Here is a 54648-nt window from a genome sequence, read left to right as displayed (position 1 = left end):
TGGCCACCTCCGCCCGATGGAGCGCCACCTGCGAATCGTGAGTGCCTGTGGCAGACCGGACCGTCTCCGTTTCGTCGGCAGTCAGCCCAGGTGCGAATTCCTCAGCGCAGAGGTCATGCGCGAGAACCTCGCATCCGAGGTCGCGCAGGTGTTGCACAACGGTATGGAACACGGCGTGGTTAAAGCTGCCAGGCCGTGGGTGCGCGAGGTAGACCCCTATGCGCGGCATTCATCCCCCAAAGGACATCGGTGTCGTCAGCCGAGCGGGGGCCTGCAGACGGCCCCGCTCTGCTGATCATCATGGCCGGTGAGGACTGCTCATGGAGCCGGTTAACAAGATCCGGGTGAGACCACCAGCCGCCCGTGATCCGCCGTCTCACGGTCTGCGGCCGAGACGCACTGGTGGCCCACCCGGAGTGGCGACCCGTCCACGATCGAGCGCATCGAGCAGAGAGTGCGGCGGCACATCGTTCCCCATCTCGGAGCCCAGCCACTCAACGGCATCGGCACGGAAACGCTTCGCCACTGGAAGAAGCGGTTGGAGAAGGACCTCGGTCCGACCACGATCCGTCTCGTCTGGGCGACGCTGTCCAGCATCCTCCAGGCCGCCGTTGAGGACCGCCGCCTCGGGCGCAATCCATGTCGGTCCAGCATGATCGGCCCGCCGGCTGCCACACCCGGAAGGGTTGAAGCATGGACGCCGGAGCGCGTGTTGGCGGTACGGGCGGCGATGCCGGACCGCTACCGGCTCCTCGTCGAGATCGGCGCCGGCCTGGGGCTCCGGCAAGGCGAGGCACTCGGACTCTCCCCGGATGACATCGACTTCGCCAAAGGAGTCGTCCACGTCCGGCGCCAGGTCAAAATGGTGCGGGCGAAGCTGTGCTTCGCGCTTCCCAAAGGGCGAAAGGTCCGAGAGGTAGCGCTGCCGGCGAGCGTGGCCCGCGCCATCCGGCGACACATGGAGGTCTTCGCGCCCGTGCCCGTCACATTGCCCTGGGACGACCCGGGCCCTCCGGAGGCGTCAGTGGAAGCCAAACATCGGCGGCCGAGGACGTACAGCCTCTTGGTGACGGGACGCGAGCGGAAGGCGGTCAACCGAAACTCCTTCAACTCCTACGTGTGGAAGCCCGCTTTGGCCAAGGCCGACGTGATCGCACCGCTGGGGGAGAGTGAGAGAGACAGGGCCCGTGTGTGGGAACCGTCCCGGGAGCACGGATTCCACACCCTGCGTCACTTCTACGCCTCCGAGGAACTGGAGGCCGGGGAATCGGTCGTCTCGCCGGCGCGCCGGCTGGGCCACTCCGACCCGGGGTTCACGTTGCGGAAGTACTCCCACTTCCTGCCTCGAGCCGGTGCGAGGGGCAGCGCCACCATCGACGCGGTCTTCGGGGAGCCCTGACCGGACGTCAGCCCGCCGGGCCGCGGCCCGTAGAGGAACCCGCCGGGAGCCGGGCCCCGAAGCCCCAGAGAAGCCCCAGAGAAGTCCCAGAGGTGCCGTCGCGCCCCGTCCATACCCGCATTCGTGCAGTTCAGACAGGGTGTGACGGACCTCGTCCCTCAGCTGTCCCGGGAACCGGCAGGGTGTCCCAGCGGTCGATCGGCCAAGCGATGACCACCGCCCGTCCCACGACACTGTCCACTGGCACCATCCCACGGCCGGGATTGTGCTGGTGGTAGCGGGAGTCCGCAGAGTACTGCCGGTGGTCCCCCCCGATCACGCAGATGTGCCCGCTGGGCACGGCCCGGGAGCGGGTGGAGCGCACCCGGGAGCGGAACGCGGAGCTGAAGCGGCGACTGGTGGCTGAGGAGGAGACGCTGTCCCGGCTTGTGATCACCTGGGAGACGGGCGAGGAGATCCTGGGTGACGCGGCGCCAGGCGGTGTGCGCGACGGTGGGGATGCGACCGTGTGTGGCGAAACAGGTGGCCAGATCGGTCAGGAATCGAGAAGCGCCGGTCGCCGAGCCGCAACTAGCGTGATGGCCATGGCATCCATCGAATCCATCACCCTCGACGTGGCCGATCCCACGGCCGCCAACCGCTTCTACACCGCCGCCTTCGGTTTGGACACGCAGATACGCCTGCGGGCCTCGGAGGCACCCACCACCGGCTTCCGTGGGTTCACCCTGGCGCTCACGGTGTCCCAGCCGGCGACCGTCAACAGCCTCATCGACGCCGCCCTCGACGCCGGCGCCACACCGCTCAAGCCGGCCGCGAAGTCGCTCTGGGGCTACGGCGGTGTCGTACAAGCCCCGGACGGGACGATCTGGAAGGTCGCGACCTCGGCGAAGAAGGACACCGGCCCGGCCACCAGGCAGATCGACGAGATCGTGCTCCTCCTGGGGGTCGCGGACGTGGCCGCGAGCAAGCGGTTCTACGTCGACCAAGGCCTCGCAGTGGCGAAGAGCTTCGGCCGCATGTACGTCGAGTTCGCTGCTGGGGCGAGTCCCGTCAAGCTGGCGCTGTACAGGCACCGTGCCCTTGCCAAGGACGTCGGCGTCGCTCCCGACGGCACCGGATCGCACCGGCTCATGATCGGCGGCGATTCCGGGCCTTTCACCGACCCGGACGGGTTCGCATGGGAGGCCACATCACTGGCACCCACACCCTGATGTGCCACTGTTGCCCGCCCTCCTCGGTCGCCGATCACGAAACAGCCGCCGGGCTCGGGGCGGTGCCGAGTGCCGGGTGCCGAGCTGATGCGCCTGCCGCGGCCGACCACCATTCTCAGAGGGCCGATTGAACCGCGTGGCTGCCTCCGTACTCTCTCTTCTCAAGCACAGCAGACGATGGCCTGGGTGGGAGCGGGGAACCTTGGCCTCAAGGACAGCACCGGGCCGGCGCATCGGCAGACGTTACTACTCCCTGGACGCCGGCTACCACGTCGTGCTCGAAGGGATCCTGTACGCCGCGCACTACGGACCCATGCTCGAGCAGCTGCACCGCGACCACCGCGGTCACACTCACCACTACTACCTGGACGTCCCTTTCGGCGAGACACTGCGCCGCCACGCCACCAAGCCCCCGGCGAACGAGTACGGCGAGGCCGAGATGCGCGCTTGGTACCGGCCGCTGGATCTCCTGCCCGACGGCATCGAGACCGTGATCCCCGCCGACAGCACCCTCACGGAAACGGTCGACCAGCTCCTGCGCGAGACCGGCCTTGCCGGGCTCCCCGCGCTCGACCGCTGAGAGCACGCACCCGCGGCGCGACTGGCCGGGGGAGGGGAGAGCCTGCAGAACCGGCCCTGAAACCGGGAGCTGGCCCTCACCCGGTGTGGCCGTTCGACGGGCTGGCCAGGGGCATCGCCCGGCGGCTCGGCATGCCGCCGGCCGGGCCACGAACGAGTGATTTAAGCGGACACCGGGATGCACCACGCGCCCAGGTCGTTTCTTTGTGCAGCGGAGCGGTGTACTTCGTGATCACACCACCTGCCGAAACGACCTGATTCCTCCCCGCACCGCTCACACCAGCCACGTTGCCCACATTGCCCACATTACCTACATCGCCCACATCCCCCCTCCCACTCACCAGGAGTCAGCAGTGGCCAGCCCCACCATTGACCACCGCACCACCAGCTACAGCCTCGGTCACGCGCTGTGCATGGCGCATGCCTCCGACCTCGCCTACAAGGACGAAGAAACCATCGAAGCCGCCGCCCACGACTGGGGCTTCGACCGGGTACGCCACCACCACACCACCTTCCGTCCCCCTTTCCCGCTGGAGGACACCCAGGCGTACACGATCGCCAGCGAGAACATGATCATCACCGCCTTCCGAGGCACCGAACCGGCACAGCTGCGTGACTGGCTGTCCGACGCCGCCACGCCCCCCTACCCTGGCCCCGGTGGCACGGGCTTCATCCACTACGGCTTCGGCGAGGCGCTGGACGCCGTCTGGCCGCAGGTCCACACCGCCATCGACGAATTCCGCGACAACCACCAGACTGTGTGGTTCACCGGCCACAGCCTCGGCGGCGCCCTGGCCATGCTCGCCGGAGCCCGACTGCACTTCGAAGAGCCGCGCCAGACAGCCGACGGCGTCTACACCTTCGGCCAGCCCCGCACCTGCGACCGGCTCCTGGCCGAAGAGTTCAACACGGCCTTCACCAATCGCATGTACCGCTTCGTCAACAACAACGACATCGTGCCCCAGCTCCCGCCGGAGCCTGGCTTCCACCACGTCTCCGCGCTGCGCTACATCGACTCCAGGAACAAGGTTCACGAGAGCATGCCGGCGATCAGCAGCCTGTTCGACCGCGCCAAAGGCCTCACCGCAGACCTGCTCGCACCGGCTTCCGACGGCGTACGCGATCACTTCATGAAGGCGTACATCAAAGCGCTGGAGAAGAACCAGAGCTGACGGAGAAGAACCAGAGCTGACGGGGGAGGGGGAGGTCGCCAGAACTGCCGGACTGAGGGCTGGACTCCTAAGGAAATGATCTTCGAGGTGGTTGGATTGCTCCGGGCCTGGTGATCTGGGGGTGCGGGGCGGCGCGGCCGAAGCCGAGGGAATTCAACGACGAGTTGTGGGCTGTGATCGTGCTGGCGCCGCCTGGCCGAATGGACCGAGGCCGGGGTGTGGCCGTGGTTCCACGAGGCCCTGCTCGCCAAGCTGCGCGGCGCGCACGCCCTGGACTTCTCCGTACGGCGGCCGACGGCTCCCAAGACTTCCTCCAAGGCGCCATGGCCTACCTCGGCGAGGCCATGATGCACATCGGCGGCGGCCGGTGGGGCTGGAGCCTGTCCGGCCACCCCATCGTCTGCCCAGACCCCCCTCTGCGCCTGGAGCCGCTGGACCCCCTCAAACTGATCACTGCCGCGCAAGACACGGCACCTCCACCCAGTTCGAGGAGACCGCGCAGCACCTGCGTAGGGCCGTCGACTCCTACCAGGAGCAGCATGCGGGACGGAAGCCGGTCAAGGAGCTCACCCCGGGCGCCTGGACCCCTCCATCCGCACAGGCCGCTCCGGCGTCCCCATCTACTACCTGCGGACCATTGTCCAGGACGACGACGCAACGGACCTGCCCCAGCGCCTTGCCCGCCTGAAGGATCCGGCACCAGACGGCTCGGTCATCTGCCGGGCCGGATAGCGGATCACGCTGGATTTCCAGCGGCCGGGCGAGTGCTCCAGGAGTGATGCCCCACATCATCTCGATCACGGCTGGAGACAGGTCAGCCAGGCACGTCCATGCGCTGCGTGCCGACGACGGACAGCAGTCGCAGTGCCTCTACCGACGGTGAGCTGGGGGCGGCGGTGTAAATGACGACTTGCTGGTCCCGGTCGGCGATGTCCAGGACGTCGCAGTTGACGCTGACGGGGCCGACGAGGGGGTGCTCGAAGGTCTTGCAGAGGGTGGGCCGGGCGGTCACGTCGTGGGCGGCCCAGAGCCGGGCGAACTCCTCGCTGCCGGCGAGGAGTTCCTCGACCAGGCTGGTCACCTCCGGGTCGTTGGGGTAGCGAGCTGCGGCGGCGCGCAGGTGCAGGGCCGAGGTCCGGGCGAACTCGTCCGCGTCCGAGACGCCGTACAGCCGTCGGCCGTGCCGGTACGGGCCGAGGAAGGCGCGTCGCATGAGGTTCCGGTCCCGACGCGACAGGGCGGAGAAGTCTTCCATCAGGGCGGCAGCCAGGTCGTTCCAGGCAATGACCTCGTACGTCGCCGACAACACGATCGCCGCGGCCTCCGGCAGCCGCTGCAGCAGGTCGACGATGCTTGGCCGTACCTCCCGCGAAGGCCCGGGAGGGGGACCGGGCGGGGTGCCGGCGAGGTGGTGGAGGTGGTCGCGCTCGGCGTCCGACAGGCGTAGCGCTCGGGCGAGTTGGGCCAGCACCTCGCGGGAGGGGTGCGGGGCGCGGGCCTGCTCCAGTCGCGTGTAGTACTCGGTCGAGATGAACGCCAACTGTGCCACCTCCTCGCGACGCAGTCCCGGGGTGCGGCGGCGTGGCCCGGCGGGCAACCCCACGTCGGCGGGGGTGATGCGCTCGCGCCTGCTGCGCAGGAAGCCGGCCAGTTCTTGTCGATCCACCTCCCCAGTGTGCGGGTCGCCGAGGTTCCTAGCCAGGTACTGCCGGTGCCTGGATGAGCGGGGCGGCCGGACACAGGCTCATCGGCATGAACAACACACCCATCACGTCCACCACGACCTCGGGCCTGCTCGCCGGCAAGGTCGCCTTTATCACTGGTGCCGGTCGCGGCATCGGCGCGGCATCAGCGCGGCTGTTCGCCCGGGAGGGCGCCCGGGTTCTCCTCGCGGCCCGCTCGGAGGCCCAGCTCAAAGCGGTGACCGAGGAGATCCGGACGGCCGGTGGCACCGCGGACTATGTCCTGTGCGACCTGGCCGACCCGGCAAGCGTCCGGGCCGCCGTCGACCGGTCCGTGGAGCTGTACGGCCGGCTCGACGTGGCCTTCAACAACGGCGCGACGGGCCAGCCGCCCGGCCCGATGGATCAGCTGTCGGAGGCCGATTTCGACCATGTCTGCGCCGTCAACTTCAAAGGCCCGTGGCTGGCCATGACCGCCGAGATCGCCGCCATCCGCGCCACCGCGAAGCGCGGGGCCATCGTCAACACCTCCAGCGTCGGCAGCCTGATGGGCAACCCCGCGCTTCCCGCATACGGCGCGGCGAAGCGGGCAGTCAACAGTCTCACCGCGTCGGCAGCCGTCACGTACGGCCCGGAGGGCATCCGCGTCAACGCCATCGCGCCCGGCACGACGCTCACCGAGATGCTGCACGAGTGGGATGAGAAGTCCCCCGGCACCATTGAGCAGCTCAACGCCCAGACCCCGCTGGGCCGTTCCGCCGATCCGGACGAGATCGCCCAGGCCGCCGCCTGGCTCCTCAGTGACCGCTCCTCCTACGTCACCGGCACGGTCCTTCGGGTCGACGGCGGCATGCGAGCCTGAGTCGAATAGGGCGTCCGTGCAGGGTGCCTCCCACGGGGGGGAGGGCCAGTTTCCTACGGACGCCCGAGAGCCATCTCACCTGGCTCCATCTGCGCGGGGCGGTGATCTGGCGCACGAATGGGTGGTTTGGGGCTGATGGGGCCCATGAGCAGGCGATGCCGCGCTACTTGTACCAGCGTCCCCGGCATCGTCCGCTCGTCGGGGCCGTGCCTACGCCAGGAGAAGCATGACCATTACCGGCCGTCCCGCCCCCGACTTCCTGCTGCGCCGCAACCTCGGCGAATGGCGCATCGCCCTGGTGACTTGGCGGCTGCTGGTGCTGCAGACCGCGCATCCCGTCGTCGCCGCCGGCACCGCCCGCTACTCCACCTACCGGGCCCACCCCTGGCGCCGTATCGAGCACACCATGGAGAGCGGCACGCGCCTGTTCTTCTCGGACCCCGACAGCCTGCGCCGCGAGATCGCCCGCCTGGAACGCACCCACCGCCGAATCCAGGGCACCGACGAGACGGGCAGGCCGTTCTCGGCGGAAGACCCGGAGGTGCGTGCCTGGGTACTGGTGACGCTGTACGAGTCGGTGACGGCGATGCGCGAGCTTTCCGGCGACCCGTTCACTCCCGCCGAACTCGACCAGCTCTACAGCGAGTTCCGCGCCGTGTGCGCCGAATTCAAACTGCCCGACGGCGTACTGCCCCCGACCGCCGCGGACGTGCCCGCCTATGTTGAACGCACCGTCCGCGAAACGCTGGAGTACGGGGAGGAGGCGCGTTACCTGCTCTTCGCGATGCTGCGCGAGGCTCCCCAGCCTCGGCGGTTGCGGCGCCTGGGGCCCGCCTGGCCGCTGCTGCGTGCGCTGGTCGCCCGCGCGGTGTCCGCACTGACCGTTGCCGACCTGCCGCCTGCGTTCCGCGAGCGCTTCGGTCTGCGCCGTTCCCGAAGTGCCGCCGTGCTGTCCTGGACCCTGCACCACGGCATGCGCCAGGTGATGACCCGGCTGCCGGACCGGCGGCGCTACCGCACCACGTCCAGCCCGACTGAACCGTCCGCGCCACTCGCCGCAGGCAGCACCGCCGCGCCAACCAGCTTCGTGCCCCGGCCCCGCCGCCCGCGCCGGGCCGACTCGCGCCCGGCACGGCTGGACGCGTTCTTCCGGCAGGTCCTCGACCAGACCGGTGACGGCCGTATCGACGCCGCGGACCTGCAGGCCATGGCGCACAACGTCTGCTGGCCGCTGGAACTCACTCCCGAGGGGGAAGCCGAGGTGTACGACGCCTTCGACACCTGGTGGCAGCACATCCGCACCACCATGGACACCGACGGCGACGGACGGGTGGCACGTGCAGAGTTCGTGACGGCGATGCTCGCGGGGGCGGACCGCGATCCGGCCTACCTCGACAAGGGGCTGTGCGTCGCCGTACGCGCCCTCTTCCACGCCGCGGACACCGACGGCAACGGCCACTTGTGCGCCGACGAGTACCGCACCGTCTTCGGCGGCTCGCGCGTCCACCCGGCCGAACTCAACCACGGTTTCCGCCAGTTGGACGTCGACGACGACGGGCGGATCACCGAGGAGGAGTTCGTCCGCGCCTTCATCGACTTCTTTACGGCTCGCACCGACACAGCCGCAGGCAGCCACCTGCTCGGGCGGCCGTGACACAGATGGACGGCGGTCTCAGGCGGATCGCCTGGCCCGGCGGCGGGATCAGCGGGCCGGCCGCAGGAGGTGTGGCAGCCAAGCGATCGGCCTACCGGCATCGACGGGGTCGCGGTGTGCCAGCGGGACAGGGGTGTTTCCGCGGGCACGAGGTCGGACGCACCCTCCACGCCCCTACGGGCTTCCGGGCCGTGACCACCAGGTAGGACGAGGGCGTACGCCTTTCACGGCACAGATCGGGGGACGTGGCCACCGCCACCCCGGTCACGGCCGCCGCCACGGCCGGGGCCGGGCCCGATGCCGGTGTCGCGGGCCGTGGACGTACGGGGCGCCCGCCCCGCCTCGCACGCGCTGCTCGGTGATCGCCGGTTGCCCGGTTGCCCGGTTACCCGGTCGCCCGGTCGCCCGGTCGGCCGCACGAATTGTTGTGCCGGGGTCGATCGGGGTACCTGGCCATTGGCCGCGAGCCAGGCAAACCCGCGCCCCCAAATTCACCAACCCGCCCCCGCCGCCCAACCCGCACCCCCCAACCCCCAACCCGGAATCCGAGGGAGCCGCTGTGAAGTTCGGTGTCTCGACTTTCATCACCGACCAGGGCATCGCGCCCGCCACGCTCGGGCGCGCCATCGAGGAGCGAGGGCTCGACTCCTTGCTCATCGCCGAGCACACCCATATCCCGGTGGACCGCCGCACGCCCTACCCAGGCGGCGGAGAGCTGCCGGAGATCTACTACCGCACCCTCGACCCGTTCGTCGCGCTCAGCGCGGCCGCTGCGGTGACCGAACGGATCCTGCTGGGCACCGGCATCGCGCTGGTGGCCCAGCGGGACCCGATCATCACGGCCAAGGAGGTGGCCTCCTTGGACCTTGTCTCCGGCGGGCGGGCCGTCTTCGGGATCGGTATCGGCTGGAACAGGGAGGAGATGGAGAACCACGGCACCAACCCGCGCACCCGAGGCCGTCTTGTGGACGAGCGGCTGCGGGCCATGCGCGAGCTGTGGACGCAGGACAAGGCCGAGTTCCACGGGGAATTCGTCGATTTCGACCCCGTCTACTCCTGGCCGAAGCCGGTCCAGCGCCCTCACCCGCCCCTCTACGTGGGCGGCGGCGAGGGGGCCTTCCACCGGGTGGCCGCCCTCGGTGACGCCTGGCTGGCCAACAGCCTGTCGCCCGGGGAGCTGGGGCCGCAGATCGACCGGATGCGGAGCATCGCCGGCCGGGACGTGCCGGTGACCGTCTACGGGGTGGAGAAGAAGCCCGAGATCATCGAGCAGTACACACACCTCGACGTGGAACGGCTGCTGTTCTACCTGCCGACGATGCCGGAGGCCGAGACGCTGTCGTACCTCGACGAGCTCGCCGGCGTCGCGGCACGCTTCCGGTGAGCCGTCGGGTGGCGCAGTGCCTCGGATGACGAGCGGACAGGCCCGGGAGTACTTCACCCGGGCCCGGGTCGCCCGTCTCGCGACCATTGACGCCTCCGGCCGCCCGCACCTGGTCCCCGCGGTCTTCGCCCTCTCCGGTGACACTGTTGCCTTCGCCGTGGACCACAAGCCGAAGCGGTCGGCCCAGCTCAAGCGGCTGGACAACATCCGAGCCCACCCCGAGGTCTGCCTCCTTGTCGACGGCTACGACGAGGACTGGGACCGCCTGTGGTGGGCACGCGCGGACGGCACGGCCGCCGTACTGGCACCGGCCGAGGCGTCGGCGGCGTCCGCGCGGTACGTAAGCCTGCTGATGCGAAAGTACCGGCAGTACACAGACCGCCCGCCGCAAGGGCCCGTGGTCGAAATCTCGGTGGTTCGCTGGTCCGGATGGCACGCCACCTGACCTGCAACTCTCATCCGATCGACACCCGGCCTGCCCGTGGACATGGGCATCCCGAAAGCGATGCTGGTGGTGGCCATTGCCTCGCCGGGCAATGGCCACCACCAGCATCATGAATTCGAACACATATTCGCATAGGGCTCGGTCGTCCGTGGCGCGGAGCGGGCTCACGATTGACGCAGCCAACCGGCGGCGCGGCGACGTCACGCTGATATTGCGGGTGCGGGTCCTTGACCAGGACGTCGACGGCGTGAGCTGGTGGCTCGGGCTGTCGCCGTCGACGGATCAGGTGCGGTCGAGGGAGGAGGTCAGGAACGCGGTCCGCCGGGCTGATCGCCTCGGGCCGCGTTCTTCTCCTTGATGCGCACCGCTTCCTTGCGGACCTCGGCCTGGGTGACGCGTTCCTGCTGGAGCCACTCGGGGTTGTCGTTCTTCAGCGCGTCGATCTGCTCCGTGGTGAGGGCTTCGGTGATGCCACCACGCGCGAGGCCGGAGATGGAGATGCCCAGCTTCGCCGCGACCACCGGCCGGGGATGCGGGCCATTGCGGCGCAGTTCCTGCAGCCACTGGGGCGGATCGGCCTGCAGCGCGTTCAATTCGGTGCGCGAGACAACACCCTCCTGGAACTCGGCGGGGGTGGCCTCGAGGTACACACCCAGCTTCTTCGCCGCGGTCGCGGGCTTCATTGTCTGGGTGGTCTGGTGCGACGTCATGCGTCAAGGGTATCGAGCGTGTGCGCTACCTCCGACCACGACCGGTAGCCTGGTGAAGTGACACGCTCGGAAGTATCCCCTTCGTTCCGGCTCGCGTACGTCCCGGGAGTGACGCCCACGAAGTGGGTGCGGATCTGGAACGAGCGGCTGCCCGACGTCCCGCTGGCTCTCGTCCAGGTGTCCGCCACCGAAGCATTCGACGTGCTGCGGAGCGGCGGCGCCGACGCGGGTTTCGTTCGGCTGCCCGTCGACCGTACGGACCTCAGCGCGATTCCCCTCTACACCGAGACCACCGTGGTCGTGATCCCGAAGGACCACGTCGCGGCGGCGGTCGATGAGGTGTCCGCAGAGGATCTTGCCGACGACATCGTCCTGCATCCCCTCGACGACACCCTCGTCTGGGAACACAGGCCGGGACGGCCCGCGCTCGAGCGCCCCGCCACGACGGCGGACGCCATCGAACTCGTGGCGGCGGGAGTGGGACTCCTCGTCGTCCCGCAGTCGCTCGCCCGTCTGCATCACCGCAAGGACCTCACGTACCGGCCGGTCTCGGATGCGCCCGCGTCGCGCGTCGCGCTGTCGTGGCCGCAGGACGCGACCACCGATCTGGTGGAGGACTTCATCGGGATCGTCCGCGGGCGGACCGTCAACAGTTCACGAGGGCGACGCCCGGACCCGACCCCGGCACAGCCGAAGGGCAAGCGCCCCGAGACAGGCGGCGCACGGCGGAAGCCCGCAGCCGGCAAGTCGACCGGCAAGAGCCCTAAGAGTCCACGGAGCGGTTCCGGCGGCTCCCAGGGCGGCAAGCGCGGCAAGCCTCGTCGTCGGTCGTAGCCCCGGCGGCGCGCAGCCGTGTGCTCCTGGTGGCGCCCACAGAACCAGACGGCGCGAGGCTCCGCGTCGGCTGGCCGGGTCACGAACGCGGTCGCCGTCGCCGGGGTGTGTTCCCACAACGGGTACTTGGGGTGTTGTGCAGGGCCCTTCGAACTTGGCGCGCCAGCCCAGCCGTTCGTCATGTTCGGGCTTCAAGACGTGAGGGGTCTCGGGGCCCCAGGGCAGCACGCCCCTCTCGGACCTCGATCGCTTCATTCGGCTTCCACCTCCCCAGGCAGCGCTGCGTCACCCGCGCGTTCGGCGGAGCTCCTGTAGGCGAACCAGGGCATGAAGAACTGGGTGATCGGGCCGACCGTGAGTGCGTACAGCACGGTGCCGACACCCACGGTCCCACCCAGCAGCCAGCCCACGGCGAGCACGGTGATCTCGATCAAGGTGCGAACCAGCCGGATGGAACGCCCGGTTGCGGCGGACGTGCCGGTCATCAGCCCGTCTCGGGGGCCGGGCCCGAAGCGCGCGCCGACGTAGACGGCGACAGACAATCCGTTGAGGACGGCACCACCGATGAGGAGGCCGACCCGGGCGGGAAGTCCGAGGTGCTGGGGGATGAGCCAGAGACCGAGGTCGGATGAGAAGGCCAGGACGACGATGTTGGCGACGGTGCCGAACTTCGGATTCTGCTTCAGGGGGATCCACAACAGCAGCACGAAAGCACCCACGGCGGCGGTGATCGTGCCGAAGCTCAGGAACGTGTGGTTCTCCAGGCCCTCGTTCAGGACGCTCCAGGGGGTGACGCCCAGTGAGGCCCGGATCATGACCGAGAGACTGAATCCGTACAGGGCGAGGCCGATGAACAGTTGGGGCAGGCGTCGCAGCGGACGCTCACCGAGGGAGACGTAGGTGAGCGGGGGCGGGGCCTGGCTCCTGAGGGAGGCCGTGAGCCGATTCTCTGTGCTCTCTGTGATCTCTGTGATGTCCTGCGGCACGTTTGGTTGCCTCCTGGTGTACGCATGCGCCTTCAAGGCCAATAAGGCAACTCTGTAGAGTGATTGGCCCAGATAACACGGCCAATCCCGGGAGAATGGTATGGCTGAGACGAATCCGTTCCAGCCCGTGGCCAGGGTGGGGCGCGCCGACCGGACCCTGGGAAGCAGGCAGCTTGCCGCGATGCTCCCCGACCCGGCAGGAGCGAGACCCGCCTACCGCCACCTGGCCCAGGCGATCAGCACGCTGATCCTGGACGGTCGCATCGCCTTGCACGTCAAACTCCCCGCCGAACGGGAACTGGCCGCCGCCCTCAACACCAGCAGGACCACCATCACCGCCGTGTACGACCTGCTGCGCGAGAGCGGCTACGCGCACAGCCGTCAGGGCTCCGGTACCTGGACGACCTTGCCCGAGGGCCGTACTCCCAACGGCATCACACGGCTCCTCGGGCCCCAGGACACCGCGATCGACCTGGCCAGAGCCGCACCCGGACTGCCGGAGCAAACGCTCATCGACGCCCTTGCCCAAGTCACCCCTCAACTGGCCGAGCACGCCCACACTCCCGGCTACCACCCCTACGGCCTGCCGGAACTGCGCGCCGCCATCGCCGAGCGCTTCACCGAGCGGGGCCTGACCACCATGCCCGAACAGATCCTGGTGACCTCCGGCGCTCAGCACGCCCTCACGCTCGTCATAGGGCTGTTGTGCCGCCCCGGCGACCGGGTCATGGTCGAGAATCCGTCCTACCCGAACGCTCTGGACGCCATGCGCCGCGCTCGGCTGCGTACCGTCTCGGTCCCTGTTACGGCCGCCGGATCCGGTACCGGTACCAATTGCGGTACCGATAGCGGTGCCGGCACCGATGCCGGCTGGGATGTCGAGATCATCGAATCGACCTTGCGCCAGGTGGTGCCCCAACTGGCCTATCTGATCCCCGACTTCCACACTCACTGGGGCGGGCTGCGCATTGGCTGGCTGCGCGCGCCCACGCGGCTCGTCACCGAACTCGCCGGTCAGCGAGTCGCCAACGACATGGGCGGCTCGGTCCTGGACCAACTCCTGGCCCTCGCCCTGCTGGGCCGGGCTGGGGAACTACTGCCGCCCCGCCTGGAGCAAATGCGCCGGCAGCGCGCCGCTCTGGCCGCGGCCCTGGCCGAGCACATCCCGCAGTGGACCTGGCAACTGCCACCCGGCGGTCTGTCGCTGTGGGTTGACCTGGGCGAGCCCGTCGCCTCGGCACTGGCCGAGCGAGCATTGGACCACGGGGTACGGATCGAGAGCGGCGCCTACTTCGCCACCGACCCGGGGATTTTCGAGCAACGGCTCCGCATCCCCTACACAACATCTCCCGAAACCCTGCGCGAGGCCGTCCACCGCATGGCCGCCGCCCTCACCGATGGCCTCTCGCTCTCGTCCACTGCCCGGCGACCGCACTGGGTCGCCTGAGAGGGTTCCGTCCCGCCCCGTTCACTTCACCTTTCCTCGACTCACTTCACCTTTCCTCGACGAGAGACGGAACGGAGCTACTCGGCAGGGTTCCGGTCGGGCGAACGCCGTGACTCTGGCGATTCCGCATCGAGGCCGCGGGACATGCCGTCCCCGATGAGCAGCGAAAAGACGAGGACGACGATGGAGCCGGCGAGGGTTACGCCGGACCATCCCGCTCGCTGAACCCTCGCGGAGCTGCACGCTGGAGCGGCGGGCGTGTTGTCGGCCAAGGCATCGTCCCCTGAAGGCATCAGGACTGATCCGCAGACCACTTCCTCAGTGCCGTGGGGATCATAGGAGTCCGTGTCCCGGATCGTTGCCGATACGGGTAGGAAAGCGAGGGCGATCGCTGCCAGCGCCGCGAGCAGGGCCATGGTCGCCCCGGCCTTCACGACAGTGGGCAGCGTGCCCACGGTTCCGTTCGCTGCAGACGTCTCGTCGCTCGCGCTGGCCACTGTTGTCCCCCGTGTGTCTGTGTCGTCGACGGCGTAACGGTAGCGGGGCGCTGCCGGACAGTCGCGCAGGGGGGCGCGGTAGGTGCGTGCTCCTCACCTGGCCTTCGGAGAGACTCCCGACATGGACGGCTGTTGGCTGTCCCATCTCAGCCGCACTGCCCCCCGTCGCCATCGAGCTGGGCCAAATCGCTCGCCGGCTCGGCTCTGGTGTGGCCACGGCCGTCGTCGTCAAGAGGCGTGTCTCGGTCATGGGATGGGGGCGATTGCGTCAGCATCGCCACTGCGGCTATGCGGAGTGACGAGGCTTACACCTCCGGCGCTGCGACAGGATTCGCTCGCTCTACCCGAACCGTGCCTCCCGAACCTCTTCACCCGGTGGGCACATGCCCAAGCTCTCACGGACATGGCAATCAGCAACGGCCATCAACAACGACCCCCAAGTCGGGTGCCGTTGACGCGCCCATGACCGATCCACGTACATTGACACGTGAGATGAGCGCGAGCCTTGAGCGGATTCCGTGGTAGACACGATGAGGCCACGCCGTGGCACACCAAAACAACAACGGGGGAGAGACGTCCGATATGAACGCCGCTGGGATAACGACGAGCAATACGCCGATCTACGAAGCTCTGGTTGCAGAGCACGGCGATGTGCTCGCTGAACTCCGAGAGGCCGCAGCCCAATTGACGGCATCCGCACCCCACGCGCCGAGCTGGAGTCACCGGCAGGGACACGGATCTGCGGCCCAACGGCAACACGTGACGTCCGAGTACGCCTCTACCGCCGCAACCGGTGTCGCCGAGAACTACCTACATGACCGAGTAACGGTGCCATCCCCCATTTCTGCAGGAGACGCAGGGGACGCAGGAGCCCAGGTCTCTCGTACGTCGTCCCACGCGACGTCCGCGTTCGGGTAGGGCGTAAGGCGTAAGGGCAGGGCGCAAGGGTACGGCGTCCGAACGAATGGCCGGTGCGATCGCGGCCGGGCCTCACGAGCCTGCCGCGGGCCCCGCCCAGGCGCCACGCGGGGGCGGCCAGCTGCGCGTTCAAGCAGGGTGTGGGGGGCGTGGCGCACCCACGTGGGAGCATCTACGCGGCCGTAATGCTGGTGATGCGCGGCACTCGGGTGCCTGCCTTGCGCGGCACCAAAGAGCCCCCGATGTTCGGCGTACAACGCGCCGCGGCCGCGGTGTGTTCTGATGTGAGTGCCAGGTCAACAAGTGTCCAGAGGGCCGGTACCGGCTCATCGGTACACAACAGGGCATCAGCCGGCTCGAACACCGCATCCCCGCCTCCGGGCAGACAGTCGGAGAAGTCCGCCCGTAAGCGTGACTGCGACGCGAAAGCCTCCCGCTTCTCCTCCCGTTGCCACACACTCACTTCCACGGCCTCGGTCTGGCCAAGTGTGTCCTTGGTCGATGCACATGATCAGACCGAGGCCGGCCAGACGTCCGGCGAATATCAGGTGAGCAGCGACCCAGCTCGAGGACCGTCTCGGGTCGGGCTCTGGACGGGCTCGGGCCGGGCGAACCTAGCGGAAATCGTCCGCGTGCTCCTCCGCCCACGAGCGGAACGTGCGTGCCGGCGCACCAGTGATCTCTTCCACCGTGGAGGTGATCAGGTTCGATTCGGATCGCTTTTCAGCGCTGGCCAACAAGGCTTCGACGAGAGCGGGTGGCCTGCCGTCAGCGAGCATCTGCTGTCGTGCGACCTCTACGGGGACCTTCTCGAAGCGCGTGGGGCGGCCGATCGCTTCCCCGATCGTGCGCACCTGCTCGCCCCTGCTGAGTACCTGCGGGCCGGTCAGGACGTGCTTCGCGCCTGCATGCCCGTCGTCGGTCAGCGCATGTACCGCCACGGCCGCGATATCGCGCTCGTGGATCACCGCCGTGGCGGCGATGTCAGGTCCGCGAACGATGTGCGTGGCGCGGATCTGCTCGGCCCACCCTCGCGCGTTGGAGGCAATGGTGTTCGACCGCAGAATGGTCCACTCCAGACCGGATTTTTCGATCAGGCGCTCCATGTCGGCGTGGAGCTGGTTGATCGGGTCGGTCTGCCGCTCGGCGTCCTCGTTCACACCCGATGATGAGAGATAGACGAGGCGACGGGCATGTCTCGCAATCGCCTCCAGCACGGCGGGCGCGCCCTCGGCCGTAAGGAAAGGCCAGATCAGGAACACTGTGTCGCTCCCCGCCAGCGCCCCCTCCAGGGTGTCCTGCTCGGACAGATCTCCGCCCACGACCTTGACTTCCTCCGGTAGCCCGGCCGATTCGGGATCACGCGCCAATCCGCGCACAGCCGCGCCTTCGGCCAGGAGCCGAACTACAACTTGCCGTCCGACATTGCCGGTCGCGCCGGTCACAAGAATCTCGCTCATGATCAGGTCAGCCTTGGCCGTACGCGAAATATTCCGTCCTGCCGGGACCACACGGCTCGAGCCGCGGGCGCCAGCACATCCGGCAATGCCCAGGTGAGCGGCCCCTTCTGGCACGACGGCGATCCGGACATCCGCGTGGTGCCGGCCGCCGCCTGTTCGACAGTCTGCCCGTCGAGGTCCTGTGGCCCCGGCCGGTCGATACGGTGAGGAAAGCACTCTCCCGAGCAGTGCTTCCCGTGCTCTTCCAGTCATGCCGTCCCTCTGCGCTACCTCGTGTAGGTGTGCGGGCCGCTTTCACGAAAGGCGCAGCACATGTCCGAGATCAGTACGGCCGAGGTGGTCTCGCGTCCGATCGCCCGTGTGGTCGGTGGGCGGGGCGAGGTCCGCGACGATGACTGGGGCGAGGTATCCGCCGTCATCCGGCTGGACGCCGCGCAGTTCGGACCGGACGCGCTGGCCGGACTGGACGGCTTCTCGCACCTGGAGATCGTTTATCACTTCGACCGGGTGCCGACAGAGAAGATCGAGACCGGGGCGCGTCATCCGCGCGGCAACACCGACTGGCCGCTGGTGGGCATTTTCGCCCAGCGCGGCAAGAACCGCCCCAACCGGATCGGCGTCTCCCGCTGCCGCCTGCTGCGCACGGACGGACTCGATGTGCACGTGCAGGGCCTCGACGCGGTCGACGGCAGTCCCGTACTCGATATCAAGCCGTACATGGCCGAGTTCGGCCCCCTCGGCGCCACCAGTCAGCCCGACTGGGCCATCGAGATCATGCGCCGGTACTACTGAAGGAGTGTGGCGTCGTTCCTGTCGCGAGGAACGGGATCAGAACCCCTTACCGTCCTGACGCCATCCGCTCGGCAATCCGCCCTCGCTGTCATCATGGTGGACGTGAGTTCCTCCGACGCGATACCCAACACTGGCCAGGTACATGAACGTTGGAGTGCCCGCGAGGCGCCCTACGGAGACTTCATCGTGTTCTCCGACGGCTCGCTGTCAGTGATGGAGCTCATGCGGTTCTCCCCGCACGACCGACGGGATGACCCCCGGGCCGAGGACTGGCAGTGGTGGGAGCTCCTACGGGCCACCGCGTGGACCCCCAGCGACTGGATGGACATCGACTGTACACACGCCTCGTACACCTACCTCGGAAGCCGTGCCCTGAGCGGCGAGGCACTGGACCACGGGAGTATCGGCTGGGTCGCACTGACCCGGGACGACGACGAAGGCACCTTGGAGTGGCTGGCAGTCTCCTGCTCCTCCAACCCGTTCACCGAGGTCACCTTGGACGCGACCTCGGTGACTGCCACCAGCACCGCAGGCCGTATCTGGACCTTCCCCCGAGATGCCCCGCAACAGGTGAAGATCACCGAGGATCCCACCTACCCCTGGCTCCGCGGCTGACGCACGGATCGCCGCCAACGGTGCCCGCCTGGCGGACGCTCCAGAAAATCGGCAGCTGAGCCAGTTGCACCAGCCCTCCCGTGGTTGTCCTCACCTACCGGCGGAGCCACTAAGTTCACCCGGTGAATGGGGAGTTGGTCTGGTTGGTACTGAGTAACGCAGCAACGCCCACGACATACATTCCATATGAGCTGGAGGAGGCCGGTGGGCGGAGCGTCCGAATTCCCCGTCGGCTTCGGTCAGAAGGTGCAGCGTGTGAGGCGCACGTGCAGGAAAACGGCGCATGGCTGCTCCGGGAGGGCGACTTGCCTCGGTAATGGGCGATGGATCGTTCGAAGCCAGCGCTGGTGGTTGGCGCCGTCCAGTCATGGGCGAGGCCCACCCCGGTCACGCGCCAGGTACGGGCGCGCCATGTGCTTCTACGCCGAGAAACCCTACAAGCCGCACTACGCCTGCGTGACATGCCACATTGCGTTCAACGGGACAGGCCTTAGCCGGGCACGCAAGCGACAGCTGACTTTCCGACTCGCCTTCAAGAGCGGCCGGGCAACGGGCACTGCTTGTTGGAGGTGAGGGCGGATCCGCGGCTCGTCTGGAGGAAGTCCGTGGCGAAGTCCGTGCCGACGCATCGAGCCGGTCCGGCCTCTCTCACCCGGCGGGGCCAACGGCCGGCGGCAGAGGAGGCAGTTCGTGCGGTTTGCCTGACCGGCGATGGCGCTGGCGCTGGTGACGGCGTGGTGACGGCGACAACGATGGCGACGGCGTCAAGCCGGGCCCAGGGCCTTCGCCAGGATCACTTCCGTGCGTTTGCCGTCAGGCAGCAGATTCCCCATCTCTTCGGCGGCTGTGAAGCCGTGACGCTCGTACAGCGCGATCGCCGCAGTGTTGTCCGGCATCACCGACAGCCGCAAGGTCCTGGTTCGTTGCTGCAGAGCCCACCGCTCGACCTCCCCGATCAAGCGGTCTCCCACGCCCCGGCCTCGGGACGCGGGGCTGACCCACATGGAGATCAGCTCGACAGTGCCCGATTCCTGAGCCGGGACGCCGCTGACCATCCCGGCCGGCCGGCCATCGAGAACTGCGACGACATTGTACGAACCGGGAATCCCCAGGCGGCCCCGCCAGCGTTCCTCGCGATCGCCCTCGCCCTGCCATTCCGCCGGCGTCGATCCGAACGCTTGGGGAGCCCCGGCGAGCGCGGCCAGCCGCAGTTCACGCCACACGCGCCAGTCGTCCTGGCCCAGAACCCGTAGCTCGATCACCGCTCGGACTCCGCCTTGCGAAGGGCACGACCGCAGGCCGACGAGAAGCAGGTGCTCACCTCAGGGCTCCTCACGCAGGACCAGGTCGAGCAGCCCAGGGAAGCGGGCGTCGAACTCCTCGCGCCTGAGCCGGTTGAGGCGTTTGGGGCCCTGGTCGCGCTGCTCAACCAGGCCTGCGGCGCGCAGCACCGTGAAGTGGTGGCTGAGTGCCGCTTTGCCGACGGGCGCGTCGAAGCTGCCGCAGCCGCGCGACCAATCGGCGGATCCCGCCAAATCGCGTACGAGCTGCAGCCGTACGGGGTCGGCCAGCGCGGCCAGCGCGGTCTGGAGGGGAACGTCCTCGGGGTGGGTGTGCACAGGGGCGGCCCGGTGGCTGCTGCGGTCTGGCATGCGTCTCGTACCCCCTTGCCGAGTGTTCGATGCACATCGTACACTCCGGGTGTTCGCTTTTCGTTGAACACTAGTGGAGAGGTGCGTACTGCCATGCGTGCGATCGAGTTCCAGGAGTACGGCGGTCCGGAGGTCCTCAAGGTCGTTCAGGCTGACACTCCTGAGCCGGGCCCCGGGCAGGTGAGTATCGATGTCGCATACGCCGGCGTGAATTTCGCCGACCTCAAGGCGCGTGCCGAGGGCTACCGCGTCCCGTCACTCCCGTTCCGGCCGGGGCTGGAGGTTTCCGGCCGAATTCGTGCTGTCGGTACGGGTGTTGAGGGACTACGGCCAGGACAGGAGGTGACCGCGCTCACGGGGGGCGGCGCCTACGCGGAGGTCGCCATCGCCGACGCAGTGACCGTCTTCGCGCTCCCACAGGGCGTAAATCTGCGCGTCGCGGCAACGGTGCCCACGGTGCTGCCGACCGCACACGCCCTGCTGCACGAGGTGGGCCGTCTCCGGGCGGGCGAGACGGTGCTGGTGCAGGGGGCGGCGGGCGCGATCGGCACGGTCGCGGGCCAGTTGGCGAAGGCGGCCGGCGCGGGTGCCGTGTACGGCGTGGTCTCCGATGCCGCGAAGGCCGGACACGCGCTCAAGTACGGCTACGACAAGGTGTTCGTCAGTTCCGGCTCGGGCTCCGGTTCCGGTGCCGACTCGGGCTCGGACTCCGGTTCCGGCTCGGAATCCGGCTTCGCCGAGGACGTGCGCCGTGCCACGGGCGGACGAGGCGTCGACCTCGCCCTGGACCCGGTCGGTGGCGACACCTTCCGGCAGAGCATGGAAACCCTCGCCGTCTTCGGCCGCCTTGTCTCCTTCGGAAACGCAAGTTCCGCGGCACCCTGGCAGGTAGGTCAGCCCGAGCTGTACCCCATGGGCCGTTCCGTCTCCGGATTTTCTGTCCTCTCCCTGGCCCAGACGGCACCGGACGCACTGAGAGACCTCGCCGGACGAGCCTTCCGCGCGGTCGCCGAAGGAACGGTGGAACTCCCCGTCACGGCCGAGTTCCTCCTCGATGATGCAGCCGAAGCGCACCGCCTGATGGGCAGTCGCGCCAGCACCGGCAAGCTGCTTCTGCGCGTCGGAGCGTAGGGCCTGTCCGGGCCGCAGTCGGAGGTGAGGCCGGCGAGAGTATACGCCAACCCCGGAAGCGAGGCGTCGACAGTGTCCGCGTGACTGCATCATCAACGTGACTGCATCACCAACGTGGCTGACTGCATCACCAACACATCGAGGTCTTCGTGTCCTATGCCCGGAGTGCCGAGGGCAAGCCGGCCGTAGCCGCGTATGCGGGTGGTGGAGGTGATGGCTGTGGGGTCGAGGGAGACAGTTCACGGCAGGCGTGGGCCACGCGTGCCGTGCCCTCGTGGGGCCCACCCCACCACCAGAGCAGCGCATCCACGTCGGCGTCTTCCTCGCTGTGGGTGCTTCCCGTGCGGCGCCTGGCCTTCAGCGGGTGCCGAAGTCGTTCCGGGCCAGTGCGTGGACGGTGCAGCGGCGGCCGAGGACGATGTCCTCGCGGAGAGGGGTGAATCCGAGGCGGCGGGCGACGGCAGTTGAGGCCGTGTTGCCGTGGTGGATCATGGCGGTGATCTGCTTGAGCCCCAGGGGACCGAAGCCCCAGGTGAGAACGGCTTGGGCGGCTTCCGTGGCATAGCCCCGTCCCCAGTGCGCACGGGCGAAGGTCCAGCCGATCTCGGTCTCGCCGAACTGCTCCCACCAGTTCAGGCCGCAGCGTCCCACCACCTCTCCGGTGCTGATCAGCTCGACGGCGCACAGACCGTGGCCGCGCTGGGCCCACTGCTGCTGGATGTCGCGCAGGCGCGCCGCTGCCTGCTCGTGGGAGTAGCCGCCGACGAATCGGTTGACCTCGGTGTCGGTGTGGAGGCGTACCCACCAGTCGGCGTCGGCGCCGGTGAGTGGGCGCAGCCGGAGGCGTTCCGTGGTGATCACTGTCGTTCAGTCCTTGCTGCCGATGGTCAGAAGGACCCGTCCGAAAGGCCTGTCCTCCATCAGGTGGCGCTGCGCCTCGGCCGCCGCGGCTAGAGGGAATGTCTGTGCGACAAGGGGCTCGAACCGCTTCTCGGCCAGCCAGTCGACGAGTGTCTGCCGTGCGGCGCGCACCACTGCGTCCGGGAACATGTCGAACTTGTAGCCATGGACGCGGGCGGTCTTCCAGATGAGGTCGGTTACGTCGACCGTGCCACGGGTGCCGCCGGAGTAGCCGACGGCAACGTAATTGCCGCCGTGGGCCAGGGAGGCAACTGCGTCGCCGAGGAGTGGTCCGGCGACGCCGTCGAGGACGACATCCACGCCCCTGCCCTCGGTGAGCCGCGCCACGCCGTCGCGCAGGGACTCCTTCGACAGGTCGATGACGTTGTCGCAGCCGGCCGCTCGGGCCTGCTCGGCCTTTTCGGTACGGCTGGCCGTGGAGATCACTTGCGAGGCGCCCAACTGCGCGGCGACTTGGGCGGCTCCCATACCGACGGCACCTCCGATGCCCGGTGCCAGGATGCTCTGGCCGGGCCGGAAGCCGACCAGTTCGGTGAGTGCGAGATAGGCGGTGGAGTGTCCGGCACCGGCGAGCATCGCGGCCATCTGCCGGTCGGTGACCTCGTCGGGCAGGGGGGTGAGCGCTTCCGGGGACTCGGCGACGTACTCCCGCCAGGTGCCGTCCGTGCTGAGGCCGCGGCCCTGTCCGTGGATCGCTACGCGGGTTCCCTTGGGCAAGCCGCCGGCTCCCGCATCAACCACCACGCCGACGGCGGCTCCGCCCGGAATGATCGGGAGCGGTTTGCGCAGTGACGGTGACATGAGGCCCGCGCGCACGGTGTTGTCCAGCGGACTCACCGTGCCGATGGTCACGCGGACCAGCGCCTGACCGGGCGCCGGTTCGGGAACCTCCATCTCGACCAGGCGCAGCCTGTCGTACGTTCCGTGCTCTCGGTACTGGATTCCCTGCACTGGACTCTTCCCTTCTCTTCCCCAAAGAGAACAATTCTTGTTACATCAATGGCCGCAAAGGGCGGCAGGTGTCCGTCGGTCCGTCGGTCCGCCAGTCCGCCAGTCCGTCGGCCCGTCCGCCTACTGGCCCGTCGGTCGGCTGGTCTGTGGATCTGTCGGTCGGCCGGGGAGGGCTACGCCCGCCGGGTGGCCAGCGTCTCTCGCAGTACGTCCCCGATCGTCGTCCGGTCGAGGGCGTTCCGCGCCGCCTCCTCGGCCTCGGCGTACACCTGCCGCAGCGCGGGCTGGATGCCCGCACCCACCGGACACCGCGGGTTCGGCTCACTTCGGTGCAGGCCGAACAGCGACTCGGCCTCGACCGCCTGGTGAACCTCCAGCAAGGTGATCGAATCCGGCTCGCGAGCCAGCCGCCAGCCCGCGCCGGCACCGTGGCGGACCTCGACCAACCCAGCCTGGCGCAGCGCGCCGAGACTGCGCCGGATGACGACCGGATTGGTGTTCACGCTGTCGGCGGCCTGCTCCGAAGTCACCAGATCCCGACCTCGCCCGCGCACCAACGCCATCCAGACCAGGACATGGACAGCGACGGTGAGCCTGCTGTTTGCGGCCATCGGCCATCACCCCCCTTGAGAGAACATTTTCAGTTACATCTGAAACCGTCAAGGACGGAACTCTCCTGGCCGGTTGGCGATTGCCGAGCCGACGGCTCACGGCGGATTGGCGCTCCCGTCGCCAGGAGGCGCAGTCCAGGTACGGTGGTCTGGCGGTCTCAAACGGCAATCTCACTCAGCTCGATGCGGAGCAAGCCCGTTGGAGCTCAGCCGTCAACCTCGGCACACCAACATCGACCACGTCTACCCACGCACCACCGACGCCCAAGGTCCGTCCCGCTAGCGCTGTGACCGGGAAGGTCCGTCGGGGTGAGCGGAACGCCACTCGGATGCGAGCACCGACCAGATCTCGGTGTCCTGCCGTACGCCCCGGTAGAGGTGGTTCTCGCGCTGGACTCCGTCGCGGCTCATGCCGAGCCGTTTGGCCACGTTGATGCTCGGTGTGTTCTTGGAGGACACCAGCCACTCCACACGGTGCATTCCGCGTTCCCGGATCGCCCAGTCGATGATCACGCGTACCGCCCGGGTAACCAGGCCGCGTCCAGCGGCGGCCGGCTCCAGCCAACAGCCGGCCTCGCAGTTGCCGGCAGCCGCGTCGAAGACCCTGAAGAGCACGCCGCCGACGAGGAGCCCGTCGAGCCAGATGCCGTAGAGCCGGCCGGCGTCGGCAGCGGTCTTGTCGGCGTACGACTGGAGCCAGCTCCGCGCGGAGTCGAGGTCGGCTGCGACGTCGGGGAGCCCTACGTGCTGGCCGATGTATTCGCGGCCGCGGTCCATGTGGGCCAGGAACTCCTCGGCCTGCCAGGGTTCCAGCGGCCGCAGCTCAGCTCCGTCACCCAGAGATATCGCGAACACTCTCGTCCTCCTCAGCGGTCGTGCGCGGTCCCCGGATCTTCGCACGCCCACCTGCGCGTTCCGGCAGCATCCCCGCGAGCCGCCCCGGTCACAGCACCAGCCCGTACGTCCGCTCCCACGGACTGCGGCACATCCATAGTTCAGGGAGGGCAAGAGACATAGCTGACGAGCTGAAGGGTGAAGATGACGGACGGCTCGGCGACGTTGTGGGCCTGCCAGTCAGCCTGGCGGCCCGCTGTCGGAGGAAACGATTTGCACAGCTCAACGCACGCCGCACCTTGCAGTAGACAACCGAGTTCCTGCGCATCGCGACCTTCGCCCAAGTGGTCGGCCGCAGCGTTACCTTCACCATCCCACCCAAGCCGGCGTGATCCGGCAACGGCAAACCAAGCCGTTTCCTCTTCAGACAGGGGTCGGGAACACGAACCGCACGTCGGTCAATTGTTCCGACACATCCCACAGACGGCGGCCGGTCTCGGCCTCGGCCGCCGCGGCGGACAGCTGTACGCGCGTCGGCCCACCGCGTAGCTCGGCCAGGCCATCCGGGCCGATGAACTGACCGCCCTCCACATTCGGGTCGGTCGCCGCGTACAGCTGTGGCAGCACACCCTGTTCCGGGGACTGGGCGAGCGGGGTGAGGATGCGGCCGAACAGCACCTTCACCATGCCGACCGGCGCGCTCGTCTGCAGGTTGGTTGCGGTATAGCCGGGATGTGCGAGCAAGCTGCGCACTGGGCTGCCGACCTCGGTCAGCCGCCGGTGGAGCTCCCATCCGAAGACGGCATTGGCGAACTTCGACTGATTGTAGAAAGCCATGGGCGAGTACTTGCGCTCGCCGGTGAGGTCATCGAAGAAGAGGCGCCCCTGCCGATGGTTGGTAGAACTCACCGTGACCACACGGGGGTCATTCCCGTCCGCCAGCAGGTCGAGCAGCAACCCGGTGAGCGCGAAGTGGCCGAGATGATTGCAGGCGAACTGCAACTCATGGCCCTGCGCGCTCAGTGATCGAGGCGGCGCCATCACGCCGGCGTTGTTGACGAGCACATCGAGCCGCGGATGGTCGGCATGCAGCCGATCGGCGAAAGCCTGGACCGAGTCGAGATCGGCCAGGTCGAGGTGGCGCACCTCAAGGCTGGCACCCGGCTGCTCAGCGGTGATCTCTGCGACCGCCCGGTGGCCCTTCTCCTCGTCGCGTACCGCAAGGATCACGTGCCCGCCCCGGTGGACGAGCGCCCGAGTGGTCGCCAGGCCGAGACCGCTGTTGGCCCCGGTGACGACGAACACCCGCTTGCTCTGGTCCGGAATCTGTTCGGCATTCCAGCGCTGCTGCTTCGTCATGTGGCACACATTGGCTTCAATGTCACTTGGTGTCAAGAGAGCGCCTGAGTGTCATACGAGGCATGGCGCTACCATCGTTCTGTGAGCTCCCGCCCTGAAATCAGCCTGGCCCAGCGCAAACGTCAACTCGTCTCGGACGAGCTGACCGAAGCAGCGCTGCAGCTGCTGGCGCTGAAGGGGTTCGACGCGGTCACCATCGACGAGATCGCGACCACCGCCGGCGTGTCCAAGCGAACGTTCTTCCGGTACTTCGCGTCCAAGGAGGACGTGGTTGTTCAGTTCCTGGCCGACATGGGCACTGGCATTCGCGCAGAGTTGGCGGCCCGCCCCATCGAGGAGCGCCCCTCTGTGGCGCTGCGGCACGCCGTCTGGGTTCCCATTGCCGCCTGCGCCGACCACGCCGACAGGGCGCTGCGAGTGGTTCAGCTGATTCTGCGCACCCCCGCGCTGCATGCACGCTTCCTGGAGCGCCAGGCACAGTGGCGCGACGACCTGGCGACGGAGTTGGCGCACCGCCTGGGGCTCGGCCCCGACACCGAGCTGTACCCGCAGCTGGCTGCCGGGATGACGCTGAGCGCCTTCGACACCGTGCTGCAACGGTGGAGCGGCAGCGACGGTGCCGAGGACCCCGCCGAACTGATCGACCGGGCCTTTGCCGTAATTGCCCCGGCGCTGGACGCCGTCGAACGGCGGGCCCAGGCACTGCCTGATAGTTGATCTTGTGGCGGGCCAAGGTGAGTTGACGGACGCGGCATGGGAGCGAATAGGGCCCCTGCTTCCGTGAGCGGACGGGCGTAGGCGTCGCCGTCCGTGGCTAGATCGTCGACAGGTATTCAACGGGGGTGCTCTGGCGGCTTCGGGCGGGAGCCACGTGGCGTGATCTCCTCGAACGGTACGGACCGTGGCAGACCGTCCATGAGCGGCTCGCCCGCTGGGAGGCAGACGGACGGGACTTGGGCCAGACTGCTGGCGCACGTCCAGGTCCGCGACGAGGCGGTGGGCCGGGTGGAATAGACCGTCTCGGTCGTCGCCTCCACGATCAAACGCGCCCACCAGCGTGCGGCCGATGCCCGCAAAAGGGGGCCTCAGACGCGAGGCCGAACTGGCAGATCCGGGCCGCTCGAAGGAGCATCAGGCCCTCGGTCGAACCCGAGGCGGACTGACCACCAAGGTCCGCCTCGCCGTTGATGGCCGGGGCCTGCCAATGTCCATCGTGCTCACGCCAGGCAACGTCAACGACGCCACCTTGTTCGGCCAAGTCCTCGACGGCATCCGCGTCCCGTGCACCACCACGGGCCGGCCGTGAAGCTCGCCGTCCGCTACCACGCCGGACTCGTCGAGGCATGCCTGATCCTCTGGCTCCGCGGATCCGCCAGATGATCATTTGTCGCGCACGGCCAAGGCAGGCTCGCGCACCATGAAGAGGTCCACCGGATCCTCAGCCTCGAGTGTGAATCCGTGCCGCTCGTACAGCCGCCGGGCCGGACTGCCCTGCAGCACGTTCAGCCGGACCAGGGTGCCATCGCGGTCGCACCGCTCCAGCAGCCCCTGCAGCACAGCCGAACCGATACCGCTGCCCTGCAGGTGTGGGGCGCTGGTTTTGAGCCGTCAAGAGGTGCCGGTGGGTGGTGGTGTCTGCCGATGTACCGCTCGAGCTGATGACTGCACCAGCTGGCCGCGTAGATCAAATCAATCAACAAGCGGTTCGGCGAGTGCGAGGTGTTCGCTGACGGCGCGGCGGTGCGCGCCGGCGGCGGACGCGCGTCTGTTCACTGATCACGGCGGTTGGCGGGTACGGAGCTGGCGGCCACGTGCAGTACGGCGGACGGACCTGGCCGATCCGGGCGGCATGGCGGGGGAGGGCGACCCGCGGCCGATAAATGGCATCCGGTGGGGGACTCGGACCGGTACTCCGTCGCGCGACGTACCGGAATCCGAGACTTGGCCGTCCCCGCAAGCGTCCGGACCGGGTGGGTGCGTGCCGGTAAGGCGTACACGTCCCGTAATAAGCGCTTCTATCCGCGGCGACGCGGTGTCACGCAACCATCCCGGTTCCGGGGGCCCGGGTGCGCCACCGTAGGAAGCTCGGCTGCCCTCGATGAGCGGCATTGACCAGCAGTTTCGCGAGTGCTTCAGTGATCCCCGGTCGGCCCTTCCACGTCGAATGCCTGGGCGACGGCAAGGCTGTCCTCGTAGACGTGGTGCCGGGCCACAAGGCCCTGTTCGACCGTGAGGTGCAGAGCGAACCGAGCGCGATAGGCGCGTCCGGTGGAGCGGGCGGTCTGGCGGATCTCGCCAAGCACGACAGCGTCGTTGCCGTCGATGAGGATGCGCTCGATCTCGGTAGCCGCGCGGCCGGGAACGTGGTGCTCGGCAAGCTCGCGATAGTGGGCGGCGGCGTCGGCGCGGGTGGAGCGATGGCGGATCCACGGGGTGGCGTTACGACCGTGCTCGGCCTCTGGCCAGTCCAGTTTCCAGTCGCCTTGCTCGGCATACAGATCAGCGATGCGCTCGGGGTCGCCCTCGCCGATTCGGCGCAGCAGCTCCTCCACCACAGCGCGGGTGGTCGTGGGTGTGTCTGACGACAAGGCTGATCCCTCCGCTCCGGTACCCGCGTCTGACTGACGCGGGATCACCATTCTGACCAGCACCGACAGGTCCGTGCGATTACCTCCCAGGTAAACGCACGGAGCACCAAGATCCGCTTTAGCTGCGGGAATGACCACGGCACGAGGAGGAAGGTAGAAGATCGTGAATTGAAGCAGGGACGCGTCAGGCCGTGTAGTGCTCGCCGGTGGCCCGGGGAGCGTACGCGGCGGTGCGGAAGCTGGAGGATTTGGAGCGGGAGCATGCCGCTCGTCTGGGGGTGTTCGGGTGGAACACGGTGACGGGGAAGAGGGTCCGGCATCTTGGGAATATGCGCTTCCCCGTGTGTCCGACGCCCAAGCCGTCCAATTGCCGAAGGCGTGAAGGCGTGAAGGCGTGAAGGCGTGAGTCTGCTGTTCCACCGTGCCCAGCTCACGCACTCACCACCCTCCTCCTAAACGGAAGCACCCGTCTACATAGGTAGTTACTGTGTGGGAACCCGCCAGTCGAAGCAGCTGAAGCAGCTGAAGCAGCTGAAGCAGGCGGACGGGCGGCCTGTTCCTCTCGCGTCGCCTGGGAAACCCGATGAAAGGTGCAGACATGACAAGCGTCCACGGCGTATCCCTGGACATCCCCACCCCGGACGGCATCGCCGACGCGTATCTCGCCCACCCCGACGACGGCAATCCGCACCCTGGAGTCCTGCTGTACATGGACGCCTTCGGACTGCGCCCCTCGTTGAAAGAGATGGCCAGGCGTCTGGCCGGCCACGGATACACGGTGCTGGTGCCCAACGTCTTCTACCGCTCCGGGCGCGCTCCGGTGGTGGACCTGCCCGACTTCATCGACCCTGCCCAGCGGCCGGAGATCTTCGAACAGCTCTCCCCGCTCCTGCAGGCCCTCACCCCCGACCTGGCGATGCGGGACGCCGGCGTCTACCTCGACTGGCTGGTCGCGTCGCCCCTGGTCGCCGATGGCCCGGCCGGCACCACCGGCTATTGCATGGGCGGCGTCCTCGGGATCCGCACCGCCGCGGCCTACCCCGACCGGATCGCGGCCGCAGCCGCTTTCCACGCCGGCCGCCTGGCCACCGACGCCGAGGACAGCCCGCACCGCCTCGCCGACCGCATCACGGCGGAGCTGTACTTCGGCCATGCCGACCAGGACCGGTCGATGCCGGCCGACCAGATCCAGGGTCTGGAGCAGGCCCTGGACGCCGCGGGCGTGCGCTACCGCAGCGAGCTGTACGAGGGCGCTCACCACGGATACACCCAGGTCGACACCGCCGCGTACAACGCCGAGGCGGACGAGCGTCATTGGCGCGACCTGCTGGAACTCTTCGGACGCAGCCTCTGACAAGCTCCTTGGCCGTCCCACCATGAGCCGCACAGGCTTGCGGCCGTGGTGCCGAGCCGGGGTTGTGGGGGCCGGCCAAGGCCCGCATGAAGCATGTGGGTGCGGCGTCGCGTTTGCTAGCGATGGGAGGGCGCGGAAGCGGCTGGGGACGATTGGAGGCGCGGAAGCGGCTTCCGGGGTGAATGGTGGCGATGGCGCACACGGGGGGCCGAGCCCGGCGCACCCCCACTGCTCGGCACGCCGGCTCGGGTTCGCGATCGGCGATCTGGCGGGCTACGGCGAGCGTAAGTCGACCCGCACCGATCAACTGCGGGAGGCCGCGGAGTATCTGGAGTGGAAGCCGGTTACGTCGCTGGAACTCAAGGAGTTGGGCGAATCCAGGACGAATTGACTGCTGGCCGGCGCGATGGAGTATGAGTCCCCGAGGCCGCTGTTCCGGCAGGACTGCGAGTTTCCGCGTTCGGTGAAGGTGGTCTGGCCGAGTGTGGTCTCGCCCGCCGAGGCCCCGGAAATGGGTCAAGCAGGTTGACTCGCTTGTGTCGCCATGGGCCCTGTGTACGACGATGGCCAGTTCACCCGCGCCGAACTGACCTACCTGCTCGGCATGGCATGGCATTCCAGATTCTCCGCGGCCAAGGAGCCACCAGCAGCGAGCTGGCTGAGCGACTCGGGGTGACAAGGCAGGCCGCATCCTGCACAGCCTGGAATCCGAGATGTCCGCGGGGGCAGGCGGAACTGGCCTCAATGTTCTACGTACCGAACTCTCCCACCTCATCCGGGCGTTGAGCGGCGGCCGGCTACCGCCATTACGCTCGGTGTGGGGAGCGAGCGCCCCGAACTGCACCCGGCACATCTCAAACACGGCCTAATGGCCTGGGTCTAGTGTGATGCGCCGGAAATCGCGGTCTTAAGTCTGTGGTGTGTTGCCATGTCGCCGGGGCCGCGTGCTGTCGAAGTCATGACCTGAGTCAGAAGTTCCTTGGCTGTTCTCTTTGTCGAGAGCGCTCACTTGTCGGGTCAAGGCAACCGGCGCAGAACCGGGCTCGGCTTTCGGTGCAGCCGACACCACGACAGGTCTTGCGCCGGCTCTGCAGATGCGGGTGATGCGCCCGGCCCGGCAGCCGGCGGACCGTCACTCCTCCAGCACGCCGGTGACCAGCTGCCGCAGCGACATCGCAAGCCGTCGGCCCTCTCCCCGTCCCAGCAGATGCACGATCAGCCCGTTCTGTAGTGCGCCGAGCAGGATATGAGCCAGCAACTCGGCGTCCAGGTCGGGGCGTTCTTCGGCGAGCAGCCCGCGGATGTGGCCGTGCCAGAACCCGTAGACCATTTGCCGTCAACGAGCCATGGTTGAGTATCCGGCTTCCTCACACCCGGGCAACGGATCCACCCACCCGCTCCAAGAGTACGGTTCAACGCCTGTTGGCGAGATGGGCGTCAGGCGCTGCTTGCAGTATCAGTTGTGGTCGCCGTGGTGCGGGTGTAGCGGGCCCGCATGGCGTGACTGGCAGCGGGGCCGGCGGCGAACACGTAGGCGTGGCTGTCGTCGAGGCGGCGGCCGGTCTTGGCGTCGACGACCACGGGGTCGACTTCTTCGCCGCTGCTGGTGTCGATCAGAATCATGCTGCGCTGCTCGGAGGTGAGGCGGGAGTTTCCCCATGCCGCAAGTGTGACGATCACCGGGCGTAGGGAGCGGCCCAGGCCGGTCAGGACGTACTCGTGGCGGACGGGGTTGGTCTGGTAAGGGCGGCGCTCCAGCAGACCGTCGGCGACGAGGGTTTTCAGGCGTGCGGTGAGCATGCTGGTGGAGATGCCGAGGTTCTCCTGGAACTGGTCGAAGCGGCTGTAGCCGTCGAAGGCATCGTGGAGGATCAGCAGCGTCCACCACTCGCCGACGTGCTGCACGGTCGTAGACAGCGGGCATTCGAGATCTTCCGCCCTGATTCGGCTTGCCAAGGTTGACCACCCCCAGAGAGTTACTGCTAAAGTCGAAGTTAGTGGATTCTATTTTAGCAGTAACTGTGGGAGGTAGTGCTCCCCCCGCCTGCACCCGGGAACGGAACTCGTCATGACCACCCCCATCAGCGAATCCCTCAAGGCCCGCCGCGCCCTGGTCACCGGTGGCACCAAAGGGGTCGGCGCAGCCATCGCCCAGCGCCTCGCCCACGCAGGCGCCACCGTCCTCGTGACCGCGCGCAGCCGACCCGACGGCATCGCGCCCTCGGACATCATCACCGCCGATCTCGCCACCCCCGAGGGGGCTGCCACCGTGATCGACGAAACCACCCGCCGCCTGGGCGGGCTCGACATCCTGGTCAACAACCTGGGCGGCTCCGACGCACCCTCGGGCGGATTCGCGGCCCTCACCGAGGATGACTGGGCCACGGAGCTCAACATCAACCTCCTCGCCGCCGTCCGCCTGGACCGCGGCCTGTTGCCTGGAATGATCAAAGCCGGCAAGGGTGTCATCATCCACGTCTCCTCGATCCAGCGCCGCATGCCGCTGTGGAACGGCACCCTCGCGTACGCCGCAGCCAAGGCCGCGCTGACCACCTACAGCAAGGGCCTGGCCAACGAGGTCGCCCCACACGGCGTCCGCGTCAACACCGTCTCCCCTGGTTTCGTTCAGACCACCGCCGCCGACAACCTCGTCGCCCGGATCGCCGAGAATGCCGGCACCACCCACGAAGCGGCGCTCAAGCAACTGATGGCATCCCTGGGCGGCATCCCCCTGGGCCGTCCCAACCGACCGGAAGAAGTGGCTGAACTGGTCGCCTTCCTCGCCTCCGACCGTGCATCGGCCGTCGTAGGCGCCGAGCACGTCATCGACGGCGGCACCACTCCGACCGTATGAACTCCTCCAGCGTCAGGAACCGCCATGCACGACAACCAGCCCCAAGACATCGTCCCGGACACGCTGCCCGATGTGATCACCCGCTACCTGAACGCCCACCGCACCCATGACACCGCCATCGCAATCAGCGCCTTCCACCCAGACGCCACCGTGACCGACGAAGGCAGGACCCATCAGGGAGCCTCAGCGATCGAGACCTGGCTGACCCGTTCCGTCACTGAGTACACCTACACCGTCGAACTCACCGGCGCACAAGAAGTCGACACGCAGCACTACATCACCACACACCACTTGGAAGGCAACTTCCCGGGTGGGGTCGTGGACCTGCACTACCGGTTCACCCTCAGCCATGGCCTCATCGAGGGCCTTCTCATCGAACCCTGACCCGCGCCCTCACACATGCCCCGCCCGGCACCACAGCACTCGGTACTCGGCACTCAGTTCAGTAGGCACGACTGGTGGCACAACGCTGAACCATTCTGTTAGCAGTTCTGAGCCCGCGTCGCGTGTCACCCGTACCCGGGAACACGCCGACCGGCGAATCGTCACCCTCCACAGCAGTCCGCGGGTCAAGGAACTCGCCGAGGGGATCTTCGGCCCGTCAACGCACGCCAGGATGACGTCTTGTTCCGCTACTCGCCCGAGCTGCTGCAGCAGCTCGAGACCGTCCTGGCTCAACTGTGCTCCATCATGGGCGCCCGACTCGCGCAGCCAAGTGGGGAAGCGTGACGGGCGCACCCCCGCACTGTCGTTCCAGAACAGCCGCAAAGGCCGGGGCTCGCCGGCGCGTTCCCGCCCGAGGGCGACTTGGTGGTGCAGCCGTCGGCGGAACAGTTCCGCCAGCTCGAGGCCCACCGTCCGGTCGTAGGCCCGCAGCACCGGAGGACCGGAACTGGGCCCGTCTTCAAAGGAATCTCGCCACGGGTGACGTGACCGGCCCACGGCAGGCGAGGTGGATTGTGCTGGTCAAGGTGCTTCGGGAAGAGACGAGGGAGTGAACGCCGGGTTCTCGTGCGGACGTTGATAGGGGAGCCGCGTCATGTAGCGGTTCGAGTGGTTTACCGTCCTCGTCCGTGTGAATGCACTGGCTCTGTGTCGCTCGTATGCCAAGTGTGATGCCCGATGAGTACACAAGATATGAACACTCCAGACATGGGCATTCCGAGCACGAAGAGCACGGACGCATCGAGCGACGAGCAACTCGCGTCGGACGCTTTACACGCCTCGCACCCCTTGCCTCGGTCGCACGGCGCCCAGCCCTCACGGCGCTCCGTGGTCACGGCGACCGGCGCCTCGGCACTCGCTGCCGGGCTCACCGCCGCCTCCGTCGCGCCCGCGACCGCGTTGAGCCCTGCTACCGCACCCTCGACGGCGCCGACCGCGGTGCCGCCCGGCGTCGATCCCAAGGCGTACACCACGGTCGCCCGCGCCATCGTCGTCTACGACGAGCATGACAAACCCCTCGTCCCGGCCTACGTGAAGGCCATCGAGAACGGCTTGCCCGCCAGCCGGGCGAAGGCAACGAAGCGGGTCCTGATCGTCGGAGCCGGACCGGCCGGCCTGCTCGCCGCCAACCTCCTCAAGCGGGCGGGCCACGATGTCGTCGTGATCGAGGCCAACGGCAACCGCGTTGGCGGTCGTATCAAGACGTTCCGCAAGGGCGGCCACGAGAACGGGGAGCAGCCCTTCGCCGACCCCAAGCAGTACGCCGAAGCCGGGGCCATGCGGCTGCCCGAAAGCCACCCGCTCCTCATGGCACTGATCAAGAAGCTCGACCTCGCGCTCCAGGAGTTCTACCTGGTGGATGTGGAGGTCGACAACCCGACGAAGAAGGCCAACCGCACCTGGATCCACGTCAATGGCATCCACATGCGCAAGGCCGACTACGAGAAGAACCCCGAAAAGATCAACGACACCTTCGGTGTCACGGGCACCTACCGCACGAAGACCGCCTCTGCCATCCTCGCGCACGCCCTCGAACCCGCACACCGGCTCATCCGGGGCAAGGAGGGGACCGCCCTCGTCAACGGATGGGCCGAGGTCCTCAAGAGGTACGGCCACTGGTCCATGTACCGGTATCTCACCGAAGTCGCCGGACTCGACACGAGGACCATCAACCTCATCGGCACCATCCAAAACCTGACCTCACGGCTGCACCTCTCCTTCACGCACAGCTTCCTGTCCAGCGCGTTGATCGACCCCAAGACCAAGTTCTGGGAGCTCAAGGGCGGCACCGCGCTGCTCGCCGACGCGCTGTACGCGCCGGTGAAGGGGAAGGTGAGGCTCGACAGGCGCGCCGTACGCATCGAACACCACGGCGGCAAGGTCAGGGTGCACACCGTTTCCGAGGACTGCCAGACCGGAAAGGGGGGTGTCACGGAGGTCTTCGAGGGCGACGAGGCGATCATCACCGTTCCCTTCTCCGGACTGCGTCACGTGACCTTCGATCCTCCGCTCACCTACGGCAAGCGTCGGGCCATCACGGAACTCCACTACGACGCCGCGACCAAGGTGCTGCTGGAGTTCTCGCAGCGCTGGTGGGAGTTCACCGAGGCGCAGTGGAAGAAGGCGCTGAACTCCATCGAGGACAACCTCTACGAAAAGTACAAGGCGGGCGGGGTCAAGCACGGCAAGTACCTCGGCGCGCACAAGTCCGTGAAGCGCCTGGGGGTGACGATCCCCGACGAACTCAAGAAGTGCTTCGCCGTCTTCCGGCCCGTCGTGAGTGGTGAACCGGATGCCGCTCATGTCCGTGGCGGCGGCAGCGTGAGCGACAACGCCAACCGCTTCATGTACTTCGAGCACGCGCATCCTCTGAAGGGCAGCGACGGAGGCATCATGCTCGCCTCCTACAGCTGGTCCGACGACGCCCTCAAGTGGGACGCCTTTGCCGACGATGAGCGGTACCTGCGCGCGCTCGCCGGGGTGCAGGCCGTCTTCGGCCGCCGGTGCGAGGTCTTCTTCACCAACAAGTGCAAGACCCAGTCGTGGATGCGCGACCACTACGCCTATGGCGAGGCTTCTGTGCTCTTCCCCGGCCAGCACACGGAGCTGTTCCCCGACATCCCCACATCCGAAGGGCCGCTGCATTTCGCGGGGGACCACACGTCCATCAAGCCCGCCTGGATCGAGGGCGCCTTCGAATCCGCCGTCCGGACGGCATTGAAGGTCCACACGGGCTGACCGGGCCGATGGGACTTGCCGGTCCGGCGCCCCGCTCGTCGGGACACCGGGCCGGGGCCCCGTCCGCTCAGCGCCCCCGCGTGACGGTGGGCCGCTTCCGCGCTTGCGTTATATGTCGCCTCGGCCCTCTTCGCCCACGGCGCGGTAGAGGATGATTTTGAGGTCCTCCGGGCCGGGGACGCGCTGGAGGGCCGGCCTGCCGTACTCCGACGCCGATTGGACGACGAGCATGCCTGAGATAGTCACAGAGCACAGAGAACTCCGTGATCATCGAATGCGTCTCCGAATGCCTCTCCGAATGCCTCTCCGTCGCGCCGTGTGCTACGCCTTGTTCCACAGCGCGGCGACCGCTTCTGCTGCCGCCCGGCCCTGGGCGAAACCAGCGTGGCCCGCAGGGGTCCTGCTGGCGGGGGACAGCGGGTCGATGCCGAAGGCGGCAAGAGCGGTCTCGTCGGGGGTGATCACCTCAATGAGGCCGCCGCGCTCGGCGATCGAGGCCGCGTCGGCGTCGAGCACCGGGTCGGGCATCGGAGCTATGACGAGGGTGCGGGCGTAGCCTGCCGCGAGATCGAGGTTGGTGAGGGAACGGATGCCGCCGTCGATGTAGCGGGCGTCACCGACCGTCACCGCAGGCCAGACACCAGGGATGGCGCAACTCGCGGTTACGGCGTCCACCAAGCCGACGCCGGAGGTACGGTCGAAGACCTGGGTCTCACCGGTGGCGGCGTTCACGGCGACTACGGACAGATTGCGCTCCGGCCAACTGTGGGACGGCAGCCGGGTCTCGATGACGGTCAGCCGCTCGACCTCGGCCACGGTCTCGGCGGCCAGCGCCATCTCGCCCATCCGACGCAGGCGTTCCACCGGGTCGGTGACCTCGGCGTCCACCTTCTCAGCGAACTCGAAGACCTCGGCGAGCGCGCCTTCCCGTGGCGTCAGCTCCTCCCGCTGGAGCGCGGGGTCCACCTGAGCCTGGAACAGTTCCGACAGCTCGACGCCGCTGGTGATCTGTGCGGCCACCGCCGACCCGGCCGAGGTGCCGAACAGGACGTCCACGTCCGTGACATCGACCCCGGCGTCGGCAAGCCCGGCCAGCACGCCCGTCGCCCAGGCGATCCCGGCCACTCCGCCGCCGCCGATGACCAGCGCGCGTTCGTTCTTCATTTCCTACCCCCAGGGCTAGTGGATTCCGCTTCACCGTCACTGCGAAGTCCCAGGTGGGTAGGGAAATTCCCGATGACGGAGTTCGCCGAAAGATGGACACCCGCCCGGCCGCGGATCCGGCGCGATCAGGCTAGCCATCCATCCCAGAGACTGCCCCAATTCCCCTGACGGGTCAGGCGAGGAGAAGCCCGTCGCGCGGCGATGCCGCCGACGCGATTGACGAGGCTTGTGGCGCTCTCCAGCCGGACGAACCGCGTTGTCGTGCTCAGGATGTGCGGTGAAATGGCGATGTAGGTCGCGATGGGTCCGTGTCCGGACCATGCGAGGGAGTGGGCCGGGGCAACTGGGCTTCTGACCTGCGGACTCACCACGCGGACGGCCCGTTGTCAGTGGCACCGTGCATCATCGTTCCCATGACACAGAGCACTGCCGACGCACTGCACACGCTCGTCCGCGAGCACCTTCCCGACGAGATCGCCGAGCGGTGGATTGGCCTGCTGCGGCCGAGCCTGCGCTTGGAGAAGGGCGCGGTTACGGGAATGGAACCGGGAACGGGTACGGGTACGGGTCCAGTCGTCGGCCGGCTCGGCGGTCTGCCAAAGCTGCCGGAGAACGAGGAGTGGCCTGTATGGGAGGGGCATGGCCCGCTCTCCTTCGTCGCTTCCCTCGACTGTGCCGTGCTCCCCTCGGCCGTCCTCGACATCGCCCTGCCGGCAGACGGCACGCTGGCCTTCTTCTACTTCGACGGGCAGCTGGACGACGGCTGTGCCGTGGTCGCGCCCGATGAGCCAGACAGTTGGGCGGGTGCGCGTGTGCTGTACGTACCGACAGGTGTCCCCGTCGCCGAGCGGACGGCGCCGGAGGGGATTCGGCCGTACTCCGAGGTACCCCTGACGGCGCGCGCGGAGACGACGCCGCCGTACCCCTGGCACCCAGTGGTCCACAGGGAGTTCGCGTCGCTGCCCGACGACCACCCGGTGTGGGAAGAGGATTTCCAGGAGGCCCTGTGGGACCACTTCGAGGGCACGGAGCACCGCATCGGCGGCCACGCGAGCCCGGTGCAGGACGACGTGGAGTCCGAGGTCGCCCGCGGCGCCCTGGGCAGCCCGCCATGGGGTGACCCTCGCATCAAGGAAGAGGCCCTCCGCTGGGTGCTGCTCGCTCAGTTCGACACGGATGATGACGCCGACATGATGTGGGGCGATTGCGGTGCCCTCTACTGGCTCATACGTCCCGAAGACCTGGCCCAACGCCGCTTCGACCGCGCGATGTTCACCTGGCAGTGCGGCTGACGGGGCTCCCACCTGTGGCCGACCGGTGCATCAGAAGCCGCTCGCCAGGCAGCCGGGCGAAGTGCGACGCCGAGGATGTCCGTCATTTTTAGACCAAGGTGGTGACAGCGCTACTGGGTTCGGACCGCAGCACCCCGAGGTCAGCCGAGCTATCTCTCTTCCGGTATCCCGAGCGCACCTCTCGCACAGTGCCACTTGAACTGGTCCGCGAGAGCTCGCGCAGCCCGGGTACGTCCTCTGCACCTGGGCGTTGCATCGGGCAACAGCTCGCGTATGAGAGCAACGCCGCATGGTGCACGGATTTGGCTCGTCAGGATGAGGGATCCCAGGGCGGCGGCTGCGGCTGCGGCTGCGCTGCGGTCGGCTTCGGGTGCCGCAGAGGGCGCTGCCTGCCTCGTAGGCCAGCCACACTTCACGGGACTTGTGGACTTGTGGACTTGTCCCGAGCGAGGGGGAGACGTTCCGGTACGGGGGTTTCCCTGGTAGCGCCCGGATGCCTGAAGGTTCTGCGCTCCTGGGTATGTCTGGCGCAGCGGGTTCACTGCGCGGAACCGTTCACGTCCGGCTGTAGTGCGCGACCACCGAAGTGAACAAGATGTTGTCAATGAATCGTTGCTCTGGGGGAGTTGGCTCTGTAGCCTCGGGATCATGGAAGAGACACCTGATACATCCCCCGACGTCTTCAGCCCATCAGAACCCGGCGCCGCACGCGTCCAGCGCGAGTTCGCCGGTCTCACGCGGATCAACGAACGGCATGGCACCACCGAGACGCAGCGGCAGCGTCATGCGCACAGGACGGCGTTGGGGCCCTATGAGGCGGTCAAGCTGACCACACTCCTGGCGGCTGGTTCCGCCGTACTCGAACCGGACGAGCCCGCGATCGACAAGGCCGACATCATCGCCGCCCTCACCCTCGTCCCCAGGATGCGCGCCGACGTGGACATACTGGAGGAGTCCTTGCTGACCGTGGCCCGAGGACGCGGACTCACCTGGCAGGAGATCGCCTTCGGGCTCGGCCTCGGCAGCACTCAAGCGGCCCGCCAGCGCTATGGACGGCTCAGTGGGCGCGTGGACCGCGACTAGGCTGTTTCTTCGGATTCGTCTGGTCTTTGGTTCGGTGTGTCACGGCTTGGCCTGGCAGGCCAAGGCCGGGCTGCAGCGCCGGCTCACGGCCACCGCGATGCACTTCCACCGCCTCAACGCCTGGTGGACCGACGCCCCACGAACGCACTCGCACATCTCACCTGGCAGCCGTCCGGCCCGCTGCGTAGAACTCGGTGGGCCGGAGGCGCCAACGGTGTCGCTGCAATGCCGGGGACGGGGCGCTGTTCGGTCGGTCAGCCGAGCCAGACGAGGTCGACGACGTACAGTCGGCCGGCGGGCCGGTTGATCCAGTAGACAGTGGTGAGCTGCCCGACCGAGGCCGACCGGACGTCCTCGCCCTCAGGGTCGCGGATGTCGAAGGCCGGGAAGCTCCATGGGTCATGCGAGGCGATGTCCAGGACGTCGCGGAGCATTTCGCGGGCGTGCTCGGGCAGATCAGGGAGGGCGGCCAGCGCCATGGGGCCGAGCCGGGCCGGCCAGGCCGCGTCGCTCACGGTCGGGCTCCGAGCGCATCTTCCAGGGCGATGCCGTCTGAGTCGTCCATGCCAGAGGCGAGGAATGCGTCGACGGCTGGGACGGCGGCGAGGCGGGCCTGCCAAGCGCGCACCACGTCGTGGAGCGGGGTGAGGCTGTAACTGTGACGGGAGTCCTCCAGCGCCGTGGCCCAGTCGCGCTCGAATGCCGGCGCCCATTGCTCGGCACGGCGATCGCTTCGGATTCGCGCGAGCAGCTGGGCTGCGGCGGCCGGGGCGGGCGGCGGGGCGGGCGCGTACTCAGGCTGGGCGCTCATGGGCTCCTCCGGGGCGTCGTTGATGTCACGGTACGCCGCCGAAGGCCATGGTGGGGGCGTCTTGGCGAGAGCTGGGGCGCAAGGGCTGCCAGCGTTCGAAACGTGTGTGCCGACCGGAAAAGCGCCGACCGGAAAAGCGCCGATCGGAAAAGCGCCGATCGGTAATGTACCGACCAGCCAACTACGGGCTTCTGGCCGCGCTTCCGTGACGGCTTCGCCTTGATGAGGAGTACCGGCCGCGCGCCGCGCCATGCCCCGTCCACGGGATGAGGAGGCGGACCGGCGTAACTCGGGATCTTGCCTGGCGTTGATTCCCTTGGAGCCTCACGTATCGGACGACGCGATCTGTCTGGCCCTGAGAGACGAAACGACAGGATCCAGTGCCTCAACGCGAGGCCGGGAAGAATGCCTGAGGTCGCTTGCCGTGCACTACATCACCAAGAAGATCGCTGCCGGAATCGGAACAGTGGCCGCCGCGCTCGGCTGCGTCATCGCCGCAGGACCGCCCGCAGCGGCTGACGGCAAGTGGTGCAACCACTCCGTCTGCATCGAGACCTACGACACGGGCACCTACCTGGGCAGGGTCGAGGTATCGGTCACCAACACCAACCAGCCAAACCGCATCCACGCACGTGTGTGGACCACCAACGGCTGGAGCGCCAACACCAAGGTCGAGGACGTCGCCAAGTTCAGGACCTACCGGGACCAGGCATATCCCCAACGGCACTTCCCAGCGGGCACCCGGCTCTGTGCGGAAGGCTTCAGCGGGGGCTCCAGCGTGGGCCTGCCCTGCGTCACCCTCACCGACTGACCGCCTCGCACGGCATACTCGGACATGCGTAGTCATCACGGAAGAGCCGTCACCACCAAGTACGGCGCTCAGAAATTCGGGTCCGAATCGCACCATTGACGACGCGGCTCAGCGTGAGAGCGTGGCACGCCGCTGGACTGCTCAAGTCACGGGAGGCGTTCGTCCCCGGAATACCGTGTGGCCATGGTGCGCGCCGGTAGTCCCCAGGCCGATCGCCCGAAGAGGCCTGCGGCTTCGGGCCGACCCCTGTCCCCACTTCTCGCGGTCTGCGCGGGCTACTTCATGGTCATCCTGGACGTGACGGTTATCAACGTCGCCGTGCCGGTGGTGGGACGCGAACTGTCGGCCTCGCTCACCGGGATCCAGTGGATCACGGATGGCTACACCATGGTCTTCGCCGGCCTGCTGCTCACCGGCGGCGCGCTGGGGGACCGGCTGGGTAACCGCCGGATCTTCTGCACCGGGGTGGTGGTGTTCACCGTCGCCTCGGCCGGCTGCGGACTGGCCTGGAGCACCGGGACCCTGGTTGCCGCCCGGCTGTGGGAAGGACTCGGCGCGGCACTGATCGTGCCGGGTTCCCTCGCCCTCCTCCAACAGGCGTATCCCTCGCGCGCCGAGCGCTCCCGGGCCTTCGGCCTGTGGGGCTCCATGGCAGGCATCGCCGCCTCTGCCGGCCCCCTCCTGGGCGGCCTCCTGGTCACCACCGTGGGCTGGCGCTGGGTGTTCTTCATCAACCTGCCCGTCGGATGCGCCTGTCTGTTGCTGACGTTGCGTCACGTGCCCGCTTCGGTCCGGCGCAGCGACCGCCCCGTGGACTGGCCGGCCCAGTGCGCGTTGATCGCGACGGTGGCCCTGCTCACCGCCGTCCTCAACGAGGCCGGACGACGGGGCTGGGCGGACCCACTGATCCTCACCGGGGCCGGCCTGTGCCTGCTGGCAGCCGCCGCGTTCGTCCTGCGCGAACGCCTGGCCCGCACCCCCGTACTGCCCTTGCGGCTACTGCGCTCCCGCCCGATGAGCGGGGGAGCGGCCATCGGCCTGCTGTTCAACTTCGCCTTCTACGGCATGATCTTCACCGCCAGCCTGTACTTCCAGCACCAGCGCGGCCTGACCGCGCTGCGCACCGGGCTCGCTCTCTTCCCGGCGGTGGCCATGACGATGTTCGCCTCCGTTCTGTCCGGACGGCTGGCACGCCGCACCGGACACCGCCCGCTTGTGGTCACGGGCATGCTCCTGGGCGCGGCAGGTCTGGCCGGCTGGGCCGCTGTCGGACACGACCCGGACTACCTCCTGCTCGTGGCGCCGATGATGGCGGCGGGCTTCGGCACCTCCTTTGCTCTCACCGGATCAACCGCCACCGTGATGGCAGCCGCCCCGGACAAGTACGCCGGCACCGCCTCCGCCCTGTTCAACACCACCCGCCAGGTCGGCAGCGCCACAGGCGTCGCATTGGGAGGCTCACTGCTGGCCGCCACAGCCAGTTTCACCACCGGGCTGCAGACCAGCATGGCCATCGGCGCGGCCGCGTACCTGATGGCCGCCATCCTCGCGCTCTTCTGCATCCCACAGAAAGTACCCCGCAGCGTCGCCGGCTGAACGGCGGCGGGCCAGGGCAGGTAGGCAAGCGGTGTTCCTTTTCGGGAAATCACGTCCCAGTAGTGGATGTCCGTGAAGGCGACAGGCGCTGCGCGTAGGTCGGGGGAGGCGTACGGTCAGCCGCCCCATGGGGCGTGCCGCACCGTCGGACGGCCGTGGAGTGGGTTCGGCTGGAGCCGCACCTACCGAAGAACGTGGGCCGAGGCGGGCGTTGGAAGAATTACCGCTTGATCATCGACGGCATTCTCTTCCCACAGCGGACTGGCATCCCCTGGAGAGACCTGCCCACGCGGTTCGGGAACGGGAAGACAGTGCATGACCGCCACCGACGCTGGTCGGCGGACGGCACGCGGGTTCGGATCCTTCGGGCTGTCCAGGCTCACGGGTGTGGGGACAAGGCGTACAGCTCCCGTCGGAACAGCGGTTACCTACGGCGACGGCAGATCCGGCACACCATTCCCGAACGCAGGGACCAGCGGGCCGACCACCGGCGCCATGGCAGTCACGGTGGTCGGCCCGCCGGTTTCGACCGGCTCCCGTATACCCGCAGGAGCGAGGCCGAGCGAACGATCAACGCGCTCAAGGGATACCGGGCCGTAGCCACGAGATATGGCAAAGGAGCGTATGTCTTTCACGGCACCGTGACCCTCGCCGCGATCCGCCGCTGGATCCGTCCATGACCTGCCGGATAGCCCTGGGGTTTCGCGGTCAGACCTTGATCGCCTGCCAGACGTACTGGCTCGCCTTGTGGCTCTTGTCCATCCAGGTCAGAGCGAGACTGATCAGTTCGTTGTCGCCTTGCTGGTCCATGAGAAATCTGCCCGAGGAGTGCACGAGCACGTAAGTGTCCGAGCCGCTGTCGCGCTTGGCGACGAACAGGTGGGACTTGTCGGACGGTGCCGAGCCGGAGAACTTGAGCTGGGATTCTGTGCCGGGGTAGGCGATCAGGAGGCCCGTGCCGGATGCCTGGTTCTTGAGGGAGAAGCTCGCCCCGTCCGCGCCGACAGCCCACTGGGCGCACTTGAGGCGGTTCTCGTCGTTGGTGGTGGGAATCCAATCCGGCGATCCCCCTGAGCCGTATCCGTGCGACTCCCCCGGCACCGCGTTCAGGTACTTGCCGGTGCCGACGTTCTTGAGGAAGACGGTCCCGTTGAACGCGGGCTTCCCGTCGGTCTGCCCGAGGAAGCCCTTGATCGCGCCTTCGACGCCGCCCTTGGCGGCGCCGGTGATCGAGCTGGCCATGCTGATCTCCCGAATGATGGGGTAACAGGTCAGCCGAATAGTTGCCCGAGCCCGAGCCCGAGCCCGAGCCCGAGCCCGAGCCCGAGCCCGGTCCCAGGAGCCGGGATTGCCACCCGATCGGTGGCGCGTCTTCGGCACCCGGCTCCCGCTGCGGGCAGCCGTGGACAGCCTTCGCGGCTGACCCCTACGTCAGCCGTCCCTGCCGAGATTCAGCCCCGATACAGGCACCGCCGTACCCGTCGTGGCCAGGCCGCCGGCTGGTCCTGGGCGAAGCGCAGCCGTCAGGACAGTGACCAAGCAGTCAGACGCCAGGTGTACGCCGACTACCTTTCCGCGCTTGCCCATACGAGGAACCCTCTGCGGCTCGCCGCCCGATCCCAGGCAACACCCCTCGAAGAGCGAGCCCGCAAGGCCCTGGAGGTGTTTCGCGAAGGGAGTGCCTACGAGTTGCGTTACCAGGTCGCTCTCGTGGCGCCCACGGCCGTCGTTGACGCGTCGACTGCGGCCTTCCGCGCGCTGAGTGGTCTACGCGACCTGGTTGAGAACGGTGGCACGCACACGGAGCAGAGCTACATCGAGCTCCGGGACCACTGGGAAGACCTGTTCGCGGAACTCCGCACCGCGATGAGGCACGACCTGAAGGGGACCGGAGAGTAGCCGGCGTGCCCACTCTCCCGTCACGAGGCCTGGAGCCCAGGCCACTGAGGCCACGGCCACTGGCCTGCTGACCGGTTGGTGAGATCTGGCCACTCCCACCCCCCTGGTGCGCCGCAGCCCTGCGTCTGCGGCGCACCGCCATGTCCCGGCATCGGCTCGGTGGTCTGTCATGTGGCCGCTAGCATCGCGGGTACAGCCCCGAGGAACGGAGAGTTCATCCGTGCGTCACTTGCGTGTTGGCGTCGCCATCCTGACCATGGGCAACCGACCCGCTGAGCTGGCCGACCTGCTCGACTCGGTCGCCAAGCAGGACACGCCCGCGGCACGGGTGGTCGTCGTCGGCAACGGCTCGCCGCTGCCGTCCCCGCCCGAAGGGGTGACCGGAGTGGAGCTGGCCGAGAACCTCGGAATTGCCGGCGGCCGCAACGCCGCCCTGGCCCGGCTCAGGGAGTTCGGGGACGTCGATGTGGCGGTGGACCTGGATGACGACGGGCTGCTGATCAGCCCGGATGTCTTCACCCGGCTCGTGGACCTGTATGAGGCCGATGGGCGGCTGGGCATTGTCAGCTTCCGTATCGCCGACGAACGCGGCCGCACCCAACGCCGCCATGTCCCTCGCCTACGAGCCGGTGATCCGGGGCGCCGCGGTCTGGTGACGACGTTCCTCGGCGGCGGTCACGGCCTGTCCATGCGCATGCTGGACGAGACCGGTGACTGGCCCGAGCCGTTCTTCTACGCCCACGAGGAGACCGACCTCGCGTGGCGTGCCCTGGACGCGGGCTGGAAGGTGCTCTACGAGCCGGAGCTGGTGCTGCAGCACCCGTGGACCTCGCCGACCCGGCACGCCGTGTACCACCGCATGGTGGCCCGCAACCGCGTCTGGCTCGCCAAACGGCATCTGCCTGCCCTCCTGGTCCCCCTCTACCTGAGCGTATGGACCGTGATGACCCTCGCCCGTACCCGGCAACTGGCCGGACTGCGGGCCTGGTTCGGCGGCTTCGCCGAAGGACTGCGCACGCCGTGTCCACCCCGCCGTCCCCTGCGGTGGAGCACGGTGTGGCGGATGAGCCGCCTGGGGCGCCCGCCGGTCATTTAGGGGCGATCGTATTTGGCTAGTTGGAACGCTGTTACGCGGAAGCCACAACCTCCCCGGCCAGGACCTGGGGAGGGTTGGGGAGCAGTGACGCGAGGTTGTCCCGTACGAAGTCCGCTGCCCTTGAGACCGATTCCTCGGCACCGGCCTGGTCCTGGAAGACACTGGTCGAGACCATCACTCCGTCCCCGGCATCGACCCAGTAGTAGGCCACGAAGCCGGAGACCTGGCGCATGAGCGGCACGAAGCCCTCGTTCACACGGCGTCCCGCCTCGACCGGGTCGTTCACCCCTTCGTACCGCCGGACTGCTGCGTACATAGCCGATCTCCTGACGGGTTCCGGGTCGTCCTTTGCTGAGACGCCGTACCCCTGCGACAGCTGCCTTGCTCGTGAGGAGCCCGGCAATCACCTGAAGGGCCGCCTTTGGTGATCCGAACGGGCGGCTTCCGAACGGGCTGCTTCCGGCCCCGACACACGGCCCTGCCCTGGTCCGCCCCGGTCTGCAGCTTGCGGGCTTTGCTCAGGGGGTGTCCGGCGGATCAGGGTGGGCGGATTGCGCCGGGCTCCGGTCCAGTGCCGCCGTGCGACACGGGCGACATCGCCGCGACCGGTGGGGAACCGCGCCAGGCTCGTTCGGCGGGAACCGTTCCCCACCCGTCGTACGAGCCCGCCGCCGGCTGCCCTTGCCCTGCCCGCGCCGTCAGCCAACGCGCCGGGCCAGCACCTGCCCCGGCCAGGCGTCGGACAGGAATTGGTCGGTGGGAGTAAAACCGTTGCGCTCGTAGAACGCGACCAGTTCGCCCCCGCCGCCCGCCCAGCAGTCGACCCGCAGCAGCTCCACGCCGGCCCGCCGGGTCTCCTCCGCGGCATGGGCCAGCAGCGTCGCCCCGATGCCCAGACCGGCGTACCGTCGGTCGGAGACCAGCAGCCGGACGTACCGCTCGGGTTCCTCGGCCGGCGCGATCGGCATCTGCGGGCTGGGCCCGGAGTCCAACACCAGGGCCCCCACAGGTGTTCCGTCCAACTCCGCGATGTATGGGGCATTCTCGGTCGTGTACCGCTCGACCCGCGCCACCCCGCCAGGCTTCTGCGAATACGGTGTCGTGCCCCACTGCTCGGTGTTGCCGCGATCGTTCATCCAGGCCACCGCGGAGTCGAGCATGTCCAGAATGGCCGGTGCGTCGGCCAGGCTGCCTGGTCTGATCCGTATGTCATGTGTGGTGTCGTTCACGGCGGAAGTTTAGGCACGGTCGGGCGGATCACGGGCGAAGCCGTCACCAGATCGCAGCACTCGAGACGGTGCCGTGAAAGACGTAGGCCCAAACCTCGGGCAGGTCGCGCCACGGTATGCCGGTCCGCACCCGGAAGAGGATCCCCTTGATCACCGTACGGTGGTCATTCCATCGGCCGCCGCACCGTCCCGCCGAAGGCAGGCACGGCTCCACCGGGCCACACCGCATGCGTCAGATCACCCCGCTCCACGGATTCAGATCGTGGTGTCTTGGAGGTCTTGCAGTACAAGCGGTATGTCGGGGTAGTCAACCGTGGCAGCGGGTTGCCCGGCCTGCACGATCCAGGCTTGGCCGGTCTGAGGGTTGGCCAGGATGGACTCAATGCCTACGGCCACTTCTTCCGGTCGGGCGAGTCGGAGCCGGTGGGAACGCAGAGCTGTTCGCAGTGACGCGATGGCGGTTGTGTCCACCAGCCCGGGGCATACGGTGTTGATCCGGATGCCGTCCCTGATGAGGAATGGCGCAGCAGAGCGGACCAGTCCGATGAGGGCATGTTTGCTGGTGGCGTAGAACAGGTCGGATGAGGTCGTGAGTCCGGCGACGCCGGCGGTGACGACGATGTCCCCCGATTGCTGTTGCTGAAGTTGGGGCAGGCAGGCGTGGATGCCGTAGACGACACCGTCGAGGTTGGTCCTCATGGTGTTCCGATAGCGGTGCGAGGTGAAATCGCTCAGTCCGCACTGGCCGGCGATGCCTGCATTGAGCACGACGATGTCCAGTCGGCCGTATTCCGCGACGGCCCTTGCAGCCGCTCGGTTGTTGTCCCGCACGCCGGCAACGTCGGTACGGACGAACAGCCCTCCGCATTCCTGAGCGAGGAGGGTGCCACGAACGGCATCGACGTCGGCGATGACGACGCGAGCTCCATGAGCCGCCAGGCGTCTTGCGGTCGCCTCGCCGATTCCTCCCGCGCCACCGGTGATCAGTGCGACGCGGCCGGTCATCGGGCCGGCTCCCCGGTAGAGATGGGCGAGATCTGCACGCCATGCCTGTGCAGCCCGTTGCGGCGCAGGTAGGAGCGTCCGTAGAACCGCTGAAAGAGCAGGATCATCGCGAGGGCGACGGCCGGCAGAGCGTCGTCAAGGCCTGGCACCAGGTCGATCTGCATGGTCATCGCCATCACGACACGCAGGATGGCGTCGAGCAGGCAGGCGATTCCCCAAAACGCACTGCAGACCTACAGCAGGCAACGGAACGGCGGGTGGCGGTCCCAACTCAGTTCCCAGGCCCGCTGCTGGTGTTCGACCAGCACGACCCGCGTGGCTTCGTAGAGGAACGGTCGCCTGGAGAGCAGGGTGAACATCATCCAGACTCCGAGTGCGGCCATTCCCCAGCCGTTGCGGATGAGCAACATGCGTGGGCTGCCGGTGACGAACGACATGGCGACGGTCAGGGCCATGGTGCCGAGCATGAAGAGCTGTACCCCGCCGATCCGTCGCCGGGCGACGACGCCGTGCACTGCTTCGACCGCTGGGATGGCGGCGCCGGCCAGCAGCGCGAGGAACTGGTTCACCCCGAGCCGGCGCAGACCGTAGAACAAGGCCAGCGGGGCGAGCACGTCGATCAACAGCACGCGGCTGAACTTTCCGTAGGCCTGCTTCCGTGGGCCTGCGCGGGATGTCGTTCACCCAAACTCTCTGTCACTTCAGAACCCTCCTGGGAGTGGGAATCAGCGCGACCGGGTGGCGTGCGCGAACGTGGCGACGAGTTCGCGCGTGTACGCGTCGAAGTCCAGACCTGGTTCGCCGCGCAGCCGCTGCGCGGCGGCGTCGATGGCACCGCGGATGATCACTGCCATCGACCGGATATCGAAGTCGCGGAACTCGCCGCTGCGCTGCCCGTCGGACAGCAGCGCCTCCAGTCCCCGCACCCCCGGCTCCTGCGCGCTCTGCGACGTGTACGGCTGACCGCTCTCGTCGTGCACATGAGGTCCGATCTCGGCGAGCGCCACCACTTCCTGAGGGTGCTCGCGCAGGAAGTGCAGGTTGGCCTCCAGATAGGCGCGCAGCTTGCCGGCCGCCGTGTTCTCCCCCTGCATGCGGGCAACGATGAGCTGGGCTCCGGCCTCGTACACCTCCTTCACGATCTGGTGGATCAGGTCGTCCTTGTCGGTGAAGTGGTACGAGATCATCCGCGGGCTGCGCAGCCCGGCTCGTTCGGTGATTCGCGCGAACGAGGCTTTGGCGTAGCCCAGTTCAGCAATCGTGTCGATCGCCGCCTGCACGATCTGCGCTCGCCGCGCGGCATTGGTGAACGTCCGCTCCATGACCCCAACCTTGAACGCCACCGGCTGTGGTCGGGCGGCGGACCCCGGGAACACCTACTGCAGGAGATCCCGGCCGCGGCGGACGTCGCAGATGAGATCGACGGGGACGTCGCGGTGGATGCCACCGTCGTGCGGGCGCATCAGAACGTGTCCGGATCCCGCAGACACCCACTGCCATCGCCCGGTGTGCCAACCGTGCGTGCCGCCGCCGCTCGGCCTCGATTCAGGTCAGAGGCCGGGCAACGCCTCGGCGGCGTTGACTGGCACGCCCAAGTCCTGCGGCACGTCCCCTTCGACGAAGAGATCGCCCTTCCTGCGAGCACCGCTACGGGATGACTGGGGAGGACTCTTCCTCCGGTGCGGCCATGACCAGTCCGGAGCTGACGGCGTGTTTGTCGTCGATACCGAGGCGCTGGAGGTAGGCCCAGCGGTCGAGGTGGGTGCAGGCCCATGCGGGGTCGTACGCCGCCGTGGGCAGCTGGGGTATGCGCTTGCGGCCGGTCTCGTCGAGTTGGTAGGGAACCTTGAAGGCGTTGTCCCAGACGTCGAGGGCTGCGGCGAAACGCTCTTCCGCTTCCGCTGGGTCGATTCCCAGGTGCGAGGCGATCTCTGCCCAGGAACTGCCCCGCTCGCGCTCGTAGATCACGGCCGAGGCCACTGCGCGCTCAGCGAGTTCGACGAGCTGGAACGCTTGGCTTACCCGGCCCCCGGGACCGGTGTCAGGGTCGTGTCGGGTGGCGACCAGGCCGCCCGCGCTATCGGCGACGTCCACAGAGTGGTCGCAGAGGACCAGTCGTGCCAGCGCCTGGCGGGAGAGACGGGCACGGTCGGCGTCGTAAGGGGTTGTCTCGGTCACCCGCACAGCCTCGCAGGGTGCGACCGCATCGAATACCCGATTTCCGTCGGCACCTGGCCGCCCCGGCCCCGCAACGCATCCGGAACCCATTCCGAACCCATCCTGATCCCATCCCGATCCCATTCCGAACCCATCCGGAACCCATACGGGCCGCGACACATGGCCCCCGCAGCCTGCCGCCGTTACGTTCGCGGTACGGCCCGGTCATGGCCGGCTCAGGCTGCGGCGCACCGCCCATGACGGAGGTGCGTCGCAGTCCAGTGGGTGCACCCGGGGGAAGGGGACGTCAGGTTGCGCCCGGCAGCCGGCCGGGTTTGCGGTGGCACTTGTCGCGCCGTAGTTCCGTCATCATCGTCACCACCGTTCCCGCTGCCCACCCCGTGTTCCGCCGGCCGCCTCCGTGGGCGAATTCGCTCAACGCATTGACGGCCTAGGGGAATTGCGGAAACGCTCACTGAGAAAGCACGGAGGCGGTGCTCCGTACCGTTTCAGGAGTATCGGGCTGAGGTCAGTCCTTAGGGCCGTGAAAGGCAAGCGAAGGAGGCGCTCTAGAAAACTCAAACCGTTGGGTTCCGGGTGATTCACCCAATCAGTCGCACTCGGGGCGAAATTCATCACAGAGGTGTGCATTGTGATTCCATGAACACTACGCAGATGAAACGCTCGAAGGAAACCGTTTCGCAAATATTCGCGGTCAGTGCTGCCCTGGGCGTCGCTCTTGCGGCGGGGACAGTGACGGCCGCATCCGCCGCGGCCGCGACGCCTTCCCCTCACGTCGCCACACGCGCCACGGCTGCCAAGTCGGGCCCGGCCGGCGGCCGCGACGACGGCTGGGGCCGCTACGACGGCGCTGGCCGAGGTCGCGATGGCGCTGGCCGTGGTCGCGACGGCGATGGCCGCGGTCACGACGGCGATGATGACGACGATTGCAGCGGCCTCATCGTGCTCCTCTGCCGCTGACGAATATCCCGCAGGGGCTCGAGCCAGGCGGAGGAGGAGGGCGATGCGCCCGCGCAGTTCCTCCTCCGCCTCGCTCAGCGCCTGAAGCCGGTGCCTCAAGGGCGAGTCGCACCGAGCCCCTGCACAGCGCCCGGTAAAGGTCTTTCCCTCTGTATGCGGGTGGGCATTCAGGGGTACGCCAACTCCCACTATCCGAGGGGCCGCAATGTGCCCCCGCTCGTATCGCCGCCGGCCAGCATTTTGCCGTCAGGGTCGAAGTCCGCAACCTTCCACCAGCCGCTGGGTGAGTGTCTCGCGCCCGAGAACGGCGAGGCCGGCGAAGCGATGCGCCGGTGTCTGCCCATCCCCGCCCGGCCTTCCATACCGGGCTCCCGGTCTCCAGCGGGGCATGCAACTCGGTGCCACCGGCCGTCGCCCTGCCGTCGTCGTCGCACTCCCCAATGCAGCCTGAGTCAGCATCAGGTGTCCCGTCCCGTCCCGCCACGGATGGAGAACGCCGCACCTAACGAACCCCGCACCCAACTCGCCACCGGGATGGCACCGAACTTCAGGTCGTCCATGTTGAGGACAAGCGCGGCTCAGTGGAGCCGGCGTAAGCACCTGGGTGTCACCGTTGGTGGTCGCCGGGTGCGTATCGGCTCCAGGTTCCGCCGACTTCGGCGACCTGCCGGGCCGCGGTCTTGCCGTGGTAGCCGAGGGCCTGGCGATGACGGGGGCCGGGGCCTGGAGGACCAGATGTCGGATTGCGGAGGTCCGGCCTCGCTCAGCGCCTCGATGGACTCCCTCAAGGTCGCGAACGGCTCGGGAACCGATGGGGGAGAGGGGCGCGTCCGGTGGCGAGGTCCCGCAGCAGAGCTGGGAGCCACCAAGGCCGATGAAGCAGGTCATGGCCAAGTACCGACGACAGCCTGGCAGCAACCCGCCCCACCCGGATCACCGATCATCACCGGATCATCGCCGGATCACGGCTCCGATGTTCCTCAAGCCCCTACCCGTGCACCTCACTGATCAGCGCGAAATAGACCAGTACGAGTGCGACAGCGGAGCACGGGGCGAATGCCGCGAGGGCGATACGGTTGGCGGCGTGTTTCCTGCGCCAGGGCAGGAGCCAGCTGGCGAGCACCAGGGCGACGGGGACGAGCAGCCCGCACACGTAGGCGAGCCAGAATGTTCCGAAGCGGTCCGCCTCGGCGCTGGAGCACGAGTCACAGGCCATCGGCGACAACATGGCCACGAGGAGGGCGAAGAACTCCGCGGCCATGGTGACGAGGGTCGAGACGAACGGCGCGATCCACGCTCTTGGGTCGGGGGCGTCGTCCCCGTTGCCCGGTGTGCCGCGGGGCGGCAGGGAGGTGGCCGGCGTTCCGCCGAGCGGCATGTGAGAGGCCGGCGTTCCGCCGAGCGGCATGTGGTCGGACATATACGCCACTCAACCTCAGCGCCGGTCCCCGCACATGAGCGCTCGTACTCAGGTCCGTACGCCGCCCAGCTCACCTGTGCCGCACCCAGGATGAACGCCTGCCGCCGCTCGAACGCACCCAGATGTAAAGGGTATATGGCTCCACGGTGGTCACCGAATCCCTGCGGAGACCCGGCTGCGTCGTGGCATAGCTGAGCGCGGCATCCAATTCCAAGAAAAACACGCCCGGGACGCCCCAGACACCCCGGACGCCCCGGACGAGGTCTGCGCGCTCACCATGGGACGGTTGTGCCGTCCCATGAGAAGAACGCGCCGGTGGGGCCGTCGTCCGGTAGGAGGGCCAAGTGAACAGCGCCCCGTGCAGCCTCCGCCGGGTCCCCGCCGGCAGTGGCTGCCCGGGGGTTGAGGTCGGTTGCCCGAAGGCCGGGTGCGAGCGCGTTGACCTTGAAGCCCTCCCCGGACAGCGTCTGCGCGTAGAGGACCGTCAACGCGTTGAGAGCAGCTTTCGACGACCGGTAGGCGGCCGCGCCGCCGCTCCCAGGAGTGAACTGGGGGTTGGGGTTGGCGCTCCAGGTCAGCGAGGCGGTACCGCTGGAGACGTTGACGATGCGGGGGTGCGGCGATCGGCGCAGGGCGGGCAGGAAGGCGTTCGTGACCGCGACGACCCCGAACACGTTCGTCTCGTATGTGCGCCTGAAGTCCTCCGCGTCGCTCTCCGTCGGCGGACTGAGCGCACCGGAGATGCCGGCGTTGTTGACCAGCACGTCCAGGCGGTCCACCTGGGCTGCGGCCTTGGTGATGCTCTCGGCGTCCGTCACGTCGAGGACCAGCAGGCGGGCGTCGCCGCCGATCTCCTCGGCGGCCCGCTGCCCGCGCCCGGCGTCCCGGGAACCGACATGGACGGTGAAGCCCTCTGCGGCGAGCAGACGGGCAATGTGTCTGCCGATGCCTTTGTTGGCACCGGTGACCAGTGCTGTGCGATCGTTCATGGCATCCACGGTTCCCCAGACGTGACCGTGCCGCCAGGGACAACCTGTACCAGGCGGCCGGAGGAGGGGGCGAGAAGGGAACATGGCACGGCAGGAGCTGGCGCGCTTCCTGCGCGACCGGCGCGAGGGGCTGCGTCCGCACGAGGTCGGCATCCCGGCAGCCATCACCACCCCCCGCCGCACACCGGGCTTGCGGCGCGAAGAGGTGGCGGAACTCGCCCACATGTCGGTCGATTACTACACACGGCTGGAGCAGGCCCGCGGCCCCCGGCCGTCGCCCCGGATCCTGGACGCGCTCGCCCAGGCACTGCGGCTCACGCCGGCCGAACGCAGCCACCTGTTCCGCCTGGCCGGGACGTCAGCGCTGCCCGCGGCGGACGTCGTGCGGCGGGTTCGCCCGCACGTCGCCGGGCTGCTGCGGCGGCTGCCGGAGACCGGCGCGATCGTCACCGACGCGGCCTACGGCATCGTCGCGTGGAACCCCCTCGCGCAGGCCCTCCTGGGTGGCGACCTGGGACGCGGGACGACCAATCTGGCCCGCCGCCGCTTCCTCGGCCAGGAACGTACGTACCAGAGCTCCAGCGCCGAGGAGTTCGGACACATCGTGGTGGCACGGTTGCGCCGGGCCGCGGACCGCTACCCGCACGATGCGGAGCTCGCCGCCCTGCTGGCCGAACTGCGTGCCGACAGCGCGGAGTTCCGTCAGATCTGGGAATCCCGCCCGGTCCACGCGCCCGGTCACCGCACCAAGACCGTCGACCACCCGGAGGCGGGCAGGCTGCGGCTGAACTGCGACGTACTGCTTGTGCCCGAGGACGACCAGGAAGTCGTCCTGATCACCGCGGACCCCGGCTCGCCCTCCGCTCGGACCCTGGGCGCCCTCGCTGGAGGGTTGGGTCCTTGTAGTACTCGCCGAAAAGGCAACGCTAAGGGCTGAGCCGCAGGTCAGCGGGCGGGTTCCAGCGCGGTTGTGGGCTCGTCGTGTTCGCGCAGCATGCGCATGGCGGTGGCGGGGGTGGTGGCGGGGGAC

Annotated in this window: 59 protein-coding genes and 5 pseudogenes (1 of these 64 running past the window's edge); 31 read left to right on the top strand and 33 right to left on the bottom strand. The window is 68.1% G+C overall.

Features of this window, described 5'->3' with window-relative positions; all coding sequences use genetic code 11:
- Positions 1 to 229: the start of an NAD(P)H-dependent oxidoreductase gene (locus ACZ4S3_RS30455; RefSeq protein ID WP_467939792.1), read on the bottom strand. It extends 368 nt beyond the left edge of the window; 229 of the gene's 597 nt are visible here — the first part of the coding sequence; it begins with the start codon at positions 227 to 229; its stop codon lies beyond the left edge, outside the window.
- A gap of 225 nt (positions 230 to 454) precedes the next feature.
- On the opposite strand from ACZ4S3_RS30455, the gene ACZ4S3_RS30450 reads away from it, so the two are divergent.
- Positions 455 to 1399: a tyrosine-type recombinase/integrase gene (locus ACZ4S3_RS30450; protein WP_467939790.1), complete on the top strand. Its 945-nt coding sequence runs from the start codon at positions 455 to 457 to the stop codon at positions 1397 to 1399.
- Positions 1400 to 1529: 130 nt separating this feature from the next.
- Here the strand turns inward: ACZ4S3_RS30450 and ACZ4S3_RS30445 are convergent, their stop codons facing one another.
- Positions 1530 to 1763 carry a S26 family signal peptidase gene (locus tag ACZ4S3_RS30445; RefSeq protein WP_467939889.1) on the bottom strand — a complete coding sequence of 78 codons (234 nt, stop codon included), beginning with the start codon at positions 1761 to 1763 and terminating at the stop codon, positions 1530 to 1532.
- Positions 1764 to 1983: 220 nt separating this feature from the next.
- Here ACZ4S3_RS30445 and ACZ4S3_RS30440 point away from each other — a divergent pair, with 220 nt between their 5' ends.
- The 4 genes and pseudogenes from ACZ4S3_RS30440 to ACZ4S3_RS30425 form a co-directional block, all read left to right on the top strand.
- On the top strand, positions 1984 to 2610 hold the full coding sequence (locus tag ACZ4S3_RS30440) for a glyoxalase (protein WP_467939788.1): 627 nt from the start codon (positions 1984 to 1986) through the stop codon (positions 2608 to 2610).
- 247 nt (positions 2611 to 2857) lie between these two features.
- A pseudogene (locus tag ACZ4S3_RS30435) lies at positions 2858 to 3190 on the top strand (P-loop NTPase family protein); the annotation flags it as partial.
- A 352-nt stretch (positions 3191 to 3542) separates the two neighbouring features.
- Positions 3543 to 4361 carry a lipase family protein gene (locus tag ACZ4S3_RS30430; protein WP_467939786.1) on the top strand — a complete coding sequence of 273 codons (819 nt, stop codon included), beginning with the start codon at positions 3543 to 3545 and terminating at the stop codon, positions 4359 to 4361.
- A gap of 177 nt (positions 4362 to 4538) precedes the next feature.
- Positions 4539 to 4663: pseudogene (locus tag ACZ4S3_RS30425) on the top strand (IS5/IS1182 family transposase); the annotation flags it as partial.
- Positions 4664 to 5175: 512 nt separating this feature from the next.
- On the opposite strand, the gene ACZ4S3_RS30420 reads toward ACZ4S3_RS30425, so the two are convergent.
- A complete protein-coding gene (locus ACZ4S3_RS30420) occupies positions 5176 to 6027 on the bottom strand; it encodes a helix-turn-helix transcriptional regulator (protein WP_467939784.1) in 852 nt (283 codons plus the stop codon).
- Positions 6028 to 6080: 53 nt separating this feature from the next.
- On the opposite strand from ACZ4S3_RS30420, the gene ACZ4S3_RS30415 reads away from it, so the two are divergent.
- The 4 genes from ACZ4S3_RS30415 (at position 6081) to ACZ4S3_RS30400 (ending at position 10388) form a co-directional block, all read left to right on the top strand.
- Positions 6081 to 6905, top strand: coding sequence for an SDR family NAD(P)-dependent oxidoreductase (locus tag ACZ4S3_RS30415; RefSeq protein WP_467939782.1), 825 nt, complete (start codon positions 6081 to 6083; stop codon positions 6903 to 6905).
- 226 nt (positions 6906 to 7131) lie between these two features.
- Entirely contained in the window at positions 7132 to 8559 is a 1428-nt protein-coding gene (locus ACZ4S3_RS30410) for an oxygenase MpaB family protein (RefSeq protein ID WP_467939780.1), read from the top strand.
- Positions 8560 to 9118: 559 nt separating this feature from the next.
- Positions 9119 to 9943 (top strand): LLM class F420-dependent oxidoreductase, encoded by an 825-nt coding sequence (locus ACZ4S3_RS30405; RefSeq protein WP_467939778.1) that lies wholly within the window; start codon positions 9119 to 9121, stop codon positions 9941 to 9943.
- A 16-nt stretch (positions 9944 to 9959) separates the two neighbouring features.
- Positions 9960 to 10388, top strand: a complete 429-nt coding sequence (locus tag ACZ4S3_RS30400; protein WP_467939776.1) for a TIGR03668 family PPOX class F420-dependent oxidoreductase — start codon at positions 9960 to 9962, stop codon at positions 10386 to 10388.
- A 305-nt stretch (positions 10389 to 10693) separates the two neighbouring features.
- Here ACZ4S3_RS30400 and ACZ4S3_RS30395 read toward each other — a convergent pair whose 3' ends face one another.
- Positions 10694 to 11098 carry a DUF5997 family protein gene (locus tag ACZ4S3_RS30395; RefSeq protein ID WP_467939774.1) on the bottom strand — a complete coding sequence of 135 codons (405 nt, stop codon included), beginning with the start codon at positions 11096 to 11098 and terminating at the stop codon, positions 10694 to 10696.
- A gap of 57 nt (positions 11099 to 11155) precedes the next feature.
- On the opposite strand from ACZ4S3_RS30395, the gene ACZ4S3_RS30390 reads away from it, so the two are divergent.
- A complete protein-coding gene (locus ACZ4S3_RS30390; RefSeq protein WP_467939772.1) occupies positions 11156 to 11932 on the top strand; it encodes a LysR family substrate-binding domain-containing protein in 777 nt (258 codons plus the stop codon).
- A gap of 251 nt (positions 11933 to 12183) precedes the next feature.
- On the opposite strand, the gene yczE is transcribed toward ACZ4S3_RS30390, so the two are convergent.
- Positions 12184 to 12918 carry a membrane protein YczE gene (gene yczE, locus ACZ4S3_RS30385; protein WP_467939770.1) on the bottom strand — a complete coding sequence of 245 codons (735 nt, stop codon included), beginning with the start codon at positions 12916 to 12918 and terminating at the stop codon, positions 12184 to 12186.
- Between the two features lie 100 nt (positions 12919 to 13018).
- On the opposite strand from yczE, the gene ACZ4S3_RS30380 reads away from it, so the two are divergent.
- Positions 13019 to 14365, top strand: coding sequence for an aminotransferase-like domain-containing protein (locus tag ACZ4S3_RS30380; protein ID WP_467939768.1), 1347 nt, complete (start codon positions 13019 to 13021; stop codon positions 14363 to 14365).
- Positions 14366 to 14442: 77 nt separating this feature from the next.
- Here the strand turns inward: ACZ4S3_RS30380 and ACZ4S3_RS30375 are convergent, their stop codons facing one another.
- Together ACZ4S3_RS30375 and ACZ4S3_RS30370 are read right to left on the bottom strand one after the other, a co-directional pair.
- Entirely contained in the window at positions 14443 to 14820 is a 378-nt protein-coding gene (locus tag ACZ4S3_RS30375) for a hypothetical protein (protein ID WP_467939766.1), read from the bottom strand.
- Positions 14821 to 16394: 1574 nt separating this feature from the next.
- On the bottom strand, positions 16395 to 17240 hold the full coding sequence (locus ACZ4S3_RS30370) for an NAD(P)H-binding protein (protein WP_467939764.1): 846 nt from the start codon (positions 17238 to 17240) through the stop codon (positions 16395 to 16397).
- A 312-nt stretch (positions 17241 to 17552) separates the two neighbouring features.
- Here ACZ4S3_RS30370 and ACZ4S3_RS30365 point away from each other — a divergent pair, with 312 nt between their 5' ends.
- Together ACZ4S3_RS30365 and ACZ4S3_RS30360 are read left to right on the top strand one after the other, a co-directional pair.
- Positions 17553 to 18032 carry an SAM-dependent methyltransferase gene (locus tag ACZ4S3_RS30365; protein WP_467939762.1) on the top strand — a complete coding sequence of 160 codons (480 nt, stop codon included), beginning with the start codon at positions 17553 to 17555 and terminating at the stop codon, positions 18030 to 18032.
- A gap of 102 nt (positions 18033 to 18134) precedes the next feature.
- Entirely contained in the window at positions 18135 to 18647 is a 513-nt protein-coding gene (locus ACZ4S3_RS30360; protein WP_467939760.1) for a hypothetical protein, read from the top strand.
- Between the two features lie 764 nt (positions 18648 to 19411).
- On the opposite strand, the gene ACZ4S3_RS30355 is transcribed toward ACZ4S3_RS30360, so the two are convergent.
- Both ACZ4S3_RS30355 and ACZ4S3_RS30350 read right to left on the bottom strand, forming a co-directional pair.
- Positions 19412 to 19909 carry a GNAT family N-acetyltransferase gene (locus tag ACZ4S3_RS30355; protein ID WP_467939758.1) on the bottom strand — a complete coding sequence of 166 codons (498 nt, stop codon included), beginning with the start codon at positions 19907 to 19909 and terminating at the stop codon, positions 19412 to 19414.
- Between the two features lie 60 nt (positions 19910 to 19969).
- Positions 19970 to 20299: an ArsR/SmtB family transcription factor gene (locus ACZ4S3_RS30350; RefSeq protein ID WP_467939756.1), complete on the bottom strand. Its 330-nt coding sequence runs from the start codon at positions 20297 to 20299 to the stop codon at positions 19970 to 19972.
- Between the two features lie 93 nt (positions 20300 to 20392).
- Between ACZ4S3_RS30350 and ACZ4S3_RS30345 the strand changes: the two genes are divergently transcribed.
- Entirely contained in the window at positions 20393 to 21430 is a 1038-nt protein-coding gene (locus tag ACZ4S3_RS30345; RefSeq protein ID WP_467939754.1) for a quinone oxidoreductase family protein, read from the top strand.
- A gap of 357 nt (positions 21431 to 21787) precedes the next feature.
- Here the strand turns inward: ACZ4S3_RS30345 and ACZ4S3_RS30340 are convergent, their stop codons facing one another.
- The 5 genes from ACZ4S3_RS30340 to ACZ4S3_RS30320 form a co-directional block, all read right to left on the bottom strand.
- Positions 21788 to 22291 carry a GNAT family N-acetyltransferase gene (locus ACZ4S3_RS30340; RefSeq protein ID WP_467939752.1) on the bottom strand — a complete coding sequence of 168 codons (504 nt, stop codon included), beginning with the start codon at positions 22289 to 22291 and terminating at the stop codon, positions 21788 to 21790.
- A gap of 6 nt (positions 22292 to 22297) precedes the next feature.
- Positions 22298 to 23302: a quinone oxidoreductase family protein gene (locus ACZ4S3_RS30335; protein ID WP_467939750.1), complete on the bottom strand. Its 1005-nt coding sequence runs from the start codon at positions 23300 to 23302 to the stop codon at positions 22298 to 22300.
- A gap of 173 nt (positions 23303 to 23475) precedes the next feature.
- Entirely contained in the window at positions 23476 to 23913 is a 438-nt protein-coding gene (locus ACZ4S3_RS30330; protein WP_467939748.1) for an Rrf2 family transcriptional regulator, read from the bottom strand.
- Positions 23914 to 24192: 279 nt separating this feature from the next.
- The gene (locus ACZ4S3_RS30325) at positions 24193 to 24768 is read right to left on the bottom strand and encodes a GNAT family N-acetyltransferase (protein WP_467939746.1); all 576 of its coding nucleotides are present in this window, start codon (positions 24766 to 24768) and stop codon (positions 24193 to 24195) included.
- 402 nt (positions 24769 to 25170) lie between these two features.
- On the bottom strand, positions 25171 to 26106 hold the full coding sequence (locus ACZ4S3_RS30320; RefSeq protein ID WP_467939744.1) for an oxidoreductase: 936 nt from the start codon (positions 26104 to 26106) through the stop codon (positions 25171 to 25173).
- Between the two features lie 81 nt (positions 26107 to 26187).
- Here ACZ4S3_RS30320 and ACZ4S3_RS30315 point away from each other — a divergent pair, with 81 nt between their 5' ends.
- Complete coding sequence (locus ACZ4S3_RS30315) at positions 26188 to 26823, top strand: acyl-CoA-like ligand-binding transcription factor (protein ID WP_467939742.1); 636 nt, start codon at positions 26188 to 26190, stop codon at positions 26821 to 26823.
- Between the two features lie 4 nt (positions 26824 to 26827).
- Positions 26828 to 27409: pseudogene (locus ACZ4S3_RS30310) on the top strand (IS5 family transposase); the annotation flags it as partial.
- A 77-nt stretch (positions 27410 to 27486) separates the two neighbouring features.
- On the opposite strand, the pseudogene ACZ4S3_RS30305 reads toward ACZ4S3_RS30310, so the two are convergent.
- A pseudogene (locus tag ACZ4S3_RS30305) lies at positions 27487 to 27699 on the bottom strand (GNAT family N-acetyltransferase); the annotation flags it as partial.
- Positions 27700 to 28238: 539 nt separating this feature from the next.
- Positions 28239 to 28694, bottom strand: a complete 456-nt coding sequence (locus ACZ4S3_RS30300; RefSeq protein WP_467939740.1) for a nuclear transport factor 2 family protein — start codon at positions 28692 to 28694, stop codon at positions 28239 to 28241.
- 598 nt (positions 28695 to 29292) lie between these two features.
- Here ACZ4S3_RS30300 and ACZ4S3_RS30295 point away from each other — a divergent pair.
- From ACZ4S3_RS30295 to ACZ4S3_RS30285, 3 genes are all read left to right on the top strand, one after another.
- The gene (locus ACZ4S3_RS30295) at positions 29293 to 30048 is read left to right on the top strand and encodes a dienelactone hydrolase family protein (protein ID WP_467939738.1); all 756 of its coding nucleotides are present in this window, start codon (positions 29293 to 29295) and stop codon (positions 30046 to 30048) included.
- Positions 30049 to 30226: 178 nt separating this feature from the next.
- Positions 30227 to 30439 carry a hypothetical protein gene (locus ACZ4S3_RS30290; RefSeq protein ID WP_467939736.1) on the top strand — a complete coding sequence of 71 codons (213 nt, stop codon included), beginning with the start codon at positions 30227 to 30229 and terminating at the stop codon, positions 30437 to 30439.
- Between the two features lie 153 nt (positions 30440 to 30592).
- Positions 30593 to 30724, top strand: a complete 132-nt coding sequence (locus tag ACZ4S3_RS30285) for a hypothetical protein (protein WP_467939734.1) — start codon at positions 30593 to 30595, stop codon at positions 30722 to 30724.
- 456 nt (positions 30725 to 31180) lie between these two features.
- Here ACZ4S3_RS30285 and ACZ4S3_RS30280 read toward each other — a convergent pair whose 3' ends face one another.
- Together ACZ4S3_RS30280 and ACZ4S3_RS30275 are read right to left on the bottom strand one after the other, a co-directional pair.
- A complete protein-coding gene (locus tag ACZ4S3_RS30280) occupies positions 31181 to 31378 on the bottom strand; it encodes a hypothetical protein (protein WP_467939732.1) in 198 nt (65 codons plus the stop codon).
- 107 nt (positions 31379 to 31485) lie between these two features.
- Complete coding sequence (locus ACZ4S3_RS30275; protein ID WP_467939730.1) at positions 31486 to 31953, bottom strand: winged helix-turn-helix transcriptional regulator; 468 nt, start codon at positions 31951 to 31953, stop codon at positions 31486 to 31488.
- 163 nt (positions 31954 to 32116) lie between these two features.
- Here ACZ4S3_RS30275 and ACZ4S3_RS30270 point away from each other — a divergent pair, with 163 nt between their 5' ends.
- From ACZ4S3_RS30270 to ACZ4S3_RS30260, 3 genes are all read left to right on the top strand, one after another.
- Positions 32117 to 32902 (top strand): SDR family oxidoreductase, encoded by a 786-nt coding sequence (locus ACZ4S3_RS30270; protein WP_467939729.1) that lies wholly within the window; start codon positions 32117 to 32119, stop codon positions 32900 to 32902.
- Between the two features lie 24 nt (positions 32903 to 32926).
- The gene (locus ACZ4S3_RS30265) at positions 32927 to 33286 is read left to right on the top strand and encodes a nuclear transport factor 2-like protein (RefSeq protein ID WP_467939727.1); all 360 of its coding nucleotides are present in this window, start codon (positions 32927 to 32929) and stop codon (positions 33284 to 33286) included.
- A gap of 738 nt (positions 33287 to 34024) precedes the next feature.
- Positions 34025 to 36085 carry a flavin monoamine oxidase family protein gene (locus tag ACZ4S3_RS30260; RefSeq protein WP_467939725.1) on the top strand — a complete coding sequence of 687 codons (2061 nt, stop codon included), beginning with the start codon at positions 34025 to 34027 and terminating at the stop codon, positions 36083 to 36085.
- Positions 36086 to 36193: 108 nt separating this feature from the next.
- Here ACZ4S3_RS30260 and ACZ4S3_RS30255 read toward each other — a convergent pair whose 3' ends face one another.
- Together ACZ4S3_RS30255 and ACZ4S3_RS30250 are read right to left on the bottom strand one after the other, a co-directional pair.
- A complete protein-coding gene (locus ACZ4S3_RS30255) occupies positions 36194 to 36316 on the bottom strand; it encodes a hypothetical protein (RefSeq protein WP_467939723.1) in 123 nt (40 codons plus the stop codon).
- 90 nt (positions 36317 to 36406) lie between these two features.
- On the bottom strand, positions 36407 to 37249 hold the full coding sequence (locus ACZ4S3_RS30250) for a patatin-like phospholipase family protein (RefSeq protein ID WP_467939721.1): 843 nt from the start codon (positions 37247 to 37249) through the stop codon (positions 36407 to 36409).
- A gap of 413 nt (positions 37250 to 37662) precedes the next feature.
- On the opposite strand from ACZ4S3_RS30250, the gene ACZ4S3_RS30245 reads away from it, so the two are divergent.
- The gene (locus ACZ4S3_RS30245) at positions 37663 to 38541 is read left to right on the top strand and encodes a YwqG family protein (RefSeq protein WP_467939719.1); all 879 of its coding nucleotides are present in this window, start codon (positions 37663 to 37665) and stop codon (positions 38539 to 38541) included.
- 648 nt (positions 38542 to 39189) lie between these two features.
- Positions 39190 to 39624 (top strand): DNA-binding protein, encoded by a 435-nt coding sequence (locus tag ACZ4S3_RS30240; protein ID WP_467939717.1) that lies wholly within the window; start codon positions 39190 to 39192, stop codon positions 39622 to 39624.
- 254 nt (positions 39625 to 39878) lie between these two features.
- On the opposite strand, the gene ACZ4S3_RS30235 is transcribed toward ACZ4S3_RS30240, so the two are convergent.
- Together ACZ4S3_RS30235 and ACZ4S3_RS30230 are read right to left on the bottom strand one after the other, a co-directional pair.
- A complete protein-coding gene (locus tag ACZ4S3_RS30235) occupies positions 39879 to 40139 on the bottom strand; it encodes a hypothetical protein (protein ID WP_467939715.1) in 261 nt (86 codons plus the stop codon).
- The gene (locus ACZ4S3_RS30230) at positions 40136 to 40435 is read right to left on the bottom strand and encodes a DUF6247 family protein (RefSeq protein WP_467939713.1); all 300 of its coding nucleotides are present in this window, start codon (positions 40433 to 40435) and stop codon (positions 40136 to 40138) included. The genes ACZ4S3_RS30235 and ACZ4S3_RS30230 overlap by 4 nt, the downstream gene beginning before the upstream one ends.
- Positions 40436 to 40859: 424 nt before the next feature.
- Between ACZ4S3_RS30230 and ACZ4S3_RS30225 the strand changes: the two genes are divergently transcribed.
- The 3 genes from ACZ4S3_RS30225 (at position 40860) to ACZ4S3_RS30215 (ending at position 43522) form a co-directional block, all read left to right on the top strand.
- Positions 40860 to 41246 carry a hypothetical protein gene (locus tag ACZ4S3_RS30225; RefSeq protein WP_467939711.1) on the top strand — a complete coding sequence of 129 codons (387 nt, stop codon included), beginning with the start codon at positions 40860 to 40862 and terminating at the stop codon, positions 41244 to 41246.
- Between the two features lie 183 nt (positions 41247 to 41429).
- Positions 41430 to 42842, top strand: coding sequence for an MFS transporter (locus tag ACZ4S3_RS30220; RefSeq protein WP_467939709.1), 1413 nt, complete (start codon positions 41430 to 41432; stop codon positions 42840 to 42842).
- Positions 42843 to 42976: 134 nt separating this feature from the next.
- Positions 42977 to 43522: a transposase gene (locus ACZ4S3_RS30215; RefSeq protein WP_467939707.1), complete on the top strand. Its 546-nt coding sequence runs from the start codon at positions 42977 to 42979 to the stop codon at positions 43520 to 43522.
- Positions 43523 to 43550: 28 nt separating this feature from the next.
- Here the strand turns inward: ACZ4S3_RS30215 and ACZ4S3_RS30210 are convergent, their stop codons facing one another.
- A complete protein-coding gene (locus ACZ4S3_RS30210) occupies positions 43551 to 44084 on the bottom strand; it encodes a hypothetical protein (protein WP_467939705.1) in 534 nt (177 codons plus the stop codon).
- Between the two features lie 312 nt (positions 44085 to 44396).
- Between ACZ4S3_RS30210 and ACZ4S3_RS30205 the strand changes: the two genes are divergently transcribed.
- Complete coding sequence (locus tag ACZ4S3_RS30205; RefSeq protein ID WP_467939703.1) at positions 44397 to 44741, top strand: hypothetical protein; 345 nt, start codon at positions 44397 to 44399, stop codon at positions 44739 to 44741.
- Positions 44742 to 44961: 220 nt separating this feature from the next.
- Positions 44962 to 45837 (top strand): glycosyltransferase family 2 protein, encoded by an 876-nt coding sequence (locus tag ACZ4S3_RS30200; RefSeq protein WP_467939701.1) that lies wholly within the window; start codon positions 44962 to 44964, stop codon positions 45835 to 45837.
- A gap of 31 nt (positions 45838 to 45868) precedes the next feature.
- Here ACZ4S3_RS30200 and ACZ4S3_RS30195 read toward each other — a convergent pair whose 3' ends face one another.
- From ACZ4S3_RS30195 to ACZ4S3_RS30160, 8 genes and pseudogenes are all read right to left on the bottom strand, one after another.
- Positions 45869 to 46153, bottom strand: a complete 285-nt coding sequence (locus tag ACZ4S3_RS30195) for a hypothetical protein (protein WP_467939699.1) — start codon at positions 46151 to 46153, stop codon at positions 45869 to 45871.
- Positions 46154 to 46535: 382 nt separating this feature from the next.
- A complete protein-coding gene (locus ACZ4S3_RS30190) occupies positions 46536 to 47066 on the bottom strand; it encodes a GNAT family N-acetyltransferase (RefSeq protein WP_467939697.1) in 531 nt (176 codons plus the stop codon).
- 76 nt (positions 47067 to 47142) lie between these two features.
- A pseudogene (locus tag ACZ4S3_RS30185) lies at positions 47143 to 47290 on the bottom strand (transposase); the annotation flags it as partial.
- 31 nt (positions 47291 to 47321) lie between these two features.
- Positions 47322 to 48071 carry an SDR family NAD(P)-dependent oxidoreductase gene (locus tag ACZ4S3_RS30180; RefSeq protein ID WP_467939695.1) on the bottom strand — a complete coding sequence of 250 codons (750 nt, stop codon included), beginning with the start codon at positions 48069 to 48071 and terminating at the stop codon, positions 47322 to 47324.
- A complete protein-coding gene (locus ACZ4S3_RS30175; RefSeq protein ID WP_467939693.1) occupies positions 48068 to 48250 on the bottom strand; it encodes a hypothetical protein in 183 nt (60 codons plus the stop codon). The genes ACZ4S3_RS30180 and ACZ4S3_RS30175 overlap by 4 nt, the downstream gene beginning before the upstream one ends.
- 54 nt (positions 48251 to 48304) lie before the next feature.
- Positions 48305 to 48700: a VC0807 family protein gene (locus tag ACZ4S3_RS30170; protein ID WP_467939691.1), complete on the bottom strand. Its 396-nt coding sequence runs from the start codon at positions 48698 to 48700 to the stop codon at positions 48305 to 48307.
- A 96-nt stretch (positions 48701 to 48796) separates the two neighbouring features.
- The gene (locus tag ACZ4S3_RS30165; protein ID WP_467939689.1) at positions 48797 to 49393 is read right to left on the bottom strand and encodes a TetR/AcrR family transcriptional regulator; all 597 of its coding nucleotides are present in this window, start codon (positions 49391 to 49393) and stop codon (positions 48797 to 48799) included.
- Positions 49394 to 49718: 325 nt separating this feature from the next.
- On the bottom strand, positions 49719 to 50249 hold the full coding sequence (locus tag ACZ4S3_RS30160; protein WP_467939687.1) for a hypothetical protein: 531 nt from the start codon (positions 50247 to 50249) through the stop codon (positions 49719 to 49721).
- A 639-nt stretch (positions 50250 to 50888) separates the two neighbouring features.
- On the opposite strand from ACZ4S3_RS30160, the gene ACZ4S3_RS30155 reads away from it, so the two are divergent.
- On the top strand, positions 50889 to 51209 hold the full coding sequence (locus tag ACZ4S3_RS30155; protein ID WP_467939685.1) for a hypothetical protein: 321 nt from the start codon (positions 50889 to 50891) through the stop codon (positions 51207 to 51209).
- A gap of 988 nt (positions 51210 to 52197) precedes the next feature.
- Here the strand turns inward: ACZ4S3_RS30155 and ACZ4S3_RS30150 are convergent.
- Entirely contained in the window at positions 52198 to 52629 is a 432-nt protein-coding gene (locus tag ACZ4S3_RS30150) for a hypothetical protein (protein ID WP_467939683.1), read from the bottom strand.
- A 272-nt stretch (positions 52630 to 52901) separates the two neighbouring features.
- Positions 52902 to 53618, bottom strand: coding sequence for an SDR family oxidoreductase (locus tag ACZ4S3_RS30145; protein ID WP_467939681.1), 717 nt, complete (start codon positions 53616 to 53618; stop codon positions 52902 to 52904).
- An 82-nt stretch (positions 53619 to 53700) separates the two neighbouring features.
- Here ACZ4S3_RS30145 and ACZ4S3_RS30140 point away from each other — a divergent pair, with 82 nt between their 5' ends.
- Positions 53701 to 54555 (top strand): helix-turn-helix transcriptional regulator, encoded by an 855-nt coding sequence (locus ACZ4S3_RS30140; protein WP_467939679.1) that lies wholly within the window; start codon positions 53701 to 53703, stop codon positions 54553 to 54555.
- Positions 54556 to 54648 lie beyond the last annotated feature (93 nt).

It is taken from the genome of Streptomyces sp. NPDC028368 (assembly GCF_055565615.1).
This window is presented reverse-complemented; position numbering and strand designations above follow the sequence as displayed.

Bases quoted from the DNA above. Each gene is read 5' to 3' on its own strand.
- ACZ4S3_RS30255 (WP_467939723.1), bottom strand. From the start codon at position 36,316: ATGCTCGTCGTCCAATCGGCGTCGGAGTACGGCAGGCCGGCCCTCCAG.
- ACZ4S3_RS30220 (WP_467939709.1), top strand. From the start codon at position 41,430: ATGGTGCGCGCCGGTAGTCCCCAGGCCGATCGCCCGAAGAGGCCTGCG.
- ACZ4S3_RS30365 (WP_467939762.1), top strand. From the start codon at position 17,553: ATGTCCGAGATCAGTACGGCCGAGGTGGTCTCGCGTCCGATCGCCCGT.
- ACZ4S3_RS30320 (WP_467939744.1), bottom strand. From the start codon at position 26,106: ATGACGAAGCAGCAGCGCTGGAATGCCGAACAGATTCCGGACCAGAGC.
- ACZ4S3_RS30265 (WP_467939727.1), top strand. From the start codon at position 32,927: ATGCACGACAACCAGCCCCAAGACATCGTCCCGGACACGCTGCCCGAT.
- ACZ4S3_RS30370 (WP_467939764.1), bottom strand. From the start codon at position 17,240: ATGAGCGAGATTCTTGTGACCGGCGCGACCGGCAATGTCGGACGGCAA.
- ACZ4S3_RS30230 (WP_467939713.1), bottom strand. From the start codon at position 40,435: ATGAGCGCCCAGCCTGAGTACGCGCCCGCCCCGCCGCCCGCCCCGGCC.
- ACZ4S3_RS30440 (WP_467939788.1), top strand. From the start codon at position 1,984: ATGGCATCCATCGAATCCATCACCCTCGACGTGGCCGATCCCACGGCC.
- ACZ4S3_RS30195 (WP_467939699.1), bottom strand. From the start codon at position 46,153: ATGTACGCAGCAGTCCGGCGGTACGAAGGGGTGAACGACCCGGTCGAG.
- ACZ4S3_RS30270 (WP_467939729.1), top strand. From the start codon at position 32,117: ATGACCACCCCCATCAGCGAATCCCTCAAGGCCCGCCGCGCCCTGGTC.
- ACZ4S3_RS30210 (WP_467939705.1), bottom strand. From the start codon at position 44,084: ATGGCCAGCTCGATCACCGGCGCCGCCAAGGGCGGCGTCGAAGGCGCG.
- ACZ4S3_RS30415 (WP_467939782.1), top strand. From the start codon at position 6,081: ATGAGCGGGGCGGCCGGACACAGGCTCATCGGCATGAACAACACACCC.
- ACZ4S3_RS30395 (WP_467939774.1), bottom strand. From the start codon at position 11,098: ATGACGTCGCACCAGACCACCCAGACAATGAAGCCCGCGACCGCGGCG.
- ACZ4S3_RS30280 (WP_467939732.1), bottom strand. From the start codon at position 31,378: ATGGTCTACGGGTTCTGGCACGGCCACATCCGCGGGCTGCTCGCCGAA.
- ACZ4S3_RS30140 (WP_467939679.1), top strand. From the start codon at position 53,701: ATGGCACGGCAGGAGCTGGCGCGCTTCCTGCGCGACCGGCGCGAGGGG.
- ACZ4S3_RS30260 (WP_467939725.1), top strand. From the start codon at position 34,025: ATGAGTACACAAGATATGAACACTCCAGACATGGGCATTCCGAGCACG.
- ACZ4S3_RS30295 (WP_467939738.1), top strand. From the start codon at position 29,293: ATGACAAGCGTCCACGGCGTATCCCTGGACATCCCCACCCCGGACGGC.
- ACZ4S3_RS30165 (WP_467939689.1), bottom strand. From the start codon at position 49,393: ATGGAGCGGACGTTCACCAATGCCGCGCGGCGAGCGCAGATCGTGCAG.
- ACZ4S3_RS30350 (WP_467939756.1), bottom strand. From the start codon at position 20,299: ATGCCAGACCGCAGCAGCCACCGGGCCGCCCCTGTGCACACCCACCCC.
- ACZ4S3_RS30150 (WP_467939683.1), bottom strand. From the start codon at position 52,629: ATGTCCGACCACATGCCGCTCGGCGGAACGCCGGCCTCTCACATGCCG.
- ACZ4S3_RS30180 (WP_467939695.1), bottom strand. From the start codon at position 48,071: ATGACCGGCCGCGTCGCACTGATCACCGGTGGCGCGGGAGGAATCGGC.
- ACZ4S3_RS30345 (WP_467939754.1), top strand. From the start codon at position 20,393: ATGCGTGCGATCGAGTTCCAGGAGTACGGCGGTCCGGAGGTCCTCAAG.
- ACZ4S3_RS30250 (WP_467939721.1), bottom strand. From the start codon at position 37,249: ATGAAGAACGAACGCGCGCTGGTCATCGGCGGCGGCGGAGTGGCCGGG.
- ACZ4S3_RS30330 (WP_467939748.1), bottom strand. From the start codon at position 23,913: ATGGCCGCAAACAGCAGGCTCACCGTCGCTGTCCATGTCCTGGTCTGG.
- ACZ4S3_RS30410 (WP_467939780.1), top strand. From the start codon at position 7,132: ATGACCATTACCGGCCGTCCCGCCCCCGACTTCCTGCTGCGCCGCAAC.
- ACZ4S3_RS30380 (WP_467939768.1), top strand. From the start codon at position 13,019: ATGGCTGAGACGAATCCGTTCCAGCCCGTGGCCAGGGTGGGGCGCGCC.
- ACZ4S3_RS30285 (WP_467939734.1), top strand. From the start codon at position 30,593: ATGGGCCCTGTGTACGACGATGGCCAGTTCACCCGCGCCGAACTGACC.
- ACZ4S3_RS30245 (WP_467939719.1), top strand. From the start codon at position 37,663: ATGACACAGAGCACTGCCGACGCACTGCACACGCTCGTCCGCGAGCAC.
- ACZ4S3_RS30155 (WP_467939685.1), top strand. From the start codon at position 50,889: ATGAACACTACGCAGATGAAACGCTCGAAGGAAACCGTTTCGCAAATA.
- ACZ4S3_RS30240 (WP_467939717.1), top strand. From the start codon at position 39,190: ATGGAAGAGACACCTGATACATCCCCCGACGTCTTCAGCCCATCAGAA.
- ACZ4S3_RS30145 (WP_467939681.1), bottom strand. From the start codon at position 53,618: ATGAACGATCGCACAGCACTGGTCACCGGTGCCAACAAAGGCATCGGC.